The following is a 57671-nucleotide window of genomic DNA, read 5'->3' on the forward strand; positions in this document are numbered from 1 at the left end:
ACGCGTCGCGGAAGTACTCGAAGATGCCGAGCGCTTCCACGAGGTCCGCGGTGCCCTCGCCGACCTCCTCCACCAGCCTCGGGCGCACCAGGAGGTCACGCACCAGGTCCCGCTGGAGGAGGACGACGTCGAGGCCCTCCTGCAGACCGTGCTCGGTGAGCATGCGCCGAGCGAGCGCCAGCGCCTCCGGGTCGATGTCCACGAGGGTCAGGTGGGGGCGGAGCGCCAGCCCCTCGAGCCCGGCCATGGCGTCGAGCACGGGGACTGCGGCCCCGCTGGCGAGGCTGACCCAGCGGGGCGGGAGGCCTTCGCGACCCGTGGTCACGCCGCGCCGTGCGATCTCCTGGAGGACGACGGCCCGGGTCCGGACCCCGATCGAGTCGAGGGCGTCGCGGTAGATGCTCGCCGCGGTCTCGTCGAGGGCCGCCCCGGACGGCAGGTGGCTGATGCCGGGGCGCTGGACGGGGAGGAGGGCACCAGCTCCGGGGACGAGCCGGACCCTCCACTCCCGCATCGTGGGTGAGGCGTAGAAGTACTCGGACGCGGGGTTCCTGATGACCAGCTCGCCGTCGCGCACCACCGGCGCCTCCCACTCGGGGTGGGCTCGCAGAACGGCGTCGTGGGCGGCGAACTCCGCTTGGAGCGTGGCGCGCGTCGGGGACGCGGAGTGCGCGTCGTCGACCCCGAGGCGGCGGTGCCTGACCCCGTCGACGACGTCGAGCACGTCGACCGACAGCTCGACCCGCCCGCGGCGCTGGTGGGGCAGGACCCGGCGCTCTCCTGTGACCGGGCCGGCGTGCCGGGGGAGGGCCTGCTGCGGCACGCGTCCGCCCAGCGAAGGATCGACGACCACAGACCCGCCTTACGTGCGACGACGAGGAGCGCCGGCGCTGAGGAGCACCCGGTGCGTCCGATCGTCTCCGCTGGGGAGGCAGCATCCGGGGAGGACACGCCGCCGGTTGATCGCGAAGGACCGGGTGAGTGACTTCGGGTAGTCACACCCCTACTGAGAGTTCTTGCTCCGTGCACCGGACCGCGCCGGCACCGCGTCCCCGGCCCCAGCCTGCAGGTCCTCGCGCGGTCGTCCGAAGTACCAGCCCTGGACGGCGTCACAGCCGTTGGCGGCCAGCCACTCGGCCTGCTCGCGGCTCTCCACCCCCTCGGCCACGACCCGCAGCTGGAGGGCGCGTGCCATGGCCAGGATCGCGCGCACGAGGGGTGCCTCCGCTGCGGTCGAGCCGATGTCGTCGGTGAAGCTCTTGTCGATCTTGAGGATGTCGACACCGGACCGGCGCAGCCGGTCGAGGCTGGAGTAGCCGACGCCGAAGTCGTCCATCGCCGTGCGCACACCGAGCTGTCGCAGCTGGTGGAGGTTGTTGACGAGGTGGAAGGACTCGATGTCGTAGTGGCTCTCCACGAGCTCCAGGACGAGCCGCTGCGGCGGCAGCCCAGCGTCTTGCAGCGCGGACTGCACCGTCCGCCAGTACGTGGGCTCCTGGAGCTCTCGCCCTGAGGCGTTCACGGTCACGTACGGCAGCACTCCGTCCCGGCTCGTCCACGAGGCGGCCGTGGCGCAAGCCGTCCGCAGCACCCACTCGCCGAGCTCGACGATGGCGCCGGACCGCTCCGCCTCGGGCAGGAACTCCACCGGCGGCACCAGGCCGCCTCGAGGGTCGCGCCACCGCACCAGCGCTTCTGCGGCGACCGTGGCGCCGGACCTCGGGTCGACGATCGGCTGGTAGTGCACGACGAACTCCTCGCGCACCAGCGCCTCGTGGATCTCGCGCCCGTCCGGGCCGGAGCCCGTGTGCTCGTGGGTCCTCGCCCTGCCGTCGCGCTTGGCGGTGTAGACGGCGGACTCCGCGCGCGCGGTGAGCATGGAGGCGGACTCACCGGGCTCGTGCTGGGCGAGGCCCGCTGAGCAGGTGACCCCCATGGGCAGGACGGCGTGGAGGCGGGCGACGAGCGCAGTCGCCTGCTGGCCGGAGGTCTGGGGCATCACCACCCCGAACTCGTCGGCTCCCAGCCGCCCCAGCGTCACGTGCCCGGGGAGGACGCCCGCCCACGCCTCCGCGACGTCCTGGAGGAGGCGGTCACCCGCGGCGCGCCCGTGGAGGTCGTTCCAGGCCTTGAAGTGGTCGAGGTCGAGCAGCGCGTAGGTGAGCTTCCTGGTCGAGCCGCTGGAGGCGATCGCCTCGTACAGGGCCCTCTCCAGGCCGCGCCGGTTGGCGAGGCCCGTGAGCTGGTCCTCCTCGGCGCGCTGCAGGGCGTGCGCCATCCAGCCCACGACAGCGCCGAGGAGGATCGCGACGGCCCACACGACGACCTGCTCCGCCGGGCCCACCCCAGCGCTGAGGGCGAGGGCTGGCGCGCCGATCGCGATGGTCGCCACCAGGTGCGCCGTGGCCGGGCGGGGCGGGAGGAGCATGAAGGCGTAGCCGGGTGAGAGGCAGTAGACCGCGGCGTAGGCCACGGCGCTCGCACCGCCGCCGGAGGACACCAGTGCCGTCGTGATGAGGAGCACCCCTCCGGCGGTCGTGACGTGCGGGAGCAGCCTGGTGGACCGCCCCCTCAGCACGATCATGCCGAGACCACTGACCACGGCGACCCAGTTCACGATCCTCACGACGAGGACGTCGCGGTCCGGGGCGGCGCTGGGCAGGTAGGTGCTGAGGATGACCGCGACACCGGTCGCGATGAAGAGGGAACCGCTGAGCCACGCGACGGCCGGACGCGCCGTGACGACCGATCCCCGCCGCGGACGCCACCGCACGGCCCGGACGGCGCTGCTCAGCGGACCGCTCCGCTCCTCCGGCCCGCCGAGCACCCTGCTCCACGAGCGCGCGCCGGAGCGCAAGGCGCGGCTCCCGGAGGGAGCTGCGTCCGCGTTCCCGGGCGCGCCGGGGACGTGCAGGCGGCTGCTCACGCCCTCCAGATCGGCATGAGGCGGAGATCACCTCACCGCGGACGCCCGACCGGAGCAGGTCGTCACCCGATCGGGGCGTTCGCGGTGTCGACAGCAGCTCCCGACCGGTCGGCGATCACCACGGGCAGCGGCGGGGGAGTGCCGCCGAAGGCCGGGCACAGGGCCTGGTGGGCGCACCAGCCGCACAGCTTGCTGGTGCGGGGTCGCCAGTCACCGCTCTCCCGGGCCCTCTCGATGGCCGCCGAGAGCGCTTCCAGCTTGCGCTCGGTGGCCAGCAGCTCGTCCTCGGTGGGCTGCAGGCGCAGCACCACGCCGTCGCCGAGGTAGACCAGCTGCAGCAGGGCGGGCACCACGCCCCGCAGCCGCCAGACCGCCAGGGCGTAGAAGCGCATCTGGAAGAGCGCCTTGCCCTCGAAGCCCTCGCCGGGGGAGCGGCCCGTCTTGTAGTCGACCACGCGCACCAAGCCGTTGGGCGCGACGTCGACCCTGTCGATGATCCCGCGCAGCAGCAGGCCGGACTCCAGCTGGGTCTCCACCCTCAGCTCGCGCTCGGCGGGCTCGAGGCGGGTGGGGTCCTCCAGGGTGAACCACGTGCGCACCAGCGCCGCGGCGGACTCCAGCCAGGCGCGCTCCGCCGCGGACTCCTCGAACAGCGAGGCGACGTCGGGCTCGTCGACCTGCAGCTGCTCCCAGCGGCCCGGCAGGAGCCCCTCGGCGGCCTGGGGGGTGCGCGCCTCGGCCGGCAGGTCGAAGAGGTGCTCCAGCGCCGAGTGCACCAGCGTGCCGCGCACCGCCGCCGGCGAGGGCGGCTCGGGCAGCTTGTCGACGGTGCGGAAGCGGTACAGCAGGGGGCACTGCTGGAAGTCGCTGGCGCGCGACGGCGACAACGAGCGCCGGGGCGGCCCGGCGTCCGCGGCCGCCGGGTCGGCGGCAGCGTGGGTGCCGGGAGCTGCCGGGGGGACCTGGGCGACCTCGGTGGCGGGGGAAGCTGGCACGTCGCCCACGGTAGGCGCCACCACCGACACCCGGCCCCGTCCTCAGCCCCGGGAACTCAGCCCCGGATCCAGGCCCAGGTCCCAGCCCCGGGACCCCGGCCTCGGGGCCCCGGTGCCCGGCACGCCCGCGGAGCGCCGCCGGCGCCGCCGCCGGTGGCGCGGGCGTGATCGGGCGCCACGTACCCTGGCGGGCGTGGCTGGGGCGACGTCCGAGCGCTCCGAGGGCCTGGTCCTGGGGCGCCTGCTGGGCGTGCCCGTGGTCCTGGCCCGCTCCTGGTTCGTCATCGCCCTGCTCATCACCGTCCTCTTCCACGGCTCGGTGGTGCGGGCTGCCCCCGGGCTGGGGCCCGTGGCCTCGTACTCGGTCGCCTTCGGCTACGCGGTGCTGCTGGGCGTCTCGGTGCTCGTCCACGAGCTCGCCCACGCCGTGGTCGCCCGCGGCTTCGGGCTGCCCGCCACCCGCATCGTCCTGACCCTGTGGGGCGGGCACACCCAGTTCGAGGCCGACCTGCCCTCGCCGTGGCGCAGCTTCGCCGTCGCCGTCGCTGGCCCGCTCGCCAACGGCCTCCTGGCGGCGCTCGCCTACCTCCCGCTGCTCCTCGTGGCGCTGCCGCCGCTGCCGACGCTGCTGCTCACCGCCGCGGTGCTCACCAACGCCTTCGTGGCCCTGTTCAACGTGCTGCCCGGCCTGCCCCTGGACGGCGGCCGGCTGCTGGAGGCGCTCGTGTGGCGCCTGACGGGGGACCGGGACCGCGGCACCGCCGCCGCGGGGTGGACCGGGCGCGTGCTCGCCGTCGTCGTGCCCGTCCTGGCCGTCGGCTGGCCCCTGCTGCGCGGCGGGCGGCCTGACGTCATCACCGTGGTGTGGGCCGGGGTGCTGGGCGCGGTGCTGTGGACCGGCGCCGGCGCGGCGCTGCAGGGCGCCAGCATCCGGCGCCGCGCCCCCCGCGCCCGCGCCCGCGAGCTGGCCCGGCCCGCCGTCGGCGTCCCCGCCACCGCCTCCCTGGCCGAGGCCCTGGCCGCGGCCTCGGCCGCCGGTGCCGCCGCCGGCGTCCAGGGCGGCGCCTGGGTGGTCCTGCTCGGCCCGGACGGCCGGCCCGGCGGCCTGCTCGACCCCTCCGCCGTCGCCGCGGTGCCCCCCGAGCGGCGGGCCGGCGTGCCGGCCGCCTCCGCGGCGCGCGCGCTGCTGCCCGGCACGGTGCTGCACGAGCAGCTGCAGGGCACCGACCTGCTGCGCGCGATGTCGGGCCAGTCCAGCGAGGAGTGGGTGGTCGTCGACGACGCCGGCGCGGTGCGCGGCCTGCTGCTCGCCCGCGACGTCGTCGCCGTCGTCATGGGCCCGCGCGCCACCCGCCGCTGACCCCGCCCCGCCCCCACCACAGCACCAGTCCTGAGGAGTGATCGAGCCGTGAGCACCGGCTCCGCGCTGCGGCGCGGCCCCTTCCGGGTGGGTGACCGGGTGCAGCTGACCGACCCCCGCGGTCGCCTGCACACCATCACCCTGGCGCCCGGCGCCACCTTCCACACCCACCGCGGCCACCTGCGCCACGAGCAGCTCATCGGCGCGCCCGACGGGTCGGTGGTGGTGAGCACCTCCGGGCACGAGTACCTGGCGCTGCGCCCGCTGCTGGCCGACCACGTGCTGTCCATGCCGCGCGGCGCGGCGGTGGTCTACCCCAAGGACGCCGCCCAGGTCGTCGCCATGGCCGACGTCTTCCCGGGCGCGCGGGTGGTGGAGGCCGGCGTCGGCTCCGGTGCGCTGTCGATGTCGCTGCTGCGGGCGGTCGGCGACGACGGCCACGTGCACTCCTTCGAGCGCCGGGCCGACTTCGCCGACATCGCCCGCGGCAACGTCGAGGGCTTCTTCGGCGGCCCCCACCCCGCCTGGCGGGTCACCGTCGGCGACCTGGCCGAGGCGCTGGTCGACCCCGAGCACGGCGAGGAGCCGGGCAGCGTCGACCGGGTGGTGCTCGACATGCTCGCGCCCTGGGAGTGCCTGGAGGCGGTGGCGACCGTGCTCGCGCCCGGCGGGGTGCTCATCGCCTACGTCGCCACCGCCACCCAGCTGTCCCGGCTGGCCGAGGACCTGCGGGGCGCCGGCTGCTGGACCGAGCCCAGCGCGTGGGAGTCGCTCGTGCGCGGCTGGCACCTCGAGGGGTTGTCGGTGCGGCCGGAGCACCGCATGGTCGGGCACACCGGTTTCCTCATGACCAGCCGGCGCCTGGCGCCGGGCACCACCCCGCCGCAGCGCCGCCGGCGCCCGGCGCCCGGGGCCAGCGACGAGTCCGGGACGCTGGTGTCGCCGTGGGCGGAGGAGGACTTCGACGACGCCGCGCTCGGCGTGCGCGGCACCTCCGACAAGAAGCTGCGGCGCTCGGCGCGCGACGCGGCCCGGATCGCCGACGCCGCGTCGTCGTCCGCGTCGTCGTCCGCGTCGTCGTCCGCCTCGTCGTCCGCCTCGTCGTCCGCCTCGTCGTCCGCCTCGTCGTCCGCGTCGTCGCCCGAGCCGTCGGGACCGCTCCGGGCGCCGTCCTAGGAGTCGTCTTCGTCACAGCCGGGTGACGGTCCCGTTGCGGGCAAGGGGTTCTCACCGCGCGGCGTCTGACCCGGGAGTTATCGTCGAGCACGGACTCGACTCCGGCCCGCCCCGCGCGGGTCGAGCGGAGGTGTGCCATGTCAGACGCGAGCTCAGGGACCCACCCGGCGGCGGAGCGCCGCCCGGCCCAGGCCGAGGTGGAGCTCCCGGCCGAGCACCACGAGCCCCCTGCCCAGCGGCGTGCGGTGGAGGGCCTGCGCGAGGAGGTGGGTGCCCTGCGACGGCGCCTGGCGGAGAGCCCTGCCCGCACCCGGGCCCTGGAGGAGCGGGCCGCCGAGCTCGAGCGGCAGCTGGCGGCCTCGACGTCCCAGAACGACAGGCTGGTGCGCACCCTCACCGAGGCCCGCGCCCGGCTGGTCGAGCTCAAGGGCGAGGTCGAGCGCCTCGCGCAGCCGCCCTCGGGCTACGCCACCTTCCTGGAGCTCCACGAGGACGGCACCGCCGACGTCGTGCAGGCCGGGCGCAAGGTGCGCGTGGCCGTCAGCCCCGCCGTGGACGCCGGCGCCCTCGGCCACGGCCAGGAGGTGCTGCTCAACGAGTCCCTCAACGTCGTCCGCGCCGGCGGGTACGACCGCATCGGCGAGGTGGTGACCCTCAAGGAGGTCCTCGACGGCGGCCGGGCCCTGGTGACGGCGCAGGCCGACGAGGAGCGCGTGGTCCGCCTGGCGGCGCCCCTGCAGGCCGAGAAGCTGCGCGTGGGTGACGCGCTCAACCTCGACCCGCGCAGCTCGGTGGTCTTCGAGAAGGTGCCGAAGGCCGAGGTCGAGGAGCTCCTCCTGGAGGAGGTGCCCGACATCGAGTACAGCGACATCGGCGGTCTGTCCGGGCAGATCGAGGCCATCCGCGACGCGGTGGAGCTGCCCTTCGCCCACCCCGAGCTCTTCCGCGAGCACGGCCTGAAGGCGCCCAAGGGCATCCTGCTGTACGGCCCGCCCGGCTGCGGCAAGACGCTCATCGCCAAGGCGGTGGCCCGCTCGCTGAGCAAGCAGGCCGCCGAGCGGCAGGGCAAGTCCGAGGTGCGCAGCTACTTCCTCAACATCAAGGGCCCCGAGCTGCTCAACAAGTACGTGGGGGAGACCGAGCGGCACATCCGCCTGATCTTCGCCCGCGCCCGGGAGAAGGCCTCCGAGGGCACGCCCGTCATCGTCTTCTTCGACGAGATGGAGTCGCTCTTCCGCACCCGCGGGTCCGGGGTCTCCTCCGACACCGAGACGACGATCGTGCCGCAGCTGCTCGCCGAGATCGACGGCGTGGAGCGCCTGGAGAACGTCATCGTCATCGGCGCCTCCAACCGCGAGGACATGATCGACCCGGCCATCCTGCGCCCGGGTCGCCTCGACGTGAAGATCAAGATCGAGCGCCCGGACGCCCAGGCCGCCCACGACGTGTTCGCCAAGTACCTGACGCCCGACCTGCCGCTGCACGCCGACGACCTCGCCGCCCACGGCGGGTCCCCGTCGGCCACGGCCGCGGCGATGATCGAGCGGACCGTGGAGCGCATGTACGCCGAGTCCGAGGAGAACCAGTTCCTCGAGGTGACCTACGCGAACGGCGACAAGGAGGTCCTGTACTTCAAGGACTTCAACTCCGGCGCGATGATCCAGAACATCGTCGACAGGGCCAAGAAGTCCGCCATCAAGGACCTGCTGACCACCGGGCAGCGCGGCATCCGCATCGAGCACCTGCTGGACGCCTGCGTGGACGAGTTCAAGGAGAACGAGGACCTGCCCAACACCACCAACCCCGACGACTGGGCGCGGATCTCGGGCAAGAAGGGCGAGCGGATCACCTACATCCGCACGATCATCCAGGGCAAGCAGGGCTCCGAGCCCGGCCGCAGCATCGACACCGTCAACGGCACGGGGCAGTACCTCTAGCCCTCGCTGCGAGCCCTCGCCGCTAGTCCTGGCCGCGTGGCCCGTGCGCGCTGGCCCGCCTGCTGCCGAGCAGGCGGGCCAGCGGCGCGCCCAGCGCGCGCCACCCCAGCAGCAGCACCGCCAGGACCACGGCGCTGACCACCACGAAGCTGCCGGCGCTGCCCTGGCCCGAGACCAGCCGCAGGAGGTGGCCGCCCACCAGGGCGCCAGCCCACACAGCCGGCCCGGCGGGGGCGACGGCGAGGGGGTGCCAGCGGCGCAGGGCGACCACGAGCCAGCCGAGCGCGAGGCCGGCCAGGAACGGCCACGCGGTGGTCGCCAGGCCCGCCAGGGCGCCCGCCTCGCCGTGCGAGCGCCGCCCGACGGCCGCGAAGACCAGCACCAGGGCGGTGTCGGCCGCCAGCGCCGCGGCCAGGACGGGGGCTGCTGCGCGTCGGGGCACCGGCCGAGCCTAGGCTGGCCGGTGATGAGCGTGCGCCGGGTCGTGGGCATCGAGACCGAGTACGGCGTCTCGGCGCCGGGGCACCCGGAGGTCGACCCGGTGCTGCTGTCCAGCCAGGTGGTGGCCAGCTACGCCGCCCCCCTGGTCTCCGGGCGGCGCACCGGGCCGCGGTGGGACTACGAGGACGAGGCGCCCCTGCGCGACGCCCGCGGCTACGAGGTGCCCCGCAGCGCGGCGCACTCCAGCCAGCTCACCGACGCCCCCGGGCGCCGCGAGGCCGGCGACGGCGCGGCGCTGGGCAGCGAGGACCCCGCCAGCGCCAACGTCGTGCTCACCAACGGCGCGCGCCTGTACGTCGACCACGCCCACCCGGAGTACTCCTCCCCGGAGGTCACCGGCCCCCTGGCCGCGGTGCGCTGGGACCGGGCGGGGGAGGCGGTGATGCGCCGCGCCGCGCAGCGCGTGGCGGCCACGCCGGGGCTGCACCCGGTCAACCTCTACAAGAACAACACCGACGGCAAGGGCGCCTCGTACGGCACGCACGAGAACTACCTCATGGCCCGCACCACGCCGTTCGGCGCCGTCGTGCGCGGCCTGGTGCCCTTCTTCGTCAGCCGCCAGGTGGTCTGCGGCGCCGGCCGGGTGGGCCTGGGGCAGCGCGGGGAGGAGCCGGGCTTCCAGCTGTCCCAGCGCGCCGACTACTTCGAGACCGAGGTCGGCCTGGAGACCACCCTCAAGCGCCCCATCATCAACACCCGCGACGAGCCGCACGCCACCGCCGACCGCTACCGGCGCCTGCACGTCATCATCGGCGACGCGAACCTGTGCGACGTCGCGACCTACCTCAAGCTCGGGACCACGGCCCTGGTGCTCGACATGGTCGAGGCGGGCACGGCCCCCGACCTCGCGGTGGCCGCGCCGGTGGCCGAGCTCCACGCGGTCAGCCACGACCCCTCCCTGCGGCACCGGGTGCGCCTGGCCGACGGCACCGAGCTCACGGCGGTGCAGCTGCAGCGGCGCTACCTGGAGGCCGCCCGCGCCCACGTCGAGGCCCGCGGCGGAGGGCCCGACGACGCCGCCCGCGCCGAGACCGCCGACGTGCTCGAGCGCTGGGAGCAGGTGCTCACCGACCTCGAGGCCGACCCGTTCCGGCTGGCCGGCCAGCTGGACTGGGTGGCCAAGCTGCGCCTGCTGCAGGGCTTCCGCGATCGCGAGCACCTCGCCTGGGACGCGCCCCGGCTGGCCCTCATCGACCTGCAGTACGCCGACGTCAACCCCGCCAAGGGCCTGCACGCCCGGCTGCGCGCGCGCGGCGTCGTGGAGGAGCTGGTCAGCGACGCCGAGGCGGAGGCCGCCAGCACCGAGCCCCCCGAGGACACCCGCGCCTGGTTCCGGGGGCAGTGCCTGTCGCGGTACTCCCGCGACGTGGCCGCCGCGAGCTGGGACTCGGTGATCTTCGACGTGCCCGGCCGGGGGGCGCTGCAGCGGGTCCCCATGCTCGAGCCCCTGCGCGGCACCCGCGCCGGCACCGAGGCCCTGCTCGACCGCTGCGCTGACGCCGCCGCGCTGGTCGACGCGCTGTCAGGCCGCTGACCCGCCGCCGGGGTCTGCCGGAGGACGCTGACCGGGCCGGGGGGAGCGCGTGCCGAGCACCACGACGAGGCTGAGGGCGAGCAGCACCGCGGTCACCGGCGTCCACAGCGCGCGCTCGGGGACCGAGCGCGAGGCGGCGTTGAGGACGACGCCGACCGCCGCGTAGCAGGTCGTCACCCAGGCGAGCGTCCCCACGGCGCGCCGCGGTGCCCGGGCCACCGGACCGGCGCCGGCGCGCCCCAGCAGAGCGCCCGCCATCACGACCAGCAGCAGGGCCGAGCCGACCGCGACCGCGCGCCCGGAGGCGCCCAGCGCGCCGCGCGTGCCTCCGCCCTGCGTCCACCGGCCCCACGGCGCCCCCGCGGCCACGGCGACCTGGAAGGCCGCCACCGCGCCCAGCACCAGCGCGGCGGCCACCGCGGCCCGGCGCGGCCACGGCCCCGCCGGGCGCGCGGGCGCCGGGTCAGCCACGTCCGCCACCGGTGCCGGGCCCGCCGCCGCGCAGCTCCCGCTCCAGGCCGGCCACCAGCTCGCCGGTGACCCGGCGCAGGCCCCGCGGGGCGAAGGTGCGCTCGAAGAAGCCGCCGACGCCGCCGGCGCCGTCCCACGTCGTGGTGCTCCTCACGGTGCAGCTGCTGATGCCGGAGGGCACCACCTCCCAGCGGGTGACCATCGAGGAGCGGGTGTCCCGCTCCACCAGGGCGCCCTCGGCGTCCTCGGTGACCTCCACCAGCTGGTCGCGCACGCGCTTCCGCGTGGCCTGGAAGCGCCAGCCCACCGCCGTCCCCGCGCCCGTGCCGCCCCGCTCGACGCGGTAGTCGCTGTAGGCGGCGGGCATGGCCGCGCGCCGGGCGCCGGTGTAGTCGGCCAGCGCCGCACGCAGCTGGTGGGCGGCGACGGCGGCGGTGTGCTCGCTGGTGGCGGTGACGCGGGGGCTCATCCCCCCAGTCTCCCGGAGCTGCTCGGGCGGTGCGTCAGCCCGCCAGCGGGCCGGAGGGCACCAGCCCGCGCCAGGGGGCCCCGCCGGACAGGTCGCGCAGCGCCAGCCCGTTGACCTCGTAGACGTCGGCGTCGTCCAGGTCGTCATCGTCATCGTCATCGTCATCGTCGTCGTCGCGGACGAGGAGGGTCACCTGCTGGCCGACCAGGCCGTCGAGCTCGGCGGCGAAGGGCTCGGCGGAGCCGTCGCCGTCGTAGTCCTGCAGCGGCGGGGCGGAGGCGATCCACTCCGAGGGGCCGAAGTCGACCTCGATGCCGTTCACGGTGAAGTCGTCGTAGCGGTCGTCCAGGTCGTCATCGTCGTCGCCACGGACCAGGACTCCCTGGATCGTCTGCAGCGCGCTGACCGGCGCCGCGGACGACGGAGCGGGGGAGGCGCTGCCGGGCGGGGCCGTGGGGGTCTCGGTGGCGCTGGACGCGGGGGCGACGTCGCCGACGGCGACGCCACCCACGGTCCGGGTGTCATCGCTGCCGCAGGCGCTCAGGGCCGCGGCCCCCAGCAGTCCGGCGGTGAGGAGGGCGAAGGTGCGCTGACGGGTCATGGGGTCCTCCAGGGTCCACCCGGTGGTTCCGGGGGGGCGCTCGTTGCGCCGACGTCCCCAACAGTCCCCGGCGGGTGTGGCGCCTCCCTGTCGTGCACCTGACGCTCCTGTCATGTTCGCGCCAGGTGGCTCCCGTGCCGTCACGGGATGATGTCGGCCATGGCGGTGCTGGTGGTCGAGGACGAGGCGGGCATCACCGCCTTCCTGCGCAGGGGCCTGGAGTCGGCGGGCTTCGCGGTGCTGTCCGAGTCCGGCGGGCGCGCCGGAGCTCTCGCGGCCCAGCGGGAGGACGTCGAGCTGGTCATCCTCGACCTGGGGCTCCCCGACCTGCCCGGGGAGCAGGTGCTCGCGCGCATCCGCGCTGCCCGCCCCGCGCTGCCCGTCATCGTGCTCACCGCGAAGGACGCCGTCGCCGACCGGGTGGCCAACCTCGAGGCCGGCGCCGACGACTACGTCGTCAAGCCGTTCAGCTTCACCGAGCTGCTCGCCCGCGTGCGCGCTCGTCTGCGCCAGCCCGCGCAGCCGTCGTCGGTGGTGCTCAGCGCCGGTGGGCTCACCCTGGACGTCCGCACCCGTCGCGTCCGCGTGCTCGACGAGCACGGAGCGGCGGGTCGGGAGGTGGCGCTCTCGTCGAGGGAGTTCGCGCTGCTGGAGACCCTGCTGCGCCACCCCGGGCAGGTGCTCTCACAGGTGCAGCTGCTCGACAGGGTCTGGGGCTACGACTTCGACGGCGCCAGCAACGTGGTGGAGACGTGCGTGCGCCACGTCCGCCGCAAGGTCGGCGCCGAGCGCATCGAGACCGTCCGCGGCGCCGGGTACCGGCTGGTCGCGTGAGCAGCCCGCCCGGCACCCGGGGGCCGGCGAGGCAGTCCGTGCGGCGCGGTGCCGCCCTGCACGTGCGGCTGACGGCCGTCGCCCTCGCGGTGATGACAGCGACCCTGGTCGGCGCCGGGCTGGCCGCGGCCGAGCTCGTGCGCGTCGGCGACCGCGCCTCCCTCGACCAGCTCCTGTCCGACCAGCTGACCGACCTGCGCACCGACCTCCCGGAGCTCCTGCGCGACCAGGCCGGCACCGACGGAGCCGTCTCGCCCGAGGGCGTGCGGGCGGCGGCGGGCGCCTACCTGCTGACCCACGACGGCAGCGCCCGGCACCTGCTCGTCCTCGACGTCGGCGGGAGCGTCACCTTCTCCGACGCCGGCCCGGCGGCGCTGCGCGACCTGCTCCTGCGCGGAGAGCTCCCCGCCGGTGAGCCGGGCCGGGTCGTCACCGAGCCCTCGTCCGCCGGGCAGGTCCGGGTGCTCAACGCCCCCATCGAGGTGGGCGGGCAGGAGGTGGCCACCGCGCTCGTCGCGGGCAGCCTGGAGCCGGGACGGGCGCAGGCCGCGGAGGTGCTGCGCCGCACCGCCCTGGCCGGAGGGGTGGGGCTGCTGCTGGGCGGGGCCGTCCTCGTCGTCGCCGTCCGCCGGGCCACCGCCCCGCTGCGCCACCTGGCGCGGGCCGCCGGCGACGTCGACCTCGCCGCCCTCCCCGACCAGCCGGTGCACCTGCCCGGTGCCGACCGCGGTGACGAGGTCGGGGTGGTGGCCGGGGAGGTGGAGCGCATGCTCAGCCGCATCAGCCGCGACGAGGCGCTGCGCCGCCAGCTGCTCGCGGCGGTCTCGCACGAGCTCCGCACCCCGCTGGCCGTCGCCCAGGGCCACCTGGAGGTCTTCGAGCTCACCGCCGCTGTCCAGGCCGACGACGACGCCGCCACCACCGCCGGAGTCCTGCGCCGCGAGCTCGACAGGCTCCACCGCATCGTCGACGACCTCACCGCCGTCACCCGCGGGGGCTCCGCCGACGCCGCCGCGGCCGACGCCGTCTTCGTGCCCGACCTGCTCACCGCCGTCGCGGAGCGCTCGCGGGGGCTCGGGCTGGAGGACGTCGACGTGCAGGCCGAGCGCGAGGCACCCGCCGTCGTCGTCGTCGGTGACGAGGACCGGATGGTGCAGGCGCTGCTCAACCTCGTGCTCAACGCTCGCACGCACACCCCGCCCGGGACCCGCGTGCGGGTGGCGGCGAGCCGGCGCGAGGACGGCTGGGTGGTGCTGGAGGTCGCCGACGACGGCCCCGGGATGGATCCCGCCGTCGCCGACGTCGCGTTCGAGCCGTTCGTCACCACCCGCGCCAGCGGCGACACGCGCGGTTCCGGGCTCGGGCTGTCGGTGGTGCGGTCGGTGACGCAGGCCCAGGGCGGCACGGTGGACCTGCGCACGGGGCCTCGAGGGACCACCGTGTCACTGGCGTTCCCGCCGGAGGAGGGCGAGCGGCCCTAGTCGCCCGCCGGGCCGCCCGCGCTCGCGGTGCGCACCTCGGCGGCGAGCGCCGCCAGGGCGGGCAGCAGGTCGGCGGCGGTCAGCCAGGGCTCGTCGAGCTCGGTGTCGGGGTCGTCCAGGGCGCGGGTGAGCGCAGCGCGGACGGCGGGCTCACCGCGGGCGTCACCGCGGCGCACCAGCCCCAGCGCTGCCAGCGCCCCGGCCTCGCCCGGGGCGTCCAGCCGGGCGGCCAGGGCGTCGGCGACGTCGGGGGCCGCGGCCGCCCCGGTGGGCTCCAGCTGCTCGGCGAGGACGAAGACGGCCTGCTCGGCCACGTCGTCGTCGACGTCGGCGGTGGCGGCCACGAGGGCGCTCACGACGCGCCGGCCGTCGTCGCCCTCGACGGCCTGCGCCGCCGAGCCCAGCACCAGCGGCAGGCACGCCACGGCCTGCCAGCGCACGTCCGGGTCCTCGTCGCGGACGAGGGCGCCCAGGACGTCAAGCCCCTCCGGCGACGGTCCGGCGGCGCCGAGGGCCTTCGCCGCGGCCCAGCGCAGGTCGGCGTCCTCACCGGTGGCCGCCTGCGCGGCCTGGTCGGCCACCTGGGCACGGGCCTGCTCGCGCTGCTCCAGGGGCAGCGGGGAGGCGGGGCCGGCGAGCACCGAGGAGAGCTCCAGGCCCACCTGGCGCACCACCGGCCGGGGGGAGGACCACCACGTGGCCGCGTCGCGCAGGGCGCCCGGGCGGCGCGCGTGCGCCGCCAGCGCCGCCGGGAAGGCGGCGCCGGTGCCCTCCCGGGCCTCGAGCAGCTCGGTGGGGGGCTCGGCGGGCTGGTCGGTGGGGTGCTCGGGCACGGCGCCGATGCTGCCAGGTGCCGCTCGCGCGCCCGGCGGCCGCGCCTACGATCGAGGGAGCACGACCCGTCCGCCACGGGCAGGACGGGCCAGCCGAGGTCTCACCTGGAGGGGGCAGCGATGCCAGGACAGGAGCAGCAGCGTCCGTCGCGGCGCGACAAGGACGGCGCCGAGCACGAGGTCGAGCCGCTGCCGCGCGCCGGGGCGCAGGCGGAGGAGTCCACCGCCACCGACGACGTCGACGCGCTCCTGGACGAGATCGACGACGTCCTGGAGTCCAACGCGGAGCAGTTCGTCCGCCAGTACACGCAGAAGGGCGGCCAGTGACGTCAGCTCCGCTGCCGCCGGCCTTCACCACGCCCGGCAGCTCCTCCTTCACCGACTTCCTCGGGGCGCAGGCCCCCGAGCTGCTGCCCGGGCGCCGCGCAGGGACCTCGCAGGGCGGCTCGGCGGGGGCCGCCCCGGGTGAGCACCTGGCGCCGCACGGCACCACCATCGTGGCGCTGACCTTCCCCGGCGGCGTGGTGATGGCCGGTGACCGGCGCGCCACCGCGGGCTCGATGATCGCCAGCCGTGACATCGAGAAGGTCTTCCCCGCGGACGCGTGGAGCTGCGTGGGCATCGCGGGGTCTGCGGGCCTGGCGGTGGAGCTGGTGCGCCTGTTCCAGGTGGAGCTGGAGCACTACGAGAAGATCGAGGGCGCGCTGCTCAGCCTCGACGGCAAGGCCAACCGCCTGGCCACGATGGTCCGCGGCAACCTCGGCCTGGCCATGCAGGGCCTGGCCGTGGTCCCGCTCTTCGCCGGGTACGACCTGGCCCGCCAGACCGGGCGCATCTTCAGCTACGACGTCACCGGCGGCCGCTACGAGGAGCACGAGCACCACGCCGTCGGGTCCGGCTCGCTGTTCGCCCGCGGCGCGCTGAAGAAGCTGTGGCGCCCGGGCCTGGACGCCGGCGCTGCCGTGCGGGTGGCCGTGGAGGCCCTCTACGACGCCGCCGACGACGACTCCGCCACCGGCGGCCCCGACGTCGTGCGCCGGATCTGGCCCGTCGTCGCCGTGGTCACCGCCGAGGGGTACGCCCGCGTGGGCGAGGAGGAGCTGGGCCGGGTGGCCGAGACCGTCATCGCTGACCGCGCCCGCGAGCAGGAGGGGCGCCGCCGATGAGCATGCCGTTCTACGTCAGCCCCGAGCAGCTGATCCGGGACAAGGCCGACTACGCCCGCAAGGGCATCGCCCGCGGGCGGTCCGTCGTGGTGGCCGAGTACGCCGGGGGCATCGCCTTCGTCGCGGAGAACCCCTCCAAGGCGCTGCACAAGGTCAGCGAGATCTACGACCGCATCGGCTTCGCCGCGGTCGGCAAGTACAACGAGTTCGAGAACCTGCGCGTGGCGGGCGTGCGCTACGCCGACCTGCGCGGCTACTCCTACGACCGCGCCGACGTCACCGCGCGCGGGCTGGCCAACGCCTACGCCCAGTCCCTCGGGGCGGTGTTCACCAGCGAGCCGAAGCCGCTGGAGGTGGAGGTGGTCGTGGCGCAGGTGGGACCCGAGCCGGGCACCGACCAGCTCTACCGCCTCACCTACGACGGCTCGGTGGCCGAGGAGCACGGCGTGGTCATCATCGGCGGGCAGACCGAAGCGGTGGTCGGTCCGCTGCGCGAGGGCTGGCGCGCCGACCTCGACCTGCCGGGCGTGCTGGCGCTGGCGCTGCGGGCGCTCGCGCCCGACCCCGCCGGTGGTCCGGCGCGCACGCTGACCGCCGAGCAGCTGGAGGTGGCCGTGATGGAGCGCTCCCGGCCGCGTCGCACCTTCCGGCGCCTGGAGGGACCGGTGCTGCAGGCCGTCATCGACGGCGGCTCCGCCGCGGCGGCGCCGGCTCCCGTGTCGGCGGCGCAGGCCGCCGCCGCGCAGACGCCGCCGTCCTCCGGGCACTCCGGGCTGCCCTCGGACGTCGTCGACCTGCCGCCCGCTGACTGACGCGCTCCCGCCGGTCCTGGGGTCTGACGTGGGTGGGTGGCGCCTGCGCCCTGCGCGGGCGGCCGACGCCGGTGAGATGCTCGTGGTGACGCTGGCCGCCTTCGTCAGCGAGGCGCAGCGCTACGACGACCCGCTCCTGCCACCGCTGCGCGAGACCGTCGCCGACGTGCGGGCCGCCGTCGAGGACCCCTGCCAGCGCGTCGTGGTCGCCGAGGCCGGCGCGTGGTCGGACTGGAGGCCCGACCGGCTGCTCGGTGCGGTCCGCGTTCGGCTCGCCCGCGGCCTGCCGGCCGCGAGGGACGACGGCGGGGACGACGACGGCGGGGACGACGGCTCGGCGGGGGCCGCTGTGCTCGTCGGGCACGTGGGACGGCTCGTGGTGGCCCCGGACGCGCAGGGCCGCGGACTGGGCAGGGCCCTGCTCGGCGCCGTCGAGGACGAGGCCCGCCGCGCCGGTGCCGTGAGGCTGGAGCTCTTCACCGGCGCGGACTCCGAGGGGTCGATCGCGCTGTACCGGCGCGCCGGCTTCCAGCTCAGCGACAGGCCCGGCGACGTCGACCGGGTGGACGACCGCGGCGTGCGCCTCGTGGTCCTGGTCAAGCCGCTGGGCGACGAGAGCTGATCCGCGGCCGGCGAGCACCGGCCGGGCGACCGTGCGCGCCTCTCGAGGCGCCTCAGAAGTCCGGTTCGTCGGGGAAGGTGGTGCGCCCGGGCCGGGTGGCCGCCGGGGGAGCCGCGGCAGCGGCGGACCGCGGGTGGCGGCGTCCGAGGCGCGCCTCCTCGTCGGGGTGGCGGGGAGGCCACGGCGTGGGGCGGTACCTCTCGTCGGGCAGAGCTGCCCGCCGCGGTGCGCTGTGGTGCTCGAAGCCCAGCGGCGAGCGCCAGTGCGAGGACCCGTGGTCGCACCGCCACTGCTGCCAGCGCGCGGACCAGCGCACCCACCCGTCGTCGAGGTCGCAGGAGAGCCGGGCGGTGTCCGTGCCGTGCTTCAGCAGGTGGTGCCGCCGGCACTTCGGCTCGAGGTTGCAGGCGCACGTGGTGCCCCCGCCGGCGGCCGGTCCACCGCGGCGGAACGGCACCACGTGGTCGAGGTCGCACGCGGTGGCCCGTCGCCGGCACCCGGGGTGGGCGCAGCGGCTCCACCGCCGCCGGACCACGCGGGCCAGGGCAGCGGGTGGCGTGTAGCAGCGGCCACCCCCCACCGGTGCCACAGGACAGCGGGAAGGGTTGGTGGGCGCGCAGGCGCCGTCGGTGCACGGGTGTGGGGAGTCGGCGTCTGCCTCGACCAGGAGGTCGTCGGGGTCGGCGGAAGCACCAGGGCTGTCGCCGAGTGAGCCTGCACCCCCGCCGCCGTCATCCGGTGGGTCCTCGGAGTCGTCGAGCCCGGTGTCCGGCACCTGCTGGACGGGGCGTCCGTGGACGTCGCCCGGACCAGCACCCGGTCCGCTGCTCGGTCCGCTGCTCGGTCCAGGGGGTGGCGAGCCCGGCGGCTCGGGAGGTGGTGGGGGCGCCGGTGGCCCGGGGTCCTTCAGCCAGCTGGCGGGGTACGTGTGCCCGTCCACGGTGACCAGGTCACCGGTGAAGGGGTCGGTGAGGATCCGCCGCAGGCGGCAGCGCTCCCACGCGAGGCCCTGGCGGACCAGCCAGCCGGGCACCCAGCCGTGGCCCTCCAGCCAGCCCGGCTGGTCGTCGTGGCCGCACAGCGTCGACAGCGCGGCGTGCACCTCGAGGACCACCTGCGGCCGACGCGCACCCGGTTCGGCGGGGGAGGCGGTGAGCACCGCGGCGGCCATCGCGTCGAAGCGGTGGGCGGGGAGCCGGCGGGCGTCGTGGACGGCGGCGTCCGCCCCGGGGCCGTCAGGGGCGCCGCCGAGCCCGTCCACGCCGTTGGCGCAGGGGTCCCCGCCGTCGGCGGGCAGGCGCCCGTCGGCGATGGCCGACCGCGCCTCGGCGAGGTTGAGGCCGGCGACGGTGTCGAGGTGCTCGTAGACGGCCGTCACGGTGGTCGCCGGCCCGGTCATCACCAGCTGAGCGATGCCGTCTCCCAGGGACCGCTTCACCACCGACCGGGCCGAGACCTTCCGCTGCGACCGGCGGCGCACGGCGGCGGCGTCCTTGCGGGCCACCACCTCGTCGACGACGTCCTTCAGCTCGGCGGTGCTCAGCCCGAGCCCGGACCCGTCGGGTCCGAAGACCTCCTCGTCCAGCTCGAGCGCCAGCTGCGGGTCGAGCTCGAGGCTCTGCTCGGCGACCACCCGCACGAGAGCGAGGTCGAGCCGTCCGGCCTCCAGCCGCTCCAGGGTCCTCGGCAGGCAGCTGACCAGGTGCTCCGCCATCCGCACCTGCGTGCCCGCGCGGTGCTCGGTCCACGCGAGCAGGAGAGCGACCTCGCTGACCAGGTCGTGCAGCCCCGCCGCCTCCAGCGCCTCGCGCTGCCTCCGGGACCGCGACGAGGGCCCGTGGTGCCCGTCGTCCTCGCCGGTCTCCTCGTCGGGGTGGTGCACCGCGGCGCGGTACAGCGGCGCCATCGCGGCCAGCGCCCGCAGCTGCTGGCCCTGCGCGCGCCCCACGGCCGCCTGGTGGGTGCGCAGCCGGTGGGCGTGCTGCACCGCGGCGTGCAGGGCGGCCCGCTCGGCGACGACGGCGCGGACGCGGCGGCGCTCGTCGTCGTCGGCGTCGTGGACCAGCCAGCGCTCGAACTCCCGCGCAGCGCGGTGCTGGGCCTCTCGGCGCTCGAAGGGCGGAGGTCCTGGCTGCTCGACCGGGTCGCAGGCGCCGTCGTCGGGGTGCTGGGCCAGGCCGGAGACGTCGTCCAGGGGAGCGTCGTCGGCGGCCGTGGCGACCCGCCAGCTGCCTCGCCCGGCGTCCCAGACCCACTCGGCCCCCGGGACGGCGCGGGCGGTGAGCACGTGGTCGAGCAGGCCCTCCTCCATCCCGGCGGGGCCGGGCAGCCCGCGCCGGGCGACGTCCCGCCGGGTCGCCTCGTGCCGGCGACGGGCGGGACCGCGCGGCGGCTGCGGCACCAGGGCGGCACGACGGCGACGGGCCTGCGAGCGGGTCCTGCGGGCCGCCGGCTCAGCGCTCCGCGGGGCCTCGTCCACGTCGCCCAGGATACCGACAGGTGTTCGAAGACGCAACCGCATGAGTGCTCTGACCTGCGGAGACGCCGCCCCGGGGAGGGGGGTGCGGACCTCCCGGGGGGACGGTGGCGGGGGCCCGCGACAGCCCGCCCGCCGCGGCCCGGGTGCGCGCCCCGCCCGCGCGCCCCCCGGCGGCCGACGTACTGTGGCGAGCGTGGACCGCCGGATCCTGGGTCTGGAGACCGAGTACGGGGTCACCTGCGCCGCGGACGGCCAGCGCCGCCTGTCCGCCGACGAGGTCGCCCGCTACCTCTTCCGCAAGGTCGTCTCCTGGGGGCGCTCCTCCAACGTCTTCCTGCGCAACGGGGCCCGCCTCTACCTCGACGTGGGCTCCCACCCCGAGTACGCCACCCCCGAGTGCGACGACGTGCGCCAGCTCGTCGTCCACGACAGGGCCGGCGAGCGCATCCTCGAGGGCCTCACGGTGGACGCCGAGCGCCGCCTGGCCGAGGAGGGCATCGGCGGGGAGGTGTTCCTGTTCAAGAACAACACCGACTCCGCGGGGAACTCCTACGGCTGCCACGAGAACTACCTCGTGCCCCGGGCCGGGGAGTTCGCCCGCCTCGCCGACGTCCTGATTCCCTTCCTGGTCACCCGGCAGGTGCTCGTGGGCGCCGGCAAGGTGCTCCAGACCCCCCGCGGCGCCGTCTACTGCCTCTCCCAGCGCGCCGACCACATCTGGGAGGGCGTCTCCAGCGCCACCACGCGCAGCCGGCCGATCATCAACACCCGTGACGAGCCCCACGCCGACGCCGACAGGTTCCGCCGCCTGCACGTCATCGTGGGCGACTCGAACATGTCCGAGACCACCACGATGCTCAAGACCGGCGCCGTCGACATCGTCCTGCGGATGCTGGAGAGCGGCGTGGCGGTGCGCGACCTGTCGCTGGAGAACCCGATCCGGGCCATCCGCGAGGTGAGCCACGACACCACGGGGCGCCGGCTGCTGAAGCTGGCCAACGGCGGCGAGGCCAGCGCGCTGGAGGTGCAGGAGGAGTACCTCGAGCGCGCGAAGGCCTTCATCGACGAGGAGGGCACGCGGAACACCACCGACAAGCGCGTGCTGGACCTGTGGGAGCGCGGCCTGCGGGCGGTCCGCGAGGGGGACCTGTCCCTGGTCGACAGGGAGCTCGACTGGGTCATCAAGCTCAAGCTCGTGGAGCGCTACCGAGCCCGGCACGGGCTGGCGCTGTCCGACGCCCGGGTCGCCCGCCTCGACCTGGCCTACCACGACGTCTCGCGCACCCGCGGCCTGTACAACCTCCTCGCCGCCCGCGGCATGGTCGAGCGCGTCAGCAGCGACATCGAGGTCTTCGAGGCCACCAGCGTGCCCCCGCAGACCACCCGCGCCCGCCTGCGCGGCGACTTCGTGAGGACCGCCCAGGAGAAGCGCCGCGACTTCACCGTCGACTGGGTGCACCTCAAGCTCAACGACCAGTCCCAGCGCACCGTGCTGTGCAAGGACCCCTTCCGCTCGGTGGACGAGCGGGTGGAGCGCCTCATCGCGAGCATGTGAGGGCACCCAGCCCGGTCGCGTAGCGTGCCCGGGTGCTCGCCGCTCGTCGTCCTGCTGTCGTGGCCCTGCTCCTGACCGGCTCCCTCGCCCTGGCGGGGTGCTCGGGGGGCTCTGGCGACGACGACGCCGCGGGCGGCGGCTCCTCCAGCGCGAGCAGCGCCGCGCCCGCCGCCGACCTCGACCAGGTGACCGTCACCCCGGCCGCGGAGGGCGCCACCGGCGCCGCCGCCGTGCCGCAGGTGAGCGTGCCGGCCGGCTTCAGCACCGGGCAGACCACGACCAAGGTCGTCACCCCCGGCGGCGACCAGGAGGTCGCCACGGGCGAGGTGGTGACCGTGGAGTTCGTCGGCGTCAACGGCAGGACGGGCGAGCAGTTCGGCGCCAGCGGGTGGAGCGGCAGCCCCGTCTCCTTCGTCCTGGGCCCGGGCGTCATCCCGGGCTTCACGAAGGCCCTGGAGGGCGCCACGGTCGGCAGCCAGGTGCTCACCGCCGTGGCGCCGGAGGACGGCTACGGCGCCCAGGGCGGCCTCGAGCAGGCCGGCATCGGCCCGACGGACACCCTCGTGTACCTCATCGACGTCCAGGCGGTCAGGCCCGGCTGGGCCACGGGGACGCCCCAGGACGCCCCCCTGCCCGACGGCGTCTCGGTCGCGGTGGACGACGGGACGCACGTGCCCGCCATCACCGTGGACGGGTCGGTGCCCCCGCCGACCGCGCTGGTCAGCCAGGTGCTCGTCAAGGGCGACGGTGACCCGGTCCAGCAGGGCCAGCAGCTGACCATGCAGTACACCGGCGTCACCTGGGCCAGCGGTGAGCAGTTCGACTCCTCGTGGAGCCGGGGCACGCCCTTCGACTTCGTCCTGGGCGAGGGACAGGTCATCAAGGGCTGGGACCAGGGTCTGGTGGGCGTGCCCGTCGGCAGCCAGGTGCTGCTCGTCATCCCCCCCGACCTCGGCTACGGGGACCAGGACCAGGGCGACGCGATCCCCGCGGGCTCGACCCTGGTGTTCGTGGTCGACGTGCTGGCCGCGCAGTAGTCCGGGCACAGTGGACCCCATGAGCACCCCGAACCACGCCTCCGAGCGCCCCGAGGTCGACCCGCCCGAGGGGCCCGCCCCCACCGAGCTGGTCATCACCGACATCTCCGTCGGCGACGGCCCCGAGGCCACCCCGGGCTCCACCGTGACCACCCACTACGTGGGCGTCACCCACTCCACCGGCGAGCAGTTCGACGCCTCCTGGGACCGCGGGGAGCCGCTGAGCTTCCGCGTCGGCGTGGGCCAGGTCATCAAGGGCTGGGACGACGGGCTGATCGGCATGCGCGTCGGCGGCCGCCGCCGCCTGGAGATCCCCTCGGAGCAGGCGTACGGCAAGCGCGGCGCGGGTGGCGTCATCGGCCCGGACGAGGCCCTCGTCTTCGTGGTCGACCTCGTCGGCGTCCGCTGAGCCGCACCGCTCCTCCGCCACCTCTCTCCTCCCTCGCCGCCGTGTGAGGGAAGCGTGCCGGTGCCGTCACACAGCGGCACCGGCACGCAACACGGCGTCCCTACGTTCGCGGCATGTCGCAGGACACCCGCGCCACCACGGCCGCAGCGCCCGACCGCCTCGAGGTGGTCACCACCTCGGACGGCCCGACCAGCACCCCGACCAGACCCCTCGCCAGCCCCCACGGCGGAGCGGTCGGCACCACCGACGCGCCGCGCCGCGGACGCTGGGTCGACGTCTGGAACCCCGAGGACCACGCCCAGTGGGAGGGCGGTGGCCGCGCCGTCGCCCGCCGCAACCTGTGGTGGTCCATCGCCGCCGAGTTCCTCGGCTTCACCGTGTGGCAGCTCTGGTCGATCGCCACCCCGGTGCTCATCGCCGCCGGCTACCCGATCACCGTCGACCAGGCCCTGTGGCTCACCGCCGTCCCGGTGCTGGTCGGCGCCACGATGCGCTTCCCGTACTCCTTCGCCGTGGCGAGGTTCGGCGGGCGCAACTGGACGATCGTCTCCGCGCTGCTGCTCATCGTCCCCTGCCTCGGCCTTGCCTACGTGGCCACCAACCCCGGCACCCCGTTCTGGCTGATGCTCCTCGTCGCCGCCACCGCCGGCGTGGGCGGCGGCAACTTCGCCTCCTCGATGAGCAACATCTCCTTCTTCTTCCCCGAGAAGGAGAAGGGCGCCGCGCTCGGCCTCAACGCCGCCGGCGGCAACATCGGCGTGGCCGTCATCCAGTTCGTCACGCCGTTCCTCGTGGTCGCCGGCGTCGCCGCCAGCACCGCCCGCCCCGCCTACATCCTCGTCCCGCTGATCCTCGTCGCGGCGTTCGGCGCCTGGCGGTACATGGACAACCTCTCCCAGGCCAGGGCCGACGGCGAGGCCTGGAAGCTGGCAGCGCGCACCCGCCACACCTGGATCGTCTCGCTGCTCTACATCGGCACCTTCGGCTCCTTCATCGGCTACGCCGCCGCCTTCCCGCTGCTGCTGAAGACGCAGTTCCCCGAGGTCGACCTCGGCATCGCCTTCCTCGGCGCGCTCGTCGGGTCGCTCGCCCGCCCCTACGGCGGCAAGCTCGCCGACCGCCTCGGCGGTGCCCGCATCAGCATCGCCGCCTACGCGGTCCTGGCCCTCGGGGCAGCCGGCGCCGTGGTGGCGCTCCAGATGCAGAGCCTGCCGCTGTTCTTCGCGGCCTTCATGGTCCTGTTCGTCGCCAGCGGCATCGGCAACGGCTCGACCTACCGCATGATCCCGGCGATCTTCCGCGGCAGGACCTCCACGGACGACGTCGAGGGCATGGTCCGCGCCAAGCGCATCGCCTCGGCCTGCATCGGCATCTCCGCCGGCATCGGCGCCTACGGCGGCTTCCTGGTCAACCGCGGCTTCGCCACCTCCACCGCCCAGTTCGGCTCGCTGCAGCCGGCCCTGTGGACGTTCGTCGGCTTCTACGTCCTGTGCATCGCGGTCACGTGGGCGGTCTACGCCCGCAAGGGCGCCCTGGGCCTGGGCGAGCGGATCTGAGCCCGGTGCTCCTCTCCACGCCCGTCGTCCGGGCCGGCGCTGGCAGCGGCCAGCGCCCGGTCCGGACGACGACGCGCACGCACTGCCCGTACTGCTCGCTGCAGTGCGGGATCCTCCTCACCGCCGGTGGGCGGCCGGCGTCGCTCGAGCCCGACCCGGACTTCCCCACGAACCGGGGCGGCCTGTGCTCCAAGGGCTGGACCGCCGCCGAGCTGCTCGACCACCCCGACCGCCTGCTGACCCCGCTGGCCCGCGCGGTGCCCGGTGACCGGACCTCCCCGCTGGTCGAGGTGACGTGGGAGGAGGCGCTCGAGCGCGTCGTCGCCGCGATCACCGCCACGCAGGCCCGCCACGGCCGCGGCGCCGTCGGGGTCTTCGGGGGCGGCGGCCTGACCAACGAGAAGGCGTACGCCCTGGGCAAGTTCGCCCGGGTCGCGCTGCGCACCAGCGCCATCGACTACAACGGCCGCTTCTGCATGAGCAGCGCCGCCGGCGCGATGAACCGCGTCTTCGGCGTCGACCGCGGCCTGCCGTTCCCCCTCGCCGACCTCGCCGACGCCGACGCGATCATGATCACCGGTGGCAACCCCGCCGCCACGATGCCGCCCGCCATGCAGTTCTTCGACGCGGCCCGCTCGCGCGGCGCCTCACTGGTGGTCGTCGACCCGCGCCGCACCCCGACCGCTGCGGCGGCCGCCGCGCAGGGCGTGCACCTGGCTCCGGTGCCCGGCACGGACCTGCCGCTGCTGCTGGGCATGCTCCACGTCGCCGTGCACGACGGGTTCGTCGACCACGACTACGTCGAGGCCCGCACGACCGGCTTCGAGGCCGCGGCGGCGGCCGCCGCCCAGTGGTGGCCCGACCGCGTCGAGCGCACCACCGGCGTGCCCGAGGGCGACCTGCGCCGCGCCGTCCGCCTGCTCGCCGACGCCGCCCGCCGCGGCGGCGCCGTCATGCTCTCGGGCCGCGGCGCCGAGCAGCACGCCAACGGCACCGACACCGTGCTGGCGCAGGCCAACCTCGCGCTCGCCCTCGGGCTGCCCGGCCGACCGGGCTCCGGCTTCGGCACCGTCACCGGGCAGGGCAACGGCCAGGGCGGTCGGGAGCACGGCCTCAAGGCCGACCAGCTGCCCGGCTACCGGTCCATCACCGACTCCGCCGCCCGCGCCCACGTCGCCGACGTCTGGGGCGTGGACCCCGACGTGCTCCCCGGCCCGGGGCGCTCCGCCTACGAGATGCTCGACGCCCTGGGCGGCGGCGAGTCCGGCACGGGCGACGGCGTGCGCACGCTGCTGCTGCTCGCCTCCAACCCCGTCGTCTCCGCCCCGGACGCCGAGCGCGTGCGCCGCCGGCTCGCGGCGCTGGACCACCTCGTCGTCGTCGACTTCTTCCTGTCCGAGACCGCGGCGCTGGCCGACGTCGTCCTGCCGACCGCCCAGTGGGCCGAGGAGGCCGGCACGATGACCACCGTCGAGGGGCGCGTCGTCCTGCGGCGCCGGGCGCTGGCACCCCCGGACGGCGTCCGCGACGACCTGGAGCTGCTCAACGCCCTGGCCCACCGCCTCGACCTGCCGGACGGGCTGGACGCCGACGCCGCGTTCCCCACCGACCCGGAGGCCGTCTTCACCGAGCTGCGCCGCGCCAGCGCGGGCGGCCGGGCGGACTACTCCGGCATCACCTACACCCGGCTCGAGGCCGAGCAGGGAGTCTTCTGGCCCTGCCCGCAGCAGGACGACGACGGCGGGGAGCAGCATCCCGGCACCCCGCGGCTGTTCGCCGAGTCCTTCCCCACCCACGACGGCCGGGCGCAGTGCGCCGTGGTCCGGTACACCCCCCGCGCCGAGCGGACCTCGGCGGCGGAGTTCCCCTACGTGCTCACCACCGGCCGGACCATGGCGCAGTACCAGTCCGGCACCCAGACCCGGCGGGTGCGCCAGCTGGTCATGGCCGACCCCGACGCGCGCGCCGAGCTGCACCCCGACCTCGCCCGCCGCCACGGCGTGGCCGACGGCGACCTCGTGCGCCTCACCACCCGCCGCGGCAGCGCCCTGTTCCGCGCCCGGGTGACCAAGGACATCGTCACCGGGACGGTCTTCGTGCCCTTCCACTGGGGCGGGATGAGCGTGGCCAACGCCCTCACCGACACCCGCCTGGACCCCGTCAGCCGGATGCCGGAGTTCAAGGCGTGCGCCGTGCGCCTGGAGCGCCACGACCCTGGTGGCGCAGACCCCGAAGCCGTTGACCTCCGTCGCGAACCCGACCGCACCACCCGAGGAGATGCCCGATGAGCTCGACCTTCCGCTTCCTGCAGGGGGTCTTCCCCGTCACCGGGGCCGGCCTCGACAAGCACGCGCTGCTCGACGAGTCCCTCACCTACGCCGTCCCCGAGGGCCGGCGCGCGCAGGTCCTGTACTTCCGCGGCGGCAACGCCAGCGACGAGCTGCTGATCGTCGTGCTCGTGCGGGACGGGGTGCCGATGCGCTGGTTCCCGATCGGCGCCAAGGGGGACGTGCACGTGCCGCTGCGGGTGGTGGAGGACGTCGAGGCCGGTGAGGTGCTGGAGCTGCACGTGGCGGCGCCGTCAGGGCTGGTGGCGAGCGTCGTCGTCGACCTGGGTCTGGTGGAGGTCTGATGCACGTGACGAGGAAGCGCCACCTGGTGCTGGTGGGCAACGGCATGGCCGGCGCCCGGCTGCTGGAGGAGCTGCTCGAGCGCGGCGCGTCCGACCAGTTCGAGATCACCGTCTTCGGTGACGAGCCGTACGGCAACTACAACCGGATCATGCTGTCGCACGTCCTCGCGGGCGAGGACGGCGAGGAGTCGATCTACCTCAACGAGATCGGCTGGTACGCCGAGAACGGCATCGAGCTGCGCTCGGGGGTCCGCGTCGTCGACGTCGACCTGCCCGCCCGCGAGGTCGTCGACGCCACCGGTGCCCGCACCGGCTACGACGTGCTGGTCATCGCCACCGGCTCCTCCCCGCACTTCCCGCCGATGGACGGGCTGCGCCGCGAGGACGGCTCGCTGCTGCCGGGCGTCTCCGGCTTCCGGTCGCTCGACGAGACCCGGGCGATGCTCGAGGAGGCCCGGTCGGGGCACCACGAGCGCGCCGTCGTCATCGGCGGCGGGCTGCTGGGGCTGGAGGCCGCCAAGGGCCTGCAGAACCACGGCCTGGACGTCACCGTCATCCACTCCCCGCAGCACCTCATGAACCAGCAGCTCGACGCCGACGCCGGCGCCGTGCTGCGGCGCTCGATCGAGGAGGCCGGCATCTCCGTGGTGACCGGCGCCCGCACCACGGGGCTGACCGCATGCACCGAGAAGGGCCGGGTCTCTGGCGTCGTCCTCAAGGACGGCCGCACCTTCCCGGCCGACATGGTGGTGGTCACCGCCGGCATCCGCCCCACCACCGACGTCGGCCTGCGGGCGGGCCTGGTGGTGGAGCGGGGCATCGTCGTCGACGACCAGATGCGCTGCGTGGAGCAGCCCGTCGGGTCGCAGGTGTACGCCCTGGGGGAGTGCGCCCAGCACCGCGGGGAGACCTACGGCCTGGTGGCACCGCTGTGGGAGCAGGCCACCGTGCTCGCCGACGTCCTCAGCGGCGCCGACCCCGACGCCGCCTACCACGGGTCGAGGACGTCGACCAAGCTCAAGGTGGCCGGCGTCGACGTCGCCTCCATCGGCCAGTCGGGCCCGGTGCACCCCGAGGACGAGCACGTCGTCTTCTCCGACGTCCGCCGCGGGCTGTACCAGTCCGTGGTGGTGCGCGACGGCAGGCTCGTCGGCGCGACGCTGCTCGGCGACACCCGCAAGAGCGCCGCGCTGCAGCAGGTGTTCGACAGGGGGCTGCCGCTGCCCGAGCAGCGCGTGGAGCTGCTCTTCGACCTCGGCGCCACCGCCGAGGGCTCCGTGGAGGACCTGGCGGACGACGCGCAGGTGTGCAACTGCAACGGCGTGACCAAGGGCGACATCCGCAGTGCCGTGGCCGGTGGGTGTTCATCAGTGCGGGGCGTCATGGACGCCACCCGCGCCGGCAAGGGCTGCGGCTCGTGCAAGGACGTCGTCGGCACGCTCGTGGAGCACGCCGTCGCCGCCGGTGGCGGGGCGCTCACCGAGGACCCGTCCGTCCACTGGTACGTGCCCGGCGTGCCGCTGCGCAAGGACGAGCTCGTCGCCGCCATCCGCGAGCAGCACCTCACCTCCGTCTCGGCCGTCTTCGCCGCGCTCGCGCCCGGTGGCACCGAGGACGCGAAGTCGAAGATGGGCCTGACCTCCCTGCTGCGGACCCTGTGGCCGACGGAGTTCGTCGACGAGCGCGACGCCCGGTTCATCAACGACCGCGTCCACGCCAACATCCAGCGCGACGGCACCTTCAGCGTGGTCCCGCAGATGAAGGGCGGCGTCACCACCCCCGACCAGCTGCGCCGCATCGCCGACGTGGCCGAGAAGTACGGCGTCGGGATGCTCAAGGTCACCGGCGGGCAGCGCATCGACATGCTGGGCGTCACGAAGGAGGACCTGCCGAAGGTCTGGGCCGACCTCGACATGCCGTCCGGGTACGCCTACGGCAAGTCGATGCGCACGGTGAAGACCTGCGTCGGCACCGACTACTGCCGCTTCGGCCTGGGGGACTCCACCGCCCTCGGCATCGCCATCGAGGAGCGCTTCCAGGGCATCGAGACCCCCGCCAAGCTCAAGCTCGGCGTGGTCGGCTGCCCGCGCAACTGCGCGGAGGCCTACGTCAAGGACGTCGGCGTCGTCGCCATCGGGGGCGGGAAGTGGGAGGTCTACGTGGGGGGCGCCGCAGGGGCGTCCGTCCGCAAGGGCGACCTGCTCGCCACGGTCGACTCGCCCGAGGCCGTCATCGCGCTGACCGGCAGGTTCATCCAGTTCTACCGGACCTGGGGCAACTGGCTGGAGCGCACCTACGACTTCGTGCCCCGGCTGAGCATCGAGCGGCTGCGGCTGGTGCTCGTGGAGGACTCCGACGGGATGTGCGAGCAGCTGGACGCCGAGATCGACGCCGCCTGCGCCGCCTACCGCGACCCGTGGAAGGAGCGCGACGCCCCCGACGCGCCCGGCCGCTTCTCCGCCCCCGCGCTGCCGCTGCTCCCGCTGCCCGTGGTGCCCGGGCGCCCCATGGGCGCTCCCGGCGGCACGCCCCGCGAGCAGCTCCCCGTGGAGGTCGTCATGCCCAACCGGGAGGCCCTCATGGCTGGAGCGCAGCAGTGACCGCGGTGGACACGAGGACGGCGACGGCGACGGCGACGACCGGGGTGCGGGTCGCTGCGCTCGCGGAGATCCCCCCGGGGGAGGGGCGCGCGTACGTCGTGGACGGCGCTCAGGTGGCGGTGTTCCACCACCGCGACGGCCGCGTCTCGGCCGTCGACGCCGTGTGCCCCCACTCCGGCGGGCCGCTCGCGGACGGGCAGATCGACTCCTGCGTGGTCATCTGCCCGCTGCACCTCAACACGTGGGACCTGCGCACGGGCGAGTCGACCTCTGGCCAGGCGCCGGTGCGCGTGCACGCCGTCGTCGTCGTCGACACCCCCGACGGCCCACACGTCCACGTCACCCCCGCCTGACCGGCCAGCCCGCCCCGTCCCGCACTTTCCGCGGCAAGTGCCCCGACGACGCCCTCCTTCCCGCACCTTCCGCGGCAAGTGCGAGAAGGAGGGGGGCCGGAAGCGCACTTGCCGCGGAAAGTGCGAAGGGGGGGCTCACAGCCGCGCGCACTGGGTGAGAGGACGGCCGTCACGCACCGCAACGTGGCGCAACACGCCCGTCACACACCGCGGGCACCCTGGCGCCCATGAGCCCGACCTACCCGCTGCACCTCGACCTGCAGGGACGGCGCGCCGTGGTGGTCGGCGGCGGCCCGGTGGCCGCCCGCCGCGCCGCGGGCCTGCTCGAGGCCGGAGCGGACGTGCTGCTCGTCGCCCCGCGGGCCTGCCCGGAGGTCGCCGAGCTCGACGCCGCCGGCCAGCTGTCCTGGCGCCGGGGCAGGTTCGCGGCCACCGACCTCGACGGCGCCTGGCTCGTCCACACCGCCACCGGCGTGCCCCGCACCGACGACGCCGTGGCCGCCGAGGCCGCCTCCCGCCGCCTGTGGTGCGTGCGCGCCGACGACGCGCAGCGCTCGCGGGCGTGGACCCCCGCCGTCGTGCGCCACGACGACGTCGTCGTCTCCGTCACCGCCGGCGGCGACCCCCGCCGCGCCGCCGCCGTCCGCGACGGCGTCCGCCTCGGCCTGACCTCCGGCGCGCTGCCCCTGCGCCGCCACCGCCGCCCCGGCCACGGGCTGGGCCGCGTCACCCTCGTCGGCGGCGGCCCCGGCGACGCCTCCCTCATCACCCTCGCAGGCCGGCGGGCGCTCGCGGAGGCCGACGTCGTCGTCGTCGACAGGCTCGCCCCGCGCGACCTGCTGGCCGAGCTGGACGCCGACGTGGAGGTGGTCGACGTCGGCAAGGCCCCCGACCACCACCCCGTCCCGCAGCGCGAGATCGAGCGGGTGCTCGTCGACCGCGCGCTGCGCGGCCTGCGCGTGGTGCGCCTCAAGGGCGGGGACGGCTACGTCTTCGGCCGCGGCGCCGAGGAGCTGGCGGCCTGCCGCGCCGCCGGCGTGCCCTGCGACGTCGTGCCCGGCATCACCAGCGCCCTGGCCGTGCCCGCCGCCGCCGGCATCCCCGTCACCCACCGCGGCACCTCCCGCTCGGTGACCGTGATGACCGGCCACGACGTCCTCGCCGCCGACGAGCTGCGCGACCTGGCCGCCCAGACCCGCCGCGGCGGCACCCTGGTGGTGCTCATGGGCGTCTCCCGGCTCGCCGAGCTGGCCGACGGGCTCGTGGCCCAGGGCGCCGACCCCCAGCTGCCCGTCGCCGTGGTCGAGAGCGGCTGCACCCCGCAGCAGAGGACGACGACGGCGACGCTCGCCGACGCCGCGGCCACGGCGCAGCGCCGCGGCGTGCAGGCGCCCGCCGTGCTCGTCATCGGCGCGGTGGCCGCCATGGCCCGCAGGCACCCCGCACCGCGCACCGGCCCGGCCAGCGCCCACGCCGCGCCGCGCCCCGGCGCCGCGGCCCAGCGGTGAGCGCCACCTCCGGGACCGCCGAGCTCGTGACCGCCCCCGGGCCCTGCACCGAGCTGGACCCCACCCAGCTGCTCGGCGCCACGATCGGCGTCACGAGCCACCGCCGCTCCGACGAGCTCATCGCCACCTTCACCCGCCGCGGTGCCGGCGTGCTCCACGCCCCAACCATGCGCATCGTCCCCATCGCCGAGGACGCCGCCCTCGTGGCCGGCACCCGCGCCGCCATCGCCGACCCGCCCGACGTGCTCGTGGTCACCACCGCCATCGGCCTGCGGGGGTGGATCTCCGCCGCCGAGGCCCACGGCCTGGACGAGGCCCTGGTGGCCGCGCTGGCGGGCACGCAGGTGCTCGCCCGCGGGCCCAAGGCCCGCGGCGCGGTGCGCGCCGCGGGCCTGTCCGAGGCGTGGACGGCGGCCAGCGAGCAGACCGCGGAGGCCGTCGAGCACCTCCTGGCGCAGGGCGCGGCCGGCAGGTCGGTGCTCGTGCAGCTGCACGGCGCCGCGGGTCTGGAGGACCTCGAGCCCCTGCGGCGCGCCGGCGCGGACGTGCGCACCGTGGCCGTCTACCGCTGGGAGCCCCCGGAGGAGCCCGGCGCCGTCGACAGGCTCGTCGACGCCCTGGCCTCCCGCAGCCTCGACGCCGTGACGTTCACCTCCGCCCCCGGTGCCGTGGCGCTCCTGGAGGCCGCCGAGCGCCGCGGCCGCCTGCCGGGTGTGCTCGCGGCCATGGGGAGCGCCGACGTCGTCTGCTGCGCCGTCGGCGACGTCACCGCCGCGCCGCTGCGCCAGCGCGGCCTGGACCCCCTCGTGCCCGAGCGCTGGCGCCTGGGCGCCCTCATGCGCTGCCTGTCGGCGCACCTGGCCGAGCACCCCCGCGCCCGGGTGGCCACCCCGGCCGGGGAGCTGGTGGTGCGCGCCCGCGCGGCCGTGCTCGACGGCCGCGTGCTGGACCTGGCACCCGGGCCGCTGTCGCTGCTGGCGCGCCTGGCCGCAGCGCCCGGCCGCGTCGTCTCCCGCGGCGAGCTGCTCGCCGAGCTGCCGGCCGCCACCGACGGCCACGCCGTGGAGGTGGCCGTGGCCCGGCTGCGGGCGGCGCTGCCGCGCCCCGCCGGCGGCGAGGCCCTCGTGCGCACGGTGGTCAAGCGCGGCTACGCCCTGGGCCTCGCGTGAGCGCCCCACGCCCGGACCGAGCCCCCGCGCCCGGGGACCCGCCGGTGCTCGTGGCCGTCTCCCACGGCACCCGCTCGCCCACCGGCCGGCGGACGGTCGCCCAGCTGCGCCTGGCGGTGGCCGCAGCCCGGCCCGGCCTGGAGGTGGTGGCCGCCCACGTCGACGTCCAGAAGCCCGCCCTGGACGACGTCGTCGCCCGCCTGGCCGCGGCCGGGCGGGCCTGCGTCGTCGTCCCCCTGCTGCTGTCCACCGGGTACCACGTGCGCTGCGACGTCGAGGGCGCCGTGCGCGCGGCCCGCGCCGCCGGCGGCCGGGCCGTGGCCGCGGCGGCGCTGGGACCGGACCCCGTGCTCGTGGACGTCCTGCTCGACCGCCTGGCGGCGGCCGGTGCCCGCGACGAGGACGCCGTGGTGCTCGCCGCCGCCGGCTCCCTGGCCCCGCGGGCCGCGGCCGACGTCGAGGAGGTGCTCGCGGCCCTGTCAGCCCGCCGCACCGGGCCCGTCACCGCGGGGTACGCCAGCGCCCAGGAGCCGACCGTGGCGCAGGCGTGCGCCCGGTCGCGCGCCGCCCACCCCCGCCGCCGGGTGGCGGTGGCGCCCTACCTGCTCGCGCCCGGGGTGTTCTCCCGGCGGCTCGAGGCGCTGCTCGGCCCCGGTGCGGGGACGGGCGGGGCGGCCGACGTCGTCGCGGCGACGCTGTGCGCCGACGGCGACGTCGACGTGCGCCTGGCCGACCTCGCGCTGCGCCGCTACGACGAGGCCCTCGCCACGGCCGGGTGGGACCAGGGCGGTGGGGCAGGGGTCGGCCCGCTGGCTGCCGCCCTGCTCAGCTGACGGGCTGCCGCCCGATGAAGTCGGCCATGCCGGGCACGGTGAACGCCACCACCCCGTGCTCGGGGGCGTAGACCAGCCCCTTGGCGATGAGGCTGGCCCGCGCCGGCCCCAGGCTGGCCACCTTGCGGCCCAGCCGGGCGGCGACCTCGCCGGAGGGGGAGCCGGCGTCACCGTCGACGGCCATGGCCCGCAGGTAGGCCTGCTCGGCGGTGGTCGCGCGGTCCCACCGGGACCTGAAGAAGCCGTCGTCGAGGGCGGCGCGGCCGCGGGCGGCGCCCACCCGGGCGTCGGCGTGGGCGATGGTGGGCCCCTCGGCCTCGTTCCAGCACTCCTGGCCGAACTGCTGCAGGAAGTAGGGGTAGCCACCGGTGGCGGCCACCACCAGCTCCACCGCGCCGTCGGTCCAGTGCACGCCCTCGGCCACCGCGGGCGCCACCAGCGCCTCCACGGCGGCGTCGGGGGTGAGCTGCTCGATGCGCTCGTAGACGAAGAGCCGCTCGGCGTAGGACTTGGCCTCGGAGAGCACCCGCGGCAGGCTCGGCAGGCCGGCCAGGGCCACGAGCACCGGCCAGTCCTGCTGGCCCGCGGCGTGGGTGACGGCGCACAGGGCCGCGAGCTCCTCGGCGGTGGCGTCCTGCGCCTCGTCGACCAGCAGCGCCATTCCCCTGCCCTCCTCCGCTGCGCCCGCCGAGACGTCGCGCACCAGCTTGGCGAGGTCGGCCTCCAGCACGCCGGTGTCGGCCCCGCCCCCGCCGGCGGTGTCCAGGTCCACCCCGAAGTTCCAGGTGCCGGCGGTGTCGTAGGAGGCCTTGAAGCTCAGCGCGGTGCGCAGCGCCGCCAGCAGGCGGCGCCCGGCGCTGGGGCGGGCCAGGTCGACCAGGGGGGCGTGCAGCGCCTCGCCGACCGCCCCGCGCAGCCCTGCGGGGGAGCCGGCGCTGCCGCGGCCGGCCTCGACCTGCGCCACCACCCACCCGCGCTGGGCCGCGGCGGTGCGGAAGCTGGACAGCAGCACCGTCTTGCCCACCCCGCGCAGGCCGTAGAGCACCACCGGCTGCGCCGTGCGGCCGCGCTCGACCCGGTCCAGCCCCACCCGCCAGGCCTCCCGCTGGCGGTCGCGGCCCACCAGCGCCGCCGGGGTGCGACCGGCGCCGGGCGCGTAGGGGTTGGCCACCGGGTCCACCCCCGCAGCCTACGGGTGTAGCGGTCTGTAGGGCCGTGTAGGGATCCGCTACACCCACCTACACCTGCCTACACCCGCCTGCACCCGGCCGTCGGCCCCCGCGCGCCCCGCTGCGGGGACCGGGCGCGTCCCCGCGGGCCGCCACCGGCGCGGCGACGCCTCCGCACCCGCGCGGTAGCCTCCCCGCCGTGGCAGCAGCCTCGGGGGACCGCCGGACCGAGCGCCTCCTGAACCTCGTCATCGCCCTGCTGTCCACCCGCACCTGGCTCACCAAGGAGCAGATCCGCAAGGCGGTGCCCCAGTACGAGGACTGCGCCAGCACCGAGGCGTTCGACAGGATGTTCGAGCGCGACAAGGAGGAGCTGCGCGAGCTCGGCGTCCCCCTGGTCACCGGGTCGGCCTCGGCCTGGTTCGACGACGAGCAGGGCTACAAGGTCGACAGGGACGCCTACGCCCTGCCCGCCGTCTCCTTCACCCCCGCCGAGCTGGCCGTGCTCTCCCTGGCCGCCCGGGTGTGGGCCCAGGCCAGCCTCGCCGGCCCCGCCGCCCGCGCCGTCACCAAGCTGCGCGCCCTCGGCGTCGACGTCGACGAGCAGTCCCTGGTCGGCGTCGAGCCGCGCGTGCGCACCGCCGAGCCCGCCTTCGAGCCCCTCTACGCCGCCGCCCGCGACCGCCAGCGCGTCACCTTCACCTACCGCCGCCCCGGCGCCGCCGAGCCCACCCGGCGCAGCGTCCAGCCCTGGCAGGTCACCTCCTGGCACGGGCACTGGTACCTCGTCGGCCACGACCTCGACCGCGGCGCCCCCCGCGTCTTCCGCCTGTCCCGCGTGGAGGGCGCCGTGCGCCGCACCGGGCCGCCGGGCGCCTACGAGGTCCCCGACGACGTCGACGGACGCGCCATGATCGCCGCCGCCCAGGCCGGCCGGGACGCCGCCGTCCGCACCGCCGCCGTCCGCCTGGCCCCCCGCGCCGCCGGCCAGCTGCGCCTGCGCGCCGGGGTCCCCGCCGCCGACGCCGAGCGCGAGGTGGTCGCCCGGGTCGCCTTCACCGACCCCGAGGAGCTCGCCGCCACCGTGGCCGCCGCAGCCCCCCACGCCGTGGTGCTCGAGCCCGACGACGTCCGCCAGGCCGTCCTGCGGCGCCTGCGCGGGGTCCTGGAGGCCCACGCCGCCCCGCCAGCCGCTCCCAGCGCCGCCTCCGGTGCCGCCCCGGGCCCCGCCGACGCGCAGCGGGCCGGCGCATGAGCACCCCCGCCCAGCCCGCCGGCCGGCGCGGGCGCTCCCGCCCCCCCGTGCAGGCCTCCGCCGCCGACCGCCTCTCCCGCCTGCTCGCCATGGTCCCCTGGGTGCTGGAGCACCAGGGAGCACCGCTGCAGGAGGTGGCCGACAGGTTCGGCATCACCACCGACCAGCTCGTCAAGGACCTCGAGCTGCTCTTCGTGTGCGGCACCCCCGGCCACCTGCCCGACGACCTCATCGAGGCCGACTGGGAGGGCGGGCGCCTGCACATCGGCAACGCCGACGCCATCGCCCGCCCCCTGCGCCTGGGCCTGGACGAGGCCCTCGCCCTCATCACCGGCCTGCGCACCCTGCTCGACGTGCCCGGCTTCAGCTCCGCCGAGGACGACAGGGAGGCCCTCACCGGAGCCCTCGCCAAGCTCACCGAGGCCGCCGGCGAGGCCGCCCACGCCTCCCGCGCGCTCGCGGTGGACCTCACCGGGGGGGCGGGCGGCCCCCGCCGCGAGCCCGCCGCCGGCGCCGGTGCCCCCGGCCCCGCGGGCGCCGAGGCCGCCGCCGAGGTGCTCGCCACCCTGCGCCAGGCGCTGCGCCACCCCGCCGGGCGCCGCCGCCTGCGCCTGCACTACCTCGTCCCCAGCCGCGACGAGACCACCGAGCGCGACGTCGACCCGATGCGCCTGCTCACCGTCGACGGCCGCTGGTACCTCGAGGGCTGGTGCCACCGCGCCGGCGGGGTCCGCCTCTTCCGCGTCGACAGGGTGGTCACCGCCGCCGTCCTGGACGCCGACGGCACCCCGCCGCCGGAGGCCGTGGCCCGCGACGTCGACGAGCACCTGTTCACCCCCGGCGAGGACGACCTCGTGGTCACCCTGGAGCTGTCGGGGTCGGCGCGCTGGGTCGCCGAGCGCGTCCCGCTGGAGCGGGTCGAGGAGCTCGACGACGACGGCCTGCGCGTCGTCCTGCGCACCCCCGACGACCGCTGGCTGCGCCGGCTCCTGCTCCCCCTGGGCGGCGCCGCCGTCGTCGTCGACCCCCCCGAGGTCGCCCAGGGCGTGGCCGAGGCCGCCGCCGCCGCCCTCGCCGCGCACGGGCCGGCGGAGGCGCTGGCCGACGGGCTGGCCGACGGGCTGGATGACGGGCCGGCGTTCCCCCCACCGGCCGACGCCCGACCGGAGCATCCGGGCCCCTGAGCGGTCAAGGGGGTCGGTCGCGGGCCCGATGACGTCAGCAGCCCCGAGGAGCCGGGGCGTGCGCCTGACGGAAGGACCCGCCCCCATGACCACCATCAAGGCCTCCTGCCCCACCTGCGGCGACGTCGAGCTGACCCCGCCCCAGGTGCGCCTCGTGGTGTGCACCGTGGCGGCGTGGAGCTTCTACGCCTTCGACTGCCCGGAGTGCACCGAGGAGGTGCGCAAGCACGCCACCGACGAGGTCGCCCGCCTGCTCACCACCGGCGGGGTGCCCGCCGAGCACTGGTCGGTGCCCGCCGAGGCGCTGGAGGAGCACACCGGCTCCACCATCAGCTGGGACGACGTCCTGGACTTCACCCTGGCGCTGGAGGGCACCGACGTCGTGGCCGCCGCCACCACCCGGCTGCGCCACCCCGCCTGAGGCCGCCGCTGCGGGCGGGCGCGCTCCGCCGCCCGCAGCCCCACCGGTCCCCACCGCCGACCCACCTCTAGCCTGCTGCGATGGGCTGGTGGTGGGTCGCGGTGTACCTGGGGCTGGGTCTGGCCGGCCTCGTCGTGCTGGGCCTGCTGGCCTGGGGCGTGGTGAGGAAGGGCTTCGGCGTCCTCGGCGCCGCGGGGGAGGCCTCCGCCCGCGCCGGCGAGCTCCTGGCCCAGGTCGAGCAGCTGCCCACCCAGAAGCCGGCGCACTCCGTCATGGACGACCCCCACGCCCTGCGCGCCCAGCGCCGCCGCGAGCAGGCGAAGCTGCGCAGGCGGCGGGCGCGCCGCGTGGCCGCCCGGCGCGAGGCCCGCCGCGAGCAGCTGCGCCTGCGCCGCGCCGGGGGCTGAGCGCCGGACTCCCTGCTGGCACCCAGGTGGAGTGGCCCTGGCTCCACCGGCCCCGGGGTTACAGTGGGCCCGTTCCCACATCGGAGGTGGACTGTGCGCGCAATCTTCGACAACCCGGTGCTGCTCGTCGTCGTGCTGCTCCTGGTCGTGCTGCTCTTCGGCGCCAAGCGCCTTCCCGACGCCGCCCGGAGCATCGGGCGCTCGATGCGGATCTTCAAGTCCGAGGTCAAGGAGATGAAGTCGGACGACGAGCGCCGTCCCGCCTCCGAGCACGACGGCGGCCCCTCGCGCCCGCTGGAGGGCCGCGTGGTCGACGAGCAGCGCCGCGAGCAGCCCCCGACGCAGACCTCCTACGACCAGCAGCGCCACTCCGCCTGAGGTCGGCCCGCCCGCACCCTCGATGCCGACCGACGACCCGCTGACCGGAGGGTGACCGGCGTGGCCACCGAGACCCCACCGCGCCCCTCGCGGCGCGGCAAGGACCCCGAGGGGCGCATGCCGCTGCGCGAGCACCTGCTCGAGCTGCGCAAGCGCGTCACCATCGCGGCCGTGGCGGTGCTGGTCGGCTCCGTGGCCGGCTGGTTCCTCTACGACCCGGTGCTCGACTACCTGACGGCCCCCATCGAGGCCGCCAAGGAGCGCGGGCTGGACATCGCCATCAACTTCCAGGGCGTCGGCACGCCGTTCGACCTGAAGCTGAAGCTGTCCGTGTGGATCGGGTTCATCGTCTCCAGCCCGGTGTGGATCTACCAGCTGTGGGCGTTCGTGACCCCGGGGCTGACCAAGAAGGAGCGCCGGTACGCGATCGGCTTCATGGCCGCCGCGGTCCCGCTCTTCCTCGCCGGCGTGTGGCTGTCCAGCCTCTTCATCCCCAACGTCGTCAGCTTCTTCACCTCCTTCACGCCCTCCGACGGCGCCAACATCATCGCCGCGGAGGACTACCTCGGCTTCGTCATGCGCACCGTCCTGGTCTTCGGGTGCGCGTTCCTGCTCCCCGTCGTCCTCGTCGGGCTGAACCTGCTGGGCCTGCTGTCCGGGAAGGCCGTGCTCAAGGCGTGGCGGTGGGTGACGGTGCTCTGCTTCCTCTTCGCGGCGATCGCCACCCCGACCCCGGACATCGTCGCGATGTTCACCCTCGCCACGCCCATGCTCCTGCTCTTCGCCGTCGCGATCGGCATCTGCATGCTCAACGACAGGCGCCGCGCCAAGGGCGACCCGCAGTACGCGGGCCTGTCGGACGACGAGGCCAGCGCCCTCTGACGCCGCGGCACCGGGCGCCGTCGGCGCTGGCGCTTAGGCTCGAGGCATGGCTGTGCCGTCGTCCTCGGGGTCCTCGCCGGCGGAGCGGTTCGCCGCCGCCAGGGCCCGCGCCCAGCGCGAGCGGGCGCTCCAGACCAGCGAGCTCGGCAGGTTCCGCGAGGCCCTCGGCTTCGACCTGGACGACTTCCAGCTGCGCGCCTGCGAGGCCCTGGAGGCCGGGCGCGGGGTGCTCGTGGCGGCCCCCACGGGCGCGGGCAAGACCGTGGTCGGGGAGTTCGCCGTCCACCTGGCCCTGGCCTCGGGGCGCAAGGCCTTCTACACCACGCCGATCAAGGCGCTGAGCAACCAGAAGCACGCCGAGCTGGCCGAGAGGTTCGGCTCCGAGCGGGTGGGCCTGCTCACCGGGGACACCTCCGTCAACGGCGACGCGCCCGTCGTCGTCATGACCACCGAGGTGCTCCGCAACATGCTCTACGCCGGCTCCCCGGCGCTGGACGGCCTCGCGCACGTGGTCATGGACGAGGTGCACTACCTCGCCGACCGCGCCCGCGGCGCGGTCTGGGAGGAGGTGATCATCCACCTGCCCGACGACGTGCTCATCACCTCCCTGAGCGCCACCGTGAGCAACGCCGAGGAGTTCGGCGACTGGCTGGCCACCGTGCGCGGCGCCGTCGACGTCGTCGTCTCCGAGCACCGCCCCGTCCCGCTGTGGCAGCACGTCATGGTGGGCACCCGCGTGGTGGACCTGTTCACCGAGCGCGGCGAGGGCGAGCACCACGGCCCGGGCGGGCACCGCGGCCGGGCCGGGCGCACCCCCGGCCGCGGCGTGCCCAGCCGTCGCGGCACCGTCCCCGCCGAGCCGAGCACGCAGCTGGAGGTCAACCCCGAGCTCGTGCGGATGTCGCGCGAGGACGTCCAGCGCGGCGGCCCCGGCGGTCGCGGCGGGCGCGCCCACCCCGGACGGCGGCCCCCGCGCGGCGGGCAGCGCTCCCCGGCGGTGCGCGCCCGGGTGCACGCCCCCTCCCGCGCGGAGGTGCTCGGGGAGCTGGAGGAGGCGCACCTGCTGCCGGCCATCGTCTTCGTGTTCTCCCGCGCCGGGTGCGACGCCGCGGTGCGCCAGTGCGTCGCCGCCGGGGTGCGCCTGACCACCGACGCCGAGCGCCGTGAGATCCGCGCCGTGGTCGAGGAGCGCTGCGCGGCCCTGCCCGACGTCGACCTGGCGGTGCTGGGGTACTGGGACTGGCTCGACGGGCTCTCGCGCGGCGTGGCGGCCCACCACGCGGGCATGCTGCCGACCTTCAAGGAGGTCGTGGAGGACCTGTTCGCCCGGGGCCTGGTCAAGGCCGTCTTCGCCACCGAGACCCTCGCCCTGGGCATCAACATGCCGGCGCGCTGCGTGGTGATCGAGAAGCTGGTGAAGTTCAACGGGGAGTCCCACGTCGACGTCACCCCGGGGGAGTACACCCAGCTGACCGGGCGGGCGGGCAGGCGCGGCATCGACGTGGAGGGCCACGCCGTGGTGCTGTGGCAGCCCGGGCTGGACGCCGAGGGCGTCGCCGGCCTGGCCTCCACCCGCACGTACCCGCTGCGCTCGAGCTTCCGGCCGACCTACAACATGGCCGTCAACCTCGTCGCGCAGGTGGGCCGGGCGCGGGCGCGGGAGGTGCTGGAGACCTCCTTCGCCCAGTTCCAGGCCGACCGCGGCGTGGTGGGCCTGGCCCGCCAGGCCCGCACCCAGTCCGAGGGGCTGGCCGGCTACGCCGAGGCCATGACGTGCCACCTGGGCGACTTCTCCGAGTACGCCGCCCTGCGCCGCCGCATCGGCGAGCTGGAGGGCGAGGGGGCCCGCCGGCGCCGCCGCGGCCCGGTGGAGGAGCTCGCGCCGCGCGGCTCCCGCGGCCAGGGGGCCCCGGGCGGTCAGCGCCCGCTGCGCGACGACCAGGTGAGCGCCGAGGTCAACCGGCTGCGCCGCCAGGTGCGCCAGCACCCCTGCCACGGCTGCCCGGACCGGGAGGACCACGCCCGCTGGGCCGAGCGCTGGGAGCGGCTGCGCAAGGAGCACGACGGCGTGCTGGCGCGCATCGAGTCGCGCACCGGCACGATCGCCCGGACCTTCGACAGGGTCTGCGACCTGCTGGTGGAGCTCGGCTACCTCGAGCCCGCCGGACCCGGCGAGGGCGGCGACGGCGGGCTGGAGCGCCCCGGGGAGCTGCCCGGGGAGCTGCGCGTCACCTCCGCCGGGCAGGTGCTGCGCCGCGTCTACGCCGAGAAGGACCTCCTCGTGGCCGAGTGCCTGCGCTCGGGCGCCTGGGCGGCCCTGGACGCCGCCGGGCTGGCCACGGTGCTCTCCACGATCGTGTACGAGGCGCGCCGCGAGGAGGGCCCCCCGGCGGCCCACACCCCGGGCGGGCAGGCCGTCTCCGCGGCCCTGGACGCGACAGTGCGGGCCTGGTCCCAGCTGTCCGACGCCGAGGAGGCCCACCGCCTGCGGCCCACCGCCGAGCCCGACCTGGGGCTGGTGTGGCCGGTGCACCGCTGGTGCCGCGGGGCGACGCTGGACGCGGTCCTGGACGCCGCGCGCGGCCCCGTCGACCTGGCGGCCGGCGACTTCGTCCGCTGGGCCCGCCAGCTGCTCGACCTGCTCGACCAGGTGGTCGTCGTGGCGGCGCGGGCGGGCACCGACGAGGGCGACGCGCTGGCGCGCACGGCGCGCCAGGCGATCGCGCTGGTCGACCGCGGGGTCGTGACGTACTCGGCGGGCTCGACCGCCCGGACCGCCTGACCTGCGCGAACGGCGCAACCCTCACCCTGCGCCTGAGCCTCGACCCTCGCTCGAGGGTTGAGGGTGCCGCCCCGTCGGCCAGGGGCGGGTCAGCGGGTGAGGGCGGCCAGGAGGCGCTCGGCGGGGGAGCGCACGCCCCAGCGCTCGGCCACGGCCGCCACCGCGGCCTCGTCGGGCCGGCCGGGCGCGGGCTCGGGGACGTCGGCCGCGTCGGCCCCGCGCGCGTCGTCGCCGAAGGGCTCGACCACCTCCCCGTGGCGCAGCACGCGGACCACGCGCGGCGCGACGTCGAGGTAGCCGGCCGCCTCCGCCAGGCGCCGGCGCTGCGCGGGCGTCACCGACGCGTCGCCGTCCAGGGCGGCCTGCAGGACCCCGAGCAGGTCGCCGTGGCGGCGCAGCAGGCTCGCCGCGGTCTTCTCCCCGATGCCCGCGACGCCGGGCAGGCCGTCGCTGGGGTCGCCGCGCAGCACCGCGAGGTCGGCGTAGGCGTCGCCCGGACGGGCGCGGTCGTCGTCGGGCAGGCCGTAGCGCTCGGCGAGGGCGGCGGCGTCGACCACCTCGGCGCTGCCCACGCCCTTGCCGATCCACACCACGCGCACGCCCGCGCCGCCGCGGGCGCCGTCGTCGACCAGCTGCAGCAGGTCGCGGTCGCCGCTGACGACGTCGACCCCGGTGCGCCCCGGGCGGGTGGCCAGCACACCGGCGACGTCGTCGGCCTCGCAGGCGGGCGCCCCGAGGCGGGGCAGGCCGAGGGCCTCGAGCAGCTCGGCGATGGCGTCGGCCTGCGCGGGCAGGTGCTCGGGCACCTCCTCGCCGGCCCCCGCTCCGGTGCCGGCCACGCGGTGGGCCTTGTAGGAGGTGATCCGGGCCACCCGCCAGGCCGGGCGCCAGTCCTGGTCCCAGCAGGCGACCACGGCGGCGGGGCGGAACCTGTCGACCAGCGCCGCCGTCATGTCCAGGAAGCCGCGGACCGCCCCGGACGGGGTGCCGTCGGGGGCGGTGACCGAGGAGGGGATGGCGTAGAAGGCGCGGAAGTACACGGTGGCGGCGTCCAGGAGCATCGTCCGCGGCGCGGTGTCGGGGGGCACGGCGGCCAGCGTAGGGCGGTGGCCGCCGCCACCTGATAACAGAACCGTGCGGCCTCGGTCCGGCCTCACCGCCGACGACGGCAGAATGAGGCGGTGAGCGAGACCACCGGCCAGGGCGAGGTCCCGGCCAGCGACGCACCCCGGCGCGTCCTCTACCGCGGCGGCAGCGTCTACTCACCCGCCGACCCCTTCGCCACCGCCGTCCTCCTGGAGGGCCCGACCGTGGCCTGGGTGGGCTCGGGCGAGGCCGCCGACGCCCAGGCGGCCCGCGCCCGCGCCGACCACGAGCCGCTGCACGTGGTCGACCTGGACGGCGCGCTGGTCACCCCGGCCTTCGTGGACGCCCACGTCCACACCACCGAGACCGGGCTGGCGCTGGCGGGCGTGGACCTCACCGGGACCCGCAGCCTGGTCGGGGCGCTGGAGCTGGTGGCGCGCGCGGCGGCAGCGCACCCCGGCGAGCCGGTGCTGGGCCACGGCTGGGACGAGACCGGCTGGCCCGAGGGCCGCCCGCCGACCGCCGCCGAGCTGGAGCGCGCCGCCGGCGGGGCGGAGGTCTACCTCTCCCGCGTCGACGTGCACTCCGCCGTCGTCTCCCCGGCCCTGGCCGCCCGCGCCGGCGTCACCGACCAGGCTCACGAGGGCCGGGTGGAGCGCGAGGCCCACCACGCCGCCCGCGCCGCCGCGCGCAGCTCCCTGCGCGACGACCCGCTGCGCCGCCGGCAGGTGCAGCGGCGCGCGCTGCGGGCCGCCGCGGCGGTGGGCATCGGCAGCGTGCACGAGTGCTCCGCCCCCCACGTCGGCTCCCCCGAGGACCTGCGCGACCTCGTGGCCCTCGCCTCCGGGCCGGGCCCGACGGGTGGCCGGCGCGGGGACGAGCGGAGCGGGGAGCAGGACGACGGCGCCGCGCTGCCCGAGGTGCTGGCCCTGTGGGGGGAGCTGGTGGCGGACGAGGACGCCGCCCGCGCCCTGGTCGCCGAGCTGGCCCTGCCCGACGGGGTGCTGCTCGGGCTCGGCGGGGACCTGTGCGTGGACGGCGCCCTCGGCTCGCGCACGGCGCTGCTGCGCGAGCCCTACGCCGACGCGCCGGGCTCGCGCGGGCACGGCTACCTCGACGTCGACGCGCTGCGCGACCACGTGCTGGCCTGCACCCGCGCGGGCCTGCAGGCCGGGGTGCACGCCATCGGCGACGCCGGCCTGGACGTGGCCCTGCAGGCCTTCAGCGCCGCCGCCGACGCGCTGGCCGCCTCCGGCGCCCCGCCGCTGGCGGCCTCGCGCCACCGCCTCGAGCACGCCGTGGCGGTGGACGCCGCCGGCATCGCCACCATGGCCCGGCTCGGGCTGGTCGCCAGCGTCCAGCCGGCCTTCGACGCCGCCTGGGGCGGGTCGGACGGCGTCTACGCCGCCCGGCTCGGCCGCCAGCGGGCCCTGGCGCTGCACCCCTTCGGCCCGCTCGCCGCCGCGGGCGTGCCGCTGGCGCTGGGCTCGGACAGCCCCGTCACCCCGTTCGCCCCGTGGGAGGCGGTGCGCGCGGCGGCCTTCCCGCACGTGCACGAGCACGCCATCTCCGCCCGGGCGGCGTTCCTGGCCTCCACCCGCGGCGGCTGGCGCGCCGCCCGCCGCGACGGGGAGGGCTCCCTGGTGCCCGGCGGAGCCGCCACCCTGGCGGTGTGGGAGCCCTCCGACCTGGTGGTCCAGGCCCCCGACGACAGGTTCCAGGCCTGGAGCACCGACGTGCGCTCGGGCACCCCGGGCCTGCCCGACCTCACCCCCGGCACCCCGGCCCCCCGCTGCCTGCGCACCCTGGTGCGCGGGCGCACCGCCCACGACGCCGGGGTCCTGGGGTGAGCGCGGCGCCGCAGCGCGGAGCGCCGCCCGGGCCGCGGGAGCCGTGGGCGCCCTGGGCACCGCCGGCCCTGCGGGCCCGCTGGGCGGTGCCGGCGGCGGTCGGGGCAGGGCTGCTGCTGTACCTGGCCTTCCCCGGCCACGACCTGTGGTTCCTGGCCCCGCTCGGGGTGGGGTCGCTGCTCGCGGTCGTCACCGGTCGCCGCGCCTGGCCCGCGGCCGGGCTGGGGCTGCTGACGGGACTGGCGCTGTACCTGCCGCTGGTGTCCTGGTCGGGCATCTACCTGGGCCTGATCGCCTGGCTGCCGCTGGCGCTGGCCTGCGCGCTGTCGGTGGCGCTCGCCGGGGTGCTGCTCGCGTGGACCTCCCGGCTGCACCCCGGCGGCCCGCTGCCGGCGGCGCTGGTGCGCGCGGCCACCGCGGCGGGGGCGTGGACGGCGGTGGAGGCGCTCCTGGCCCGCTGGCCGTTCGGCGGCTTCGGGTGGGGGCGGCTGGCCTTCAGCCAGGCCGACGCCCCCGCGCTCGCACTGGCGGCCCTCGGCGGGGCGCCGCTGGTGAGCTTCGCCGTCGCGCTGGCCGGCGCGCTGCTCACGCAGGCGCTGCTCGCCCTGCCGCGCCGGGGCGCGGCGCCCACCGGCGCCGTCCGCCTCACCGCGGCGGTGTCGGCGGCGGCAGCCCTGGCCGTGGTCGGCGCCGGGGCGCTGGTGCCGCGGCCCACCGCACCGCAGGACGGTGAGCTGTCCGTGGCCGCGGTGCAGGGGAACGTGCCGCGCGCCGGGCTGGACTTCAACGCCCAGCGCCGCGCGGTGCTGGACAACCACGTCCAGGGCACCCTGGCGCTGGCCCAGCGCGTGCGCGACGGGCAGGCGCCGGCCCCGCAGCTGGTGGTGTGGCCGGAGAACTCCTCCGACATCGACCCGCTGCGCAACGCCGACGCCTACGCCGAGGTCCAGGGCGCCGCCGACGCGGTGGGCGCCCCGATCGTGCTGGGCGCGGTGCTGGTCGGCGACGAGCCGGGCACGGTGCGCAACACCTCGCTGGTGTGGGAGCCCGAGGGCACCACCCGCGACGGCCTGGACGGCGCCGGCGGGGTGGTGGCCGCCTACGACAAGCGCCACCCGGTGCCGTTCGCGGAGTACATCCCGTACAAGTCCTTCTTCCGGCTCATCACCTCGAAGGTCGACCTCGTGGTGGCGCAGTTCGTGCCCGGCGACGCGGTGGGCCGCCTGGACGCGGGCGGCGCCCGCCTGGGCGTGATGATCTGCTTCGAGGTGGTCGAGGACGCCCTGGTCTCCGACACCGTCGACGCCGGCGCCGACCTGCTGGTCGTGCAGACCAACAACGCCACCTTCGGCTACTCCGACGAGAACGTGCAGCAGCTGGCCATGTCCCGGCTGCGGGCGGTGGAGCACGGCCGCGCCGTCGTGCACGTCTCCACCGTCGGCACCAGCGCGCTGGTCATGCCCGACGGCTCCCTGGTCGACCCCACGACCCTGTTCACCCCGGCCGTCGTGGCCGGGCAGGTCCCGCTGCGCACCTCCCTGACGGTGGCCGACCGGGTCCGCCAGGCCGGGGTCCCCGTGGAGGGGCTGCTGTGCCTGCTCGGGCTCGCCGGTGCCGCCGGGGGGCTGCTGGTCGCCCGCCGCGCCCGCCGCCGGGCAGGCGCTGACGAGGACGACGACGGCGCCGGGCCCGTCCAGCGGCCCGCCCGCCGCGAACCCGTCGCGTGAGCGCTGCAGACGGAGCCGGCCGAGCCGCCGGCGGTGCGCCGGGCCCCGGGGCGCGGGTGCTGGTCATCACCCCGACCTACAACGAGGCCGAGTCGCTGCCGGTCACGCTGGCGCGGCTGCGCGCGGCGCAGCCGGCCGCTGACGTCCTCGTCGTCGACGACGGCAGCCCGGACGGCACGGGCGCCCTCGCGGACTCCCTGGCCGCCGCCGACGGCGCCGTCCACGTGCTGCACCGCCCCGGCAAGAGCGGCCTGGGCGCGGCGTACACCGCAGGCTTCACCTGGGGCCTGCAGCGCGGGTACGACGTGCTGGTGGAGATGGACGCCGACGGCTCCCACGCCCCCGAGCAGCTCGGGTCGCTGCTGGCCGCGGTCGGCGCGGGCGGGTCCGGTGGCGCCGACCTGGCCCTGGGCTCGCGCTGGGTGCCCGGAGGGCGGGTGGTCGACTGGCCGCTGGGGCGCCAGCTGCTCTCGCGCGGGGGCAACACGTGGGCGCGCTGGGCGATGGGCGTGCCGCTGCGCGACGCCACCGGCGGCTTCCGCGCCTACCGGGCCCGCGCCCTGCGCGCCGTGGACCTGGCCTCGGTGCGCTCGGAGGGGTACTGCTTCCAGCTGGACCTGGCCGCGCGGGTGGTGCGGGCCGGGCTGGTCGTGGTGGAGGTGCCCATCACCTTCAGCGAGCGGGCCGCGGGCGCGAGCAAGATGAGCCGGGCCATCGTGGCCGAGGCGCTGTGGCGCACCACCGTGTGGGGGGCGCAGCGGCGCGCGGGCCAGCTGGTGCGCCTGGTCCGCGCCGACCGGGGCCGGGTACGACGACGGGCCGGCCTCCCCCGGTAGGGGGAGCCCGGCCCGTTCCCGGGGGACCCGCGGGGTCGAGGCCCTCACCCGGGTCCGCACGGCGCGGCCGCCAGGGACCCTGGGAAGAGGTCCCGGCGCACGCCGTGCGGGGCTGCGGGCAGCGTCAGGCGCTGCGCCGCTGGTGCAGGGTGCCGTTGCGCAGCTTGGTGAGGCGCTCCTGCAGCAGCACCTCCAGGTCGGCCACCGAGCGGCGCTCGAGCAGCATGTCCCAGTGGGTGCGGGCGGGCTTGACCGGCTTGACCTCGGGGGCCTCGCCGTCGCGCAGCAGCGCCTCGGCGCCGCAGCGGCACTCCCACACCGCGGGCACGTCGGCCTCGGCGGCGAACGGCAGCTGCGTCACGTGCCCCTGGGGGCACTCGTAGACCGCGAGCTGGCGCGGTGCGAGCTCGACGCCCTCCTCGCTCTCCATGCTGGAACCGCCGAGGCGCGTTCCGCGCAGGCTCCTGTCACTCATGCTGTCCTCCACTCGCTGTCCACGCCGGTGCGCCCGGTCTCGGCGTCCTCCGGCCCGGTGCCACGGGGGCCGGACCGCGCTGGCGCTGGGCTGTCCGCGTGGCCCCCCACCGCAGCAGCCGGTACCTCTGTCACAACGGGCGGCCCCCCGCTTCTGTTCCCCATCGGTCGCGAACGATCCGACGCTGGGTGTGACGTCGGTGACACCCTGTGCGGCGTGCGCGACGCAGGAGGACCCCGCCAGCCGCTGAGCCCCACCCCGACCCCCACTCCGCCCCGCGTCCCGGCGAGCGCTGCCGGCCCGGCGCCCGGCCCGGCGCCCGGCCCGGCAGCGGGCCTGGCGGCAGCGCTCGAGCGCGGCCCGGTGCTCCTGGACGGCGGCCTGTCCACCGAGCTGGAGGCCCGCGGCCACGACGTCTCCTCCGCGCTGTGGTCGGCGCGCCTGCTGATGGACGACCCCGGCGCCGTGGTCGGCGCGCACGCCGCGTTCGCCGCCGCCGGCGCTCGCGTGCTGACCACCGCCAGCTACCAGGCCACGCTGCCCGGGCTGGTCGCGGCCGGGCTGGACCGCGCCGCGGCAGCGCGGGTGATCACCTCCTCGCTGGCGCTGGCGCGCGAGGGCCTGGCCCTGGCCGGGCGCGAGGGCTGGGTGGCCGGCTCGGTCGGTCCCTACGGGGCCCTGCTCGCCGACGGCTCGGAGTACACCGGCGCCTACCTCGGCCCCGGCCCCGGCCGCGTGGACGCGCGCATGCTGCGCGAGCACCACCGCCCCCACCTGGAGCTGCTCGCCGCCGCGGGAGCGGACGTGCTGGCCTGCGAGACGCTGCCCGGCGCCGCGGAGGTCGAGGCGCTCCTGCCCGAGCTGGAGGCCCTGGGCGCGCCGGCCTGGGTCTCGCTGGGTGCCGTCCTGGACGCCCGCGGCACCGCCCGCACCCGCCGCGGGGAGCAGCTCGCGCCGCTGCTGGCAGCCGCGGCCTCGGTCAGCTGCGTCCTGGCCGTCGGCGTCAACTGCCTGGACCCCTCGTCGGTGCTGCCCGCGCTGCGCCAGGCCGCTGGGCTGCTGCCCCCACCGGCCTCCGCCGGGGCGCACCTGCTCGCCTACCCGAACAGCGGGGAGACCTGGGACGCCGCGGCCCGCGCCTGGTCCGGGCCCCCCGCAGGCGGCGCCGACGACCAGGACGCCGCCGTGGCCGGTGCGCCGCAGTGGGTGCGCGCCGGCGCGCACCTGGTGGGCGGGTGCTGCCGGGTCCGCCCGCACCACACCGCCGCGACCGCCGCCGTGCTGGCCGGCGTCGCACCCGCCCCCTGAGCCGGCGTCGCACCCGCCCCCTGAGCCGGCGTCGCACCCGCCCCCTGAGCCGGCGTCGCTGCCGCGCGCCTCAGCCGGTGCCGCCACCGACGGGCTGCTCGGGCACCCGCTGGGCCTGCTGGCGGCCGCGGGCCACGTCCACCCGGGCCAGCAGCACCCCACCGACGACGAAGAACACCACCAGCGAGGCGATCGCGGGCCGGTAGGACCCGGTCAGCTGGAACACCAGCCCGAAGACCAGCGTCCCCAGCCAGCTCGTGCCGCGCTCGGCGGACTGGTACAGCCCGAACCACTCCGCCTCGCGGCCCACCGGCACCAGCTGGCTGAAGACCGAGCGCGACAGCGCCTGCGTGCCGCCCAGCACCAGGCCGATCGCCGCGGCCAGGGCCAGGAACAGCCCGAACTCACCGGCGGGGATGACCATCCCGGCCGCCACCACTCCCACCCAGACCACGAGGCTGCCCAGCACGGTGGCCTTGGCGCTGGTGCGCTGGGCGACCCAGCCCGCGGCCAGCGCCCCCAGCAGCGCCACCACCTGCACCAGCAGGATCGCGACCACCAGCTGGGAGGCGGCGAAGCCCAGCTGCTGCTGGCCGTAGATGCTCGCCGCGGCGATCACCGTCTGCACCCCGTCGTTGAAGAACAGGTACGCCACGAGGAACAGCAGGGTCTGGGGGAAGGCCGGCGCGGACCGCAGCGTGCGCACCAGCTGCCCCAGAGAGCCGGCCACGACGCGGGCGGTGCCGGCCGGGGGCTCGCCCTGCGCGCCGGGCAGGACGACGACGGCGGGCTCGCCGTCCAGCCGGCGCAGCCCCAGGTGCGGCACCAGCGTGAACGCCCCCCACCACAGCCCCGCGCTGAGCAGCGAGACCCGCACCGCCGAGCCCTCGTCCAGCCCCAGCGAGCCCGCCCGGGCCAGCAGCACCAGGTTGGCCGCCAGCAGCAGCGCCCCACCGGCGTACCCCAGCGCCCACCCGCGGCTGGAGACCCTGTCGCGCTCCTCGGGCCCGGCCAGGCGGACCAGCAGGGCGTCGTAGACCACCAGCGAGGCACCCAGGCACAGGCTGGCCACCAGCTGCAGCAGCGCTCCCAGCACCCAGCGGTCCCCGGCCACGAAGACCATGCACGACGCCGCGGCGGCCCCCACCCACGCGAAGCCGGTCATGAGGCGGCGGGGGGAGCGGGACCTGTCGGCCACCGCGCCCACCGCCGGCAGCACCACCGCGGACAGCAGCGTGGCGAAGGTGACCACGTACAGCGCCAGGGAGCCCGGCGCCACGGGGACCCCCAGCACGCTGAGCGGCACGGGGCAGGTGGTCGCCCCGTCGCGCACCACCTGCCCGACCCCGCCCGGGCACGCCGCCGCCTCGGCGACGGCCGTGAGGTAGGGGGAGAACAGCACCGTCGCGGTGGTGGTGACGTAGGCGGAGTTGGCCCAGTCGTAGACGTACCAGGCGCGGCGGGCGCGCCCCCGCTGCTGCGCGGTCAGGCCGGTGGCCGCCTGGGCGCTCACGGGCCCACCCCCTCGTCGTCGTGCCGGTGCTGGTCGTGGTGCTGGTGCTGGTGGTCGTGCTGGTCCTGCGCCGGCGGCTGCGGCGCCTCGCGGGGCGGCCAGGCGTCGCGCTCGCGGAGCACCTCGCGGACGGCGGCGGCGTCGTCGGTGACCACCCCGTCCACCCCGGTGTCGAACAGGAGTCTCATCTGGTCGGGGTCGTCCACGGTCCACACGTGCACCACCAGGCCCGCCGAGTGCGCGGCGTCGACCAGCGCCGGGGTCACCAGGTGCACCGGCAGGCGCCGGCGGCCGACCGGCACGGACGTCGCCGGGGGCACCTGCAGGGCGTCGGCACCGACCAGCGCCCGCAGCACCCGCCCGCGCAGGCCCAGGCGCGCGCCCACCAGGAAGCGCAGCACGCCACCGGTGCCCGCCGAGCTGGCCACGCGCACCCCCCGCGCCGCCAGGCCCGCGACCACCGCGCGCCGCCGCGCGTCGGAGAAGGAGGCCACGCACACCCGCTCCGCCTCGCGCGGCCGCGAGGCGAGCAGGTCCACCAGCGGGACCACGGCGGCCAGCTCCTTGACGTCGACGTTGAGGCGCACCCGCGGGCTCGCTGCGGGCCAGGCGTCCAGCAGGTCCACCAGGCGCACCGGGGCGTGCCCGGTGACCGCCCCGGAGGCGTCCCGCAGCCGCAGCGCGGCCACCTGCTCCCACGCCAGCGCCGACAGCGGGCCCGAGCCGTCGGTGGTGCGGTCCAGCGTCGGGTCGTGCAGGGCCACCAGCACCCCGTCGGCGGTGGTGTGCACGTCGGTCTCCAGCACCCGGTGCCCCAGCGCCACGGCGGCCTCGAAGGCGGCCAGGGAGTTCTCCGGGTGCGCCGCGCTGCCGCGGTGCGCCAGGCCCACCGGGCCGCGCAGGCCCAGGAAGGGCGGCCCGCCGCCCGGGGCCGGCGCCCCGGGCCCCGGGGACCCCGAGGGCTCCGGGGGGTGGGCGCGCGGGCTCGTCCTCGGGCCGCTCACCCGCGCAGTCTGGCGCAGCGCGAGCCCGTGACGGGGCGCTCCTGGCCCGCGCGGGGTGTCGAGCAGGTGAACACCGCGGGAGCGGGCCGCCCAGCCGCCCAGCCCCGGGCCGCCCAGCGGTCCGGCCCTGGCGCGGCGCTCGCGGCGCGTCCTCGTCCCCGGCGCCCTCGACCGCCTCCCTACGATGCTCGTCGTGGTGCCCGAGGAGCTCTCCGAGCAGTCGACAAGCCAGCCCAGCGACCGGTCCAGCGACCAGCCCAGCGCTCCGGTCGGCCCGGTGGACTCCTCCCGGGTCCCGCGCTTCGCCGGGCCGGCGACCTTCGCCCGCCTCCCGCGCGCCGACGAGGTCGGGCGCGCCGACGTCGCCGTCATCGGGGTCCCCTTCGACTCCGGGGTCTCCTACCGCCCCGGCGCCAGGTTCGGGCCCGCCGCCGTGCGCGAGGCCTCCCGCCTGCTGCGCCCCCACCACCCCGGCCTGGACCTGGACCCCTTCGCCCGCCAGCAGGTCGTCGACGCCGGCGACGTCGTCGCCAACCCCTTCTCGATCGAACAGGCGATCGAGCAGGTGGAGGCCGGCGCGGACGAGCTCTCCGGCGCCGGCGCCCGCCTGGTCACCCTCGGCGGGGACCACACCATCGCCCTCCCCCTGCTGCGCTCGGTCGCCCGCCGCCACGGCCCGGTCGCCCTGGTCCACTTCGACGCCCACCTGGACACCTGGGACACCTACTTCGGCGCCCCCTACACCCACGGCACCCCCTTCCGCCGCGCCGTGGAGGAGGGCCTGCTCGAGCCCGGCGCCCTCACCCACGTGGGCACCCGCGGCCCCCTGTACGGCCGCTCGGACCTGGTCGACGACGCCCGCCTCGGCTTCGGGCTGGTCACCAGCGCCGACGTCATGCGCCGCGGCGTCGACGAGGTCGTGGACGGCCTGCGCTCGCGGATCGGGGACCGCCCGCTCTACCTCAGCATCGACATCGACGTCCTCGACCCCGCCCACGCCCCCGGCACCGGCACCCCCGAGGCCGGCGGCATGACCAGCCGCGAGCTGCTGGAGGTGCTGCGCGGCCTGGCCGGGCTGCAGCTGGTCGGCGCCGACGTCGTCGAGGTCGCCCCCGCCTACGACCACGCCCAGATGACCGCCGTCGCCGCCAGCCACGTCGCCTACGACCTGGTCTCCCTCATGGCTCTGGGAGCCCGCTCGTGACCTCCGCCACCGGCGAGGGGGTGCTCGGCACCCTGGCGCACCCGGAGGTGACCATGCTCACCCCCGACTTCCCCTTCGAGCACGACCGCTGGCTGACCCACCCCGCAGGGCTGGGCAGCGTGCCCGCCGAGGCCCGCGGGGCCAGCGTCGCCGTGGTCGGCGCCGGCATCTCCGGCCTCGTCGCCGCCTACGAGCTCGCCCGCCTGGGGCTGCGCCCCGTCGTCCACGAGGCCGACCAGATCGGCGGCCGGCTCCGCTCGGTGCCCTTCCCCGGCGGGGTCGACGGCGTCCTGGCCGAGCTCGGCGGCATGCGCTTCCCCACCTCCGGGCGCTCCTTCTTCCACTACCTCGACCTGGTCCGGGCCCGCACCACCCCCTTCCCCAACCCCCTGACGCCCACTGCCGCCTCCACCGTCATCGACCTCGGCGGCCAGGTCCACTACGCCGAGAGCGCCGCGGACCTGCCGCCCTTCTTCACCGAGGTCGCCCGCGCCTGGGCCTCCGCCCTGGCCGAGGTCGGGGTCCCGGACCTGCAGCGCGCCATCGCCGAGCGCGACCTGCCCCGCGTCAAGGCCCTGTGGGACCCCCTCGTGCGCGCCCGCGACGAGCAGAGCTTCTACGGCTTCGTGGCCGCCTCCGCCGCCTTCCGCGCCCTGCCCTACGCCGCCCGCGAGGCCTTCGGCCAGGTCGGCTTCGGCACCGGGGGCTGGGACACCGACTTCCCCAACTCCATCCTGGAGATCCTGCGCGTCATCGCCACCAACGCCGACGAGGACCACCAGCGCGTCCTCGGCGGCGTCCAGCAGGTCCCGCTGCGCCTGTGGGCCCAGCCCCTGCCCGACGGCCCCTTCGCCGGCCAGAGCCTGCGCGACCTGCACGGGGGAGCCCCCCGCCCCGGGGTGGCGGCCCTGGCCCGCGCCGGCTCGGCCACCTCCGGCACCTCCACCGGCTCCCGGGTCGCCGTCACCGACCGCTGGGGACGCACCACCGCCCACGACGCCGTCGTCGTCACCTGCCAGTCCTGGCTGCTGTCCGCGCGCATCGAGACCGAGGAGGCCCTGTTCGACCACCCCACGTGGATGGCCATGGACAGGTCCCACTACGCCCAGTCCTCCAAGACCTTCGTCATGGTCGACAGGCCCTTCTGGCGCGACAGGGACCCGGCCACCGGCCGCCGCGTCATGTCCACCACCCTCACCGACCGCATGACCCGCGCCACCTACCTCCTGGACGGCGAAGGGGGAGGAGACGACGAGCCCGCCACCATCTGCCTGAGCTACACCTGGAACGACGACGCCCTGAAGTGGCTGGCCCTGTCCACCGACGAGCGCGTGCGCCTCATGGTCCGCTCCCTGGGGGAGGTCTACCCCGGCGTCGACATCGCCAGCCACATCATCGGCGAGCCCGTCACCGTCTCCTGGGAGTCCGACCCCAACTTCATGGGCGCCTTCCGCGGCGCCCTGCCCGGCCACTACCGCTACCAGCGCCGCCTGTTCTCCCACTTCGTCAGGGACGACCTGCCCCCCGCCCAGCAGGGCCTCTTCCTCGCCGGCGACGACATCTCCTTCACCCCCGGCTGGGCCGACGGCGCCGTCACCACCGCCCTCAACGCCGTCTGGGGCGTCGTGCGCCACCTCGGCGGCGCCGCCCACCCCGACAACCCCGGCCCCGGCGACGCCTTCGCCGACCTCGCCCCCCTCGACCTGGACGCCACCGACCCCAGCGCCTCCGCCGACCCACCACCCACCGCCCACGACGCAGCCGGCGGATGAGGAACCCCTACCGCGAGGTCCTGCGCACCCCCGGAGCCCCCGCCTTCGTGGCCGCCGGGCTCCTGGCCCGCCTGCCCATCTCCATGTACGGCCTCATCTACGTCTTCCTCGTCGAGCAGGCCACCGGCTCCTACGGCGCCGCCGGCGCCGTGGCCGCCGCCTCCGCCGTCGCCGCCGCCCTGGGCGCCCCCGTCCTGAGCCGCCTGGTGGACCGCCACGGCCAGGCCCGCGTCGCCCTGCCCGCGCTCGCCGTCCACAGCGCCGCCATCGCCGCAGTCCTGGCCATCGGCGCCCAGCCATCGACCACCACCACCCACGCCGTGCTCATCGGCGCCGCCGCCGCGCTCGCGGGCGCCTCCTTCACCAGCTGGGGCTCCCTGGTGCGCGCCCGCTGGGCCTGGGCCCTGCGCACCCAGCCCGCCCGCCTGCACCCCGCCTTCTCCCTGGAGTCCGTCCTCGACGAGGTCACCTTCACCGTCGGCCCACCCCTGGCCACCGTCCTGGCCGTCGCCGTCTCACCCTCGGTGGCCCTGGCCACCGCGCTCGCGGCGACCGTGCTGGGTGGCACCGCCCTGGTGCTGCAGCGCTCCACGCAGCCGCCCGTCGCAGGCGCGAGCAGCGCGGACCCCGTCGCGCCCGCGGTGGCGGCCAGCACGACGACGGCGGGGGCGGGGCCGCGGCTGTCGAGCGGCTGGCGCACCCGGGTGCGCGGGGCGGCCGGCGTCATGGAGCACGCGGGGCTGCGGGCGCTGGTGGCGGCCTTCGTGGCCACCGGGGTGGTCTTCGGCTCGGTGGAGGTCATCGCCGTCGCCTTCACCGCCGAGCGCGGCGCGCCGGCGGCGGCCGGGGTGGTCCTCGCGCTGTACTCGGTGGGCAGCCTGCTGGCCGGCCTGGTCTTCGGGGCCGTCACCTGGCGGGGGAGCCTGCCGCGCCGCTTCCGGCTGGGCGCGGTGGGGATGGCGGTGCTCATCGCCCCGGTCGCGCTGTCGGGCAGCATCCCGGTGCTGGCGGCCACCCTGTTCCTGTCCGGGCTGGCGATCTCCCCGACGCTCATCTCCGGCAACGCCCTGGTCGCCGAGCTCGTCCCGGCGCGCCAGCTCACCGAGGGGCTGGCCTGGATCGGCACGTCCCTGGGCCTGGGCGTCTCGGTGGGCGCCGCCGTGGCCGGCCGCATCATCGACGGTCCCGGGGCACAGGCAGCGCTGCTGCTGCCGGTGGCGGCCGCGGCGCTGGCGGCGCTCGTCGTCGTCGCCTGCTCCCGCGCCCTGGGCGTGCGCGCGCGCAGCGCCACCGCCGGAACGCCCTGACCCGGCCGAGCCAGGTGGGCCGGCTGAGCCCGCCGGGCCGGCTGACCCCGACCGGGCCGCCAGCCCGGTGGCGGCTCGCGCGCTCAGGCGGCGACGAGCGCCGGTGCGCTGGGGGCGCCCGCGCGCACCGCCTGCAGCCGGTAGGCCAGGGACGCGCTGTCCTCCCCGGGGGCGGGGACGGCGACCACCCGGGCCAGGGCGCTGAGCCCCGCCGCGCGCACCAGACCCGGGCGCCCCAGCGCCGTGGGCGCGACGACCGCGACGGTCCGTTCGGCGCGGGCCACCGCCGCCGCGGCCAGGGCCGCCCCCGCTGCGGTGGCGGCCCAGGCCCCGCGGGCGTCCAGGCCGGTGGGGGTCAGCACGGCCAGGTCGAGGTGGAGGTCGTCCAGCGCGGCCAGCGCGGCCGGTCCGACCAGGTCCGGGCCGCCCTGCTCGGCCTCGCCGCCGATCACCACCAGGCGCACCCCGGGGGCCCCGGCCAGCACCGTCGCCGGGGCCAGGGCCGTCACGGCGACGGTCAGGGCGGTGGGCGTGCGGGCCGCGCCGGAGGCGGCGGCGCGGACCAGGTGGTGCGCCAGCGCCAGGCAGCCGGTGCCACCGGTCAGCAGGACGGCCGAGCCGGGGGCCAGATCGGCCAGGGCCGCGTGGGCGGCGCGCACCCACGGGTCCTCGCTGCCCGCGGCGCGGAGGGGGCCGGTGGGGTCCGCACCGCGCTCGTCACGGGCGGCGTGGACGTCGTCGCGGCGGGCGCCGTGGACGTGGTCGCGGCGGTCCTCGGAGGGGTCGGTGCCGCGGCCCGGTGGGGGAGCGGTGGGGCGCGGTGAGGACGGGGCCGGGACGTCCCAGCCCGGAGGTGCCTCCTCGGCCGGACGCCCCTGGCGCCAGGGGGCGACCTGGGGGTCGTGGCGGAAGCCGTCGGGTCCGGTGCGGGGGCCCGGGGCGCTCACGGGGGCGCTCACGGGGGCGACGGGCTGGGCCTCGTCCGGGTCGGCGTCGTGCGGCGAGGCGTCGGCTGCAGGCGCGGTGCCGCCCGTGCGGGGCGGGGTGATGCCCGGCGGCAGGGCAGCTGCCAACGAAGCGATAACGGAACCGAGCGATGCTGGTGCTCGATGAGCGGCGCCGGGGGAGGTGCCGGCGTCCTCGACGCCAAGGAACCGGTCTGCCTCGCCGGCACCCGCCGCCGGCGCGGGTGCCCCTGGGCGCGCTGGGGAGGGGGCCGGCGGGGGGCTCGGCGCAGCGGCAGGCAGCTCCGCGGGGGAGAC

Annotated in this window: 50 protein-coding genes (1 of these 50 cut by a window edge); 35 read left to right on the plus strand and 15 right to left on the minus strand. The window is 76.7% G+C overall.

From position 1 onward, the window contains the following. The 3 genes from ACUN9U_RS10080 to ACUN9U_RS10090 all read right to left on the minus strand — a co-directional run. Nucleotides 1-853, minus strand: the 5' portion of a protein-coding gene (locus ACUN9U_RS10080) for a class I SAM-dependent methyltransferase (protein WP_445484824.1). The gene continues 248 nt to the left of window position 1, outside the view; only the first 853 of its 1101 coding nucleotides appear in the window; it begins with the start codon at nt 851-853; its stop codon lies beyond the left edge, outside the window. Between the two features lie 150 nt (nt 854-1003). Next, a complete protein-coding gene (locus ACUN9U_RS10085) occupies nt 1004-2626 on the minus strand; it encodes a putative bifunctional diguanylate cyclase/phosphodiesterase (RefSeq protein ID WP_445484825.1) in 1623 nt (540 codons plus the stop codon). A 362-nt stretch (nt 2627-2988) separates the two neighbouring features. Continuing rightward, nucleotides 2989-3921 (minus strand): RecB family exonuclease, encoded by a 933-nt coding sequence (locus tag ACUN9U_RS10090; protein WP_445484826.1) that lies wholly within the window; start codon nt 3919-3921, stop codon nt 2989-2991. Nucleotides 3922-4114: 193 nt separating this feature from the next. On the opposite strand from ACUN9U_RS10090, the gene ACUN9U_RS10095 reads away from it, so the two are divergent. The 3 genes from ACUN9U_RS10095 (at nt 4115) to arc (ending at nt 8394) form a co-directional block, all read left to right on the plus strand. Then, on the plus strand, nt 4115-5281 hold the full coding sequence (locus tag ACUN9U_RS10095; RefSeq protein ID WP_445484827.1) for a site-2 protease family protein: 1167 nt from the start codon (nt 4115-4117) through the stop codon (nt 5279-5281). A gap of 48 nt (nt 5282-5329) precedes the next feature. Further along, the gene (locus ACUN9U_RS10100; protein ID WP_445484828.1) at nt 5330-6457 is read left to right on the plus strand and encodes a tRNA (adenine-N1)-methyltransferase; all 1128 of its coding nucleotides are present in this window, start codon (nt 5330-5332) and stop codon (nt 6455-6457) included. Nucleotides 6458-6594: 137 nt separating this feature from the next. After that, entirely contained in the window at nt 6595-8394 is a 1800-nt protein-coding gene (gene arc / locus ACUN9U_RS10105) for a proteasome ATPase (protein WP_445484829.1), read from the plus strand. A 22-nt stretch (nt 8395-8416) separates the two neighbouring features. On the opposite strand, the gene ACUN9U_RS10110 is transcribed toward arc, so the two are convergent. Then, a complete protein-coding gene (locus tag ACUN9U_RS10110; RefSeq protein WP_445484830.1) occupies nt 8417-8836 on the minus strand; it encodes a DUF3054 domain-containing protein in 420 nt (139 codons plus the stop codon). A gap of 24 nt (nt 8837-8860) precedes the next feature. Between ACUN9U_RS10110 and dop the strand changes: the two genes are divergently transcribed. Beyond that, complete coding sequence (gene dop, locus ACUN9U_RS10115) at nt 8861-10429, plus strand: depupylase/deamidase Dop (protein WP_445484831.1); 1569 nt, start codon at nt 8861-8863, stop codon at nt 10427-10429. Here the strand turns inward: dop and ACUN9U_RS10120 are convergent. The 3 genes from ACUN9U_RS10120 to ACUN9U_RS10130 are packed head-to-tail and all read right to left on the minus strand — an operon-like array spanning nt 10418 to nt 11970. Beyond that, on the minus strand, nt 10418-10900 hold the full coding sequence (locus ACUN9U_RS10120; RefSeq protein ID WP_445484832.1) for a hypothetical protein: 483 nt from the start codon (nt 10898-10900) through the stop codon (nt 10418-10420). The genes dop and ACUN9U_RS10120 overlap by 12 nt on opposite strands. Beyond that, complete coding sequence (locus ACUN9U_RS10125) at nt 10893-11369, minus strand: SRPBCC family protein (RefSeq protein ID WP_445484833.1); 477 nt, start codon at nt 11367-11369, stop codon at nt 10893-10895. Before ACUN9U_RS10125 ends, ACUN9U_RS10120 begins: the two co-directional genes overlap by 8 nt. 34 nt (nt 11370-11403) lie before the next feature. Next, nucleotides 11404-11970, minus strand: a complete 567-nt coding sequence (locus tag ACUN9U_RS10130) for a hypothetical protein (protein WP_445484834.1) — start codon at nt 11968-11970, stop codon at nt 11404-11406. A gap of 159 nt (nt 11971-12129) precedes the next feature. Between ACUN9U_RS10130 and ACUN9U_RS10135 the strand changes: the two genes are divergently transcribed. Next, nucleotides 12130-12804 (plus strand): response regulator transcription factor, encoded by a 675-nt coding sequence (locus ACUN9U_RS10135; protein WP_445484835.1) that lies wholly within the window; start codon nt 12130-12132, stop codon nt 12802-12804. Continuing rightward, nucleotides 12801-14285: a sensor histidine kinase gene (locus ACUN9U_RS10140; protein ID WP_445484836.1), complete on the plus strand. Its 1485-nt coding sequence runs from the start codon at nt 12801-12803 to the stop codon at nt 14283-14285. Before ACUN9U_RS10135 ends, ACUN9U_RS10140 begins: the two co-directional genes overlap by 4 nt. Here the strand turns inward: ACUN9U_RS10140 and ACUN9U_RS10145 are convergent. Continuing rightward, nucleotides 14282-15118, minus strand: a complete 837-nt coding sequence (locus ACUN9U_RS10145) for a HEAT repeat domain-containing protein (RefSeq protein WP_445484837.1) — start codon at nt 15116-15118, stop codon at nt 14282-14284. The two genes, ACUN9U_RS10140 and ACUN9U_RS10145, sit on opposite strands and share 4 nt — an antisense overlap. A 120-nt stretch (nt 15119-15238) precedes the next feature. On the opposite strand from ACUN9U_RS10145, the gene ACUN9U_RS10150 reads away from it, so the two are divergent. The 4 genes from ACUN9U_RS10150 to ACUN9U_RS10165 are packed head-to-tail and all read left to right on the plus strand — an operon-like array spanning nt 15239 to nt 17718. Next, nucleotides 15239-15445, plus strand: a complete 207-nt coding sequence (locus ACUN9U_RS10150; RefSeq protein ID WP_445484838.1) for a ubiquitin-like protein Pup — start codon at nt 15239-15241, stop codon at nt 15443-15445. Then, nucleotides 15442-16284 (plus strand): proteasome subunit beta, encoded by an 843-nt coding sequence (gene prcB / locus ACUN9U_RS10155; protein ID WP_445484839.1) that lies wholly within the window; start codon nt 15442-15444, stop codon nt 16282-16284. Before ACUN9U_RS10150 ends, prcB begins: the two co-directional genes overlap by 4 nt. Next, the gene (gene prcA, locus ACUN9U_RS10160; RefSeq protein WP_445484840.1) at nt 16281-17096 is read left to right on the plus strand and encodes a proteasome subunit alpha; all 816 of its coding nucleotides are present in this window, start codon (nt 16281-16283) and stop codon (nt 17094-17096) included. The genes prcB and prcA overlap by 4 nt, the downstream gene beginning before the upstream one ends. A 28-nt stretch (nt 17097-17124) precedes the next feature. Continuing rightward, nucleotides 17125-17718, plus strand: a complete 594-nt coding sequence (locus tag ACUN9U_RS10165) for a GNAT family N-acetyltransferase (protein ID WP_445484841.1) — start codon at nt 17125-17127, stop codon at nt 17716-17718. Nucleotides 17719-17770: 52 nt separating this feature from the next. On the opposite strand, the gene ACUN9U_RS10170 is transcribed toward ACUN9U_RS10165, so the two are convergent. Continuing rightward, complete coding sequence (locus ACUN9U_RS10170; RefSeq protein ID WP_445484842.1) at nt 17771-20197, minus strand: DUF222 domain-containing protein; 2427 nt, start codon at nt 20195-20197, stop codon at nt 17771-17773. Between the two features lie 193 nt (nt 20198-20390). On the opposite strand from ACUN9U_RS10170, the gene pafA reads away from it, so the two are divergent. From pafA to ACUN9U_RS10225, 11 genes are all read left to right on the plus strand, one after another. Further along, nucleotides 20391-21752: a Pup--protein ligase gene (gene pafA, locus ACUN9U_RS10175; protein ID WP_445484843.1), complete on the plus strand. Its 1362-nt coding sequence runs from the start codon at nt 20391-20393 to the stop codon at nt 21750-21752. Between the two features lie 59 nt (nt 21753-21811). Continuing rightward, entirely contained in the window at nt 21812-22789 is a 978-nt protein-coding gene (locus ACUN9U_RS10180; protein ID WP_445484844.1) for an FKBP-type peptidyl-prolyl cis-trans isomerase, read from the plus strand. A gap of 19 nt (nt 22790-22808) precedes the next feature. Next, the gene (locus ACUN9U_RS10185) at nt 22809-23198 is read left to right on the plus strand and encodes an FKBP-type peptidyl-prolyl cis-trans isomerase (RefSeq protein ID WP_445484845.1); all 390 of its coding nucleotides are present in this window, start codon (nt 22809-22811) and stop codon (nt 23196-23198) included. Between the two features lie 113 nt (nt 23199-23311). After that, nucleotides 23312-24754, plus strand: coding sequence for an MFS transporter (locus tag ACUN9U_RS10190; protein WP_445484846.1), 1443 nt, complete (start codon nt 23312-23314; stop codon nt 24752-24754). A gap of 5 nt (nt 24755-24759) precedes the next feature. Beyond that, nucleotides 24760-27042: a molybdopterin oxidoreductase family protein gene (locus ACUN9U_RS10195; RefSeq protein WP_445484847.1), complete on the plus strand. Its 2283-nt coding sequence runs from the start codon at nt 24760-24762 to the stop codon at nt 27040-27042. Then, the gene (locus ACUN9U_RS10200) at nt 27039-27386 is read left to right on the plus strand and encodes a molybdopterin oxidoreductase (protein WP_445484848.1); all 348 of its coding nucleotides are present in this window, start codon (nt 27039-27041) and stop codon (nt 27384-27386) included. The genes ACUN9U_RS10195 and ACUN9U_RS10200 overlap by 4 nt, the downstream gene beginning before the upstream one ends. Further along, nucleotides 27386-29986: a nitrite reductase large subunit NirB gene (gene nirB, locus ACUN9U_RS10205; RefSeq protein ID WP_445484849.1), complete on the plus strand. Its 2601-nt coding sequence runs from the start codon at nt 27386-27388 to the stop codon at nt 29984-29986. Before ACUN9U_RS10200 ends, nirB begins: the two co-directional genes overlap by 1 nt. Nucleotides 29987-29991: 5 nt before the next feature. Then, nucleotides 29992-30339 carry a Rieske (2Fe-2S) protein gene (locus ACUN9U_RS10210; RefSeq protein ID WP_445484909.1) on the plus strand — a complete coding sequence of 116 codons (348 nt, stop codon included), beginning with the start codon at nt 29992-29994 and terminating at the stop codon, nt 30337-30339. A gap of 227 nt (nt 30340-30566) precedes the next feature. Then, on the plus strand, nt 30567-31847 hold the full coding sequence (cobA, locus tag ACUN9U_RS10215; RefSeq protein ID WP_445484850.1) for a uroporphyrinogen-III C-methyltransferase: 1281 nt from the start codon (nt 30567-30569) through the stop codon (nt 31845-31847). After that, on the plus strand, nt 31844-33016 hold the full coding sequence (locus ACUN9U_RS10220; protein ID WP_445484851.1) for a uroporphyrinogen-III synthase: 1173 nt from the start codon (nt 31844-31846) through the stop codon (nt 33014-33016). Before cobA ends, ACUN9U_RS10220 begins: the two co-directional genes overlap by 4 nt. Next, a complete protein-coding gene (locus ACUN9U_RS10225) occupies nt 33013-33849 on the plus strand; it encodes a sirohydrochlorin chelatase (protein WP_445484852.1) in 837 nt (278 codons plus the stop codon). The genes ACUN9U_RS10220 and ACUN9U_RS10225 overlap by 4 nt, the downstream gene beginning before the upstream one ends. Here ACUN9U_RS10225 and ACUN9U_RS10230 read toward each other — a convergent pair. Next, complete coding sequence (locus ACUN9U_RS10230; protein ID WP_445484853.1) at nt 33842-35029, minus strand: ATP-binding protein; 1188 nt, start codon at nt 35027-35029, stop codon at nt 33842-33844. The genes ACUN9U_RS10225 and ACUN9U_RS10230 overlap by 8 nt on opposite strands. Before the next feature lie 188 nt (nt 35030-35217). Between ACUN9U_RS10230 and ACUN9U_RS10235 the strand changes: the two genes are divergently transcribed. From ACUN9U_RS10235 to ACUN9U_RS10265, 7 genes are all read left to right on the plus strand, one after another. Further along, entirely contained in the window at nt 35218-36273 is a 1056-nt protein-coding gene (locus tag ACUN9U_RS10235; protein WP_445484854.1) for a helix-turn-helix transcriptional regulator, read from the plus strand. Then, the gene (locus tag ACUN9U_RS10240) at nt 36270-37457 is read left to right on the plus strand and encodes a helix-turn-helix transcriptional regulator (protein WP_445484855.1); all 1188 of its coding nucleotides are present in this window, start codon (nt 36270-36272) and stop codon (nt 37455-37457) included. The genes ACUN9U_RS10235 and ACUN9U_RS10240 overlap by 4 nt, the downstream gene beginning before the upstream one ends. A gap of 85 nt (nt 37458-37542) precedes the next feature. Next, nucleotides 37543-37878: a hypothetical protein gene (locus tag ACUN9U_RS10245; RefSeq protein WP_445484856.1), complete on the plus strand. Its 336-nt coding sequence runs from the start codon at nt 37543-37545 to the stop codon at nt 37876-37878. A gap of 80 nt (nt 37879-37958) precedes the next feature. After that, a complete protein-coding gene (locus ACUN9U_RS10250) occupies nt 37959-38285 on the plus strand; it encodes a hypothetical protein (protein WP_445484857.1) in 327 nt (108 codons plus the stop codon). 102 nt (nt 38286-38387) lie between these two features. Continuing rightward, entirely contained in the window at nt 38388-38663 is a 276-nt protein-coding gene (gene tatA / locus ACUN9U_RS10255) for a Sec-independent protein translocase subunit TatA (RefSeq protein ID WP_445484910.1), read from the plus strand. A 60-nt stretch (nt 38664-38723) separates the two neighbouring features. Then, nucleotides 38724-39545, plus strand: coding sequence for a twin-arginine translocase subunit TatC (gene tatC, locus ACUN9U_RS10260; RefSeq protein ID WP_445484858.1), 822 nt, complete (start codon nt 38724-38726; stop codon nt 39543-39545). A gap of 46 nt (nt 39546-39591) precedes the next feature. Continuing rightward, nucleotides 39592-42327: a DEAD/DEAH box helicase gene (locus ACUN9U_RS10265; protein ID WP_445484859.1), complete on the plus strand. Its 2736-nt coding sequence runs from the start codon at nt 39592-39594 to the stop codon at nt 42325-42327. An 89-nt stretch (nt 42328-42416) separates the two neighbouring features. On the opposite strand, the gene ACUN9U_RS10270 is transcribed toward ACUN9U_RS10265, so the two are convergent. Further along, nucleotides 42417-43388, minus strand: a complete 972-nt coding sequence (locus ACUN9U_RS10270; protein WP_445484911.1) for a 5'-3' exonuclease — start codon at nt 43386-43388, stop codon at nt 42417-42419. A gap of 120 nt (nt 43389-43508) precedes the next feature. Here ACUN9U_RS10270 and ACUN9U_RS10275 point away from each other — a divergent pair, with 120 nt between their 5' ends. From ACUN9U_RS10275 to ACUN9U_RS10285, 3 genes are read left to right on the plus strand one after another with little or no spacing between them, the layout of a single operon-like run. Beyond that, nucleotides 43509-45263, plus strand: coding sequence for an amidohydrolase (locus tag ACUN9U_RS10275; RefSeq protein WP_445484860.1), 1755 nt, complete (start codon nt 43509-43511; stop codon nt 45261-45263). Beyond that, complete coding sequence (lnt, locus tag ACUN9U_RS10280) at nt 45260-46990, plus strand: apolipoprotein N-acyltransferase (protein WP_445484861.1); 1731 nt, start codon at nt 45260-45262, stop codon at nt 46988-46990. Before ACUN9U_RS10275 ends, lnt begins: the two co-directional genes overlap by 4 nt. Beyond that, nucleotides 46987-47826 carry a polyprenol monophosphomannose synthase gene (locus ACUN9U_RS10285; RefSeq protein WP_445484862.1) on the plus strand — a complete coding sequence of 280 codons (840 nt, stop codon included), beginning with the start codon at nt 46987-46989 and terminating at the stop codon, nt 47824-47826. The genes lnt and ACUN9U_RS10285 overlap by 4 nt, the downstream gene beginning before the upstream one ends. 124 nt (nt 47827-47950) lie before the next feature. On the opposite strand, the gene ACUN9U_RS10290 is transcribed toward ACUN9U_RS10285, so the two are convergent. Beyond that, a complete protein-coding gene (locus ACUN9U_RS10290) occupies nt 47951-48301 on the minus strand; it encodes an RNA polymerase-binding protein RbpA (protein ID WP_445484864.1) in 351 nt (116 codons plus the stop codon). Between the two features lie 216 nt (nt 48302-48517). On the opposite strand from ACUN9U_RS10290, the gene mmuM reads away from it, so the two are divergent. After that, entirely contained in the window at nt 48518-49609 is a 1092-nt protein-coding gene (gene mmuM / locus ACUN9U_RS10295) for a homocysteine S-methyltransferase (protein ID WP_445484865.1), read from the plus strand. Nucleotides 49610-49679: 70 nt separating this feature from the next. Here mmuM and ACUN9U_RS10300 read toward each other — a convergent pair whose 3' ends face one another. Both ACUN9U_RS10300 and ACUN9U_RS10305 read right to left on the minus strand, forming a co-directional pair. Next, on the minus strand, nt 49680-51122 hold the full coding sequence (locus ACUN9U_RS10300; protein ID WP_445484866.1) for an MFS transporter: 1443 nt from the start codon (nt 51120-51122) through the stop codon (nt 49680-49682). Continuing rightward, nucleotides 51119-52126, minus strand: a complete 1008-nt coding sequence (locus tag ACUN9U_RS10305; RefSeq protein WP_445484867.1) for a glycerophosphodiester phosphodiesterase family protein — start codon at nt 52124-52126, stop codon at nt 51119-51121. Before ACUN9U_RS10305 ends, ACUN9U_RS10300 begins: the two co-directional genes overlap by 4 nt. A 277-nt stretch (nt 52127-52403) precedes the next feature. Here ACUN9U_RS10305 and speB point away from each other — a divergent pair, with 277 nt between their 5' ends. The 3 genes from speB to ACUN9U_RS10320 are packed head-to-tail and all read left to right on the plus strand — an operon-like array spanning nt 52404 to nt 56409. After that, complete coding sequence (speB, locus tag ACUN9U_RS10310) at nt 52404-53330, plus strand: agmatinase (protein ID WP_445484913.1); 927 nt, start codon at nt 52404-52406, stop codon at nt 53328-53330. A gap of 53 nt (nt 53331-53383) precedes the next feature. Beyond that, nucleotides 53384-55102 (plus strand): flavin monoamine oxidase family protein, encoded by a 1719-nt coding sequence (locus ACUN9U_RS10315; protein ID WP_445484914.1) that lies wholly within the window; start codon nt 53384-53386, stop codon nt 55100-55102. After that, nucleotides 55099-56409, plus strand: a complete 1311-nt coding sequence (locus tag ACUN9U_RS10320; protein WP_445484868.1) for an MFS transporter — start codon at nt 55099-55101, stop codon at nt 56407-56409. Before ACUN9U_RS10315 ends, ACUN9U_RS10320 begins: the two co-directional genes overlap by 4 nt. A gap of 83 nt (nt 56410-56492) precedes the next feature. Here the strand turns inward: ACUN9U_RS10320 and ACUN9U_RS10325 are convergent, their stop codons facing one another. Further along, entirely contained in the window at nt 56493-57482 is a 990-nt protein-coding gene (locus ACUN9U_RS10325; RefSeq protein WP_445484915.1) for a hypothetical protein, read from the minus strand. Between the last annotated feature and the right edge of the window lie 189 nt (nt 57483-57671).

The organism is Quadrisphaera sp. KR29 (assembly GCF_052644995.1).

What these genes read in the sequence shown, in the direction of transcription:
- nirB (WP_445484849.1), top strand. Translation starts at nt 27,386, where the DNA reads ATGCACGTGACGAGGAAGCGCCACCTGGTGCTGGTGGGCAACGGCATG.
- ACUN9U_RS10125 (WP_445484833.1), bottom strand. Translation starts at nt 11,369, where the DNA reads ATGAGCCCCCGCGTCACCGCCACCAGCGAGCACACCGCCGCCGTCGCC.
- prcA (WP_445484840.1), top strand. Translation starts at nt 16,281, where the DNA reads ATGAGCATGCCGTTCTACGTCAGCCCCGAGCAGCTGATCCGGGACAAG.
- ACUN9U_RS10270 (WP_445484911.1), bottom strand. Translation starts at nt 43,388, where the DNA reads ATGCTCCTGGACGCCGCCACCGTGTACTTCCGCGCCTTCTACGCCATC.
- ACUN9U_RS10290 (WP_445484864.1), bottom strand. Translation starts at nt 48,301, where the DNA reads ATGAGTGACAGGAGCCTGCGCGGAACGCGCCTCGGCGGTTCCAGCATG.
- cobA (WP_445484850.1), top strand. Translation starts at nt 30,567, where the DNA reads ATGAGCCCGACCTACCCGCTGCACCTCGACCTGCAGGGACGGCGCGCC.
- ACUN9U_RS10265 (WP_445484859.1), top strand. Translation starts at nt 39,592, where the DNA reads ATGGCTGTGCCGTCGTCCTCGGGGTCCTCGCCGGCGGAGCGGTTCGCC.
- ACUN9U_RS10200 (WP_445484848.1), top strand. Translation starts at nt 27,039, where the DNA reads ATGAGCTCGACCTTCCGCTTCCTGCAGGGGGTCTTCCCCGTCACCGGG.
- ACUN9U_RS10185 (WP_445484845.1), top strand. Translation starts at nt 22,809, where the DNA reads ATGAGCACCCCGAACCACGCCTCCGAGCGCCCCGAGGTCGACCCGCCC.
- ACUN9U_RS10315 (WP_445484914.1), top strand. Translation starts at nt 53,384, where the DNA reads ATGCTCACCCCCGACTTCCCCTTCGAGCACGACCGCTGGCTGACCCAC.
- ACUN9U_RS10190 (WP_445484846.1), top strand. Translation starts at nt 23,312, where the DNA reads ATGTCGCAGGACACCCGCGCCACCACGGCCGCAGCGCCCGACCGCCTC.
- ACUN9U_RS10245 (WP_445484856.1), top strand. Translation starts at nt 37,543, where the DNA reads ATGACCACCATCAAGGCCTCCTGCCCCACCTGCGGCGACGTCGAGCTG.
- dop (WP_445484831.1), top strand. Translation starts at nt 8,861, where the DNA reads ATGAGCGTGCGCCGGGTCGTGGGCATCGAGACCGAGTACGGCGTCTCG.
- ACUN9U_RS10130 (WP_445484834.1), bottom strand. Translation starts at nt 11,970, where the DNA reads ATGACCCGTCAGCGCACCTTCGCCCTCCTCACCGCCGGACTGCTGGGG.
- ACUN9U_RS10320 (WP_445484868.1), top strand. Translation starts at nt 55,099, where the DNA reads ATGAGGAACCCCTACCGCGAGGTCCTGCGCACCCCCGGAGCCCCCGCC.
- ACUN9U_RS10240 (WP_445484855.1), top strand. Translation starts at nt 36,270, where the DNA reads ATGAGCACCCCCGCCCAGCCCGCCGGCCGGCGCGGGCGCTCCCGCCCC.
- ACUN9U_RS10135 (WP_445484835.1), top strand. Translation starts at nt 12,130, where the DNA reads ATGGCGGTGCTGGTGGTCGAGGACGAGGCGGGCATCACCGCCTTCCTG.
- ACUN9U_RS10150 (WP_445484838.1), top strand. Translation starts at nt 15,239, where the DNA reads ATGCCAGGACAGGAGCAGCAGCGTCCGTCGCGGCGCGACAAGGACGGC.
- arc (WP_445484829.1), top strand. Translation starts at nt 6,595, where the DNA reads ATGTCAGACGCGAGCTCAGGGACCCACCCGGCGGCGGAGCGCCGCCCG.
- ACUN9U_RS10250 (WP_445484857.1), top strand. Translation starts at nt 37,959, where the DNA reads ATGGGCTGGTGGTGGGTCGCGGTGTACCTGGGGCTGGGTCTGGCCGGC.